This window comes from Pseudoxanthomonas mexicana, assembly GCF_001556105.1.
In the GTDB taxonomy this organism is placed as follows: domain Bacteria; phylum Pseudomonadota; class Gammaproteobacteria; order Xanthomonadales; family Xanthomonadaceae; genus Pseudoxanthomonas_A; species Pseudoxanthomonas_A mexicana_A.
This window is the reverse complement of sequence record NZ_LSIF01000073.1, coordinates 1-57,671: the sequence shown is the minus strand read 5'-3', so window position 1 is coordinate 57,671 and position 57,671 is coordinate 1. Positions and strand designations below refer to the sequence as shown.

50 protein-coding genes and 1 tRNA gene (1 of these 51 running past the window's edge) are annotated in these 57,671 nt (G+C 68.1%); 25 read left to right on the top strand and 26 right to left on the bottom strand.

Features of this window, described 5'->3' with window-relative positions:
• The 6 genes from aldA to AX730_RS13030 form a co-directional block, all read right to left on the bottom strand.
• Positions 1-1,071, bottom strand: partial view of an aldehyde dehydrogenase gene (gene aldA, locus AX730_RS13055; protein ID WP_062357214.1) — the 5' portion only. It extends 366 nt beyond the left edge of the window; only the first 1,071 of its 1,437 coding nucleotides appear in the window; the start codon lies at positions 1,069-1,071; its stop codon lies off the left edge, out of view.
• Positions 1,072-1,141: 70 nt separating this feature from the next.
• Positions 1,142-2,002 (bottom strand): transporter, encoded by an 861-nt coding sequence (locus AX730_RS13050; RefSeq protein WP_062357212.1) that lies wholly within the window; start codon positions 2,000-2,002, stop codon positions 1,142-1,144.
• A 396-nt stretch (positions 2,003-2,398) separates the two neighbouring features.
• A complete protein-coding gene (locus tag AX730_RS13045) occupies positions 2,399-4,387 on the bottom strand; it encodes a sigma-54-dependent Fis family transcriptional regulator (protein ID WP_062357210.1) in 1,989 nt (662 codons plus the stop codon).
• A gap of 101 nt (positions 4,388-4,488) precedes the next feature.
• On the bottom strand, positions 4,489-5,964 hold the full coding sequence (locus tag AX730_RS13040) for a LutB/LldF family L-lactate oxidation iron-sulfur protein (protein WP_062357208.1): 1,476 nt from the start codon (positions 5,962-5,964) through the stop codon (positions 4,489-4,491).
• Positions 5,961-6,644 carry a LutC/YkgG family protein gene (locus tag AX730_RS13035; RefSeq protein ID WP_062357206.1) on the bottom strand — a complete coding sequence of 228 codons (684 nt, stop codon included), beginning with the start codon at positions 6,642-6,644 and terminating at the stop codon, positions 5,961-5,963. The genes AX730_RS13040 and AX730_RS13035 overlap by 4 nt, the downstream gene beginning before the upstream one ends.
• On the bottom strand, positions 6,641-7,429 hold the full coding sequence (locus tag AX730_RS13030) for a (Fe-S)-binding protein (protein WP_062357204.1): 789 nt from the start codon (positions 7,427-7,429) through the stop codon (positions 6,641-6,643). The genes AX730_RS13035 and AX730_RS13030 overlap by 4 nt, the downstream gene beginning before the upstream one ends.
• An 89-nt stretch (positions 7,430-7,518) precedes the next feature.
• Here AX730_RS13030 and AX730_RS13025 point away from each other — a divergent pair, with 89 nt between their 5' ends.
• Positions 7,519-8,238: a FadR/GntR family transcriptional regulator gene (locus AX730_RS13025; RefSeq protein WP_062357202.1), complete on the top strand. Its 720-nt coding sequence runs from the start codon at positions 7,519-7,521 to the stop codon at positions 8,236-8,238.
• A gap of 58 nt (positions 8,239-8,296) precedes the next feature.
• On the opposite strand, the gene AX730_RS13020 is transcribed toward AX730_RS13025, so the two are convergent.
• The 5 genes from AX730_RS13020 to dtd form a co-directional block, all read right to left on the bottom strand.
• Positions 8,297-8,372, bottom strand: a tRNA-Ile gene (locus tag AX730_RS13020).
• Positions 8,335-10,305: a glucans biosynthesis glucosyltransferase MdoH gene (gene mdoH / locus AX730_RS13015; protein WP_083537901.1), complete on the bottom strand. Its 1,971-nt coding sequence runs from the start codon at positions 10,303-10,305 to the stop codon at positions 8,335-8,337. The genes AX730_RS13020 and mdoH overlap by 38 nt, the downstream gene beginning before the upstream one ends.
• Before the next feature lie 2 nt (positions 10,306-10,307).
• Positions 10,308-11,705, bottom strand: coding sequence for an OpgD/OpgG family glucan biosynthesis protein (locus tag AX730_RS13010; RefSeq protein WP_198147192.1), 1,398 nt, complete (start codon positions 11,703-11,705; stop codon positions 10,308-10,310).
• A gap of 303 nt (positions 11,706-12,008) precedes the next feature.
• A complete protein-coding gene (rpoD, locus tag AX730_RS13005; RefSeq protein ID WP_062357198.1) occupies positions 12,009-13,862 on the bottom strand; it encodes an RNA polymerase sigma factor RpoD in 1,854 nt (617 codons plus the stop codon).
• A gap of 100 nt (positions 13,863-13,962) precedes the next feature.
• The gene (dtd, locus tag AX730_RS13000; RefSeq protein ID WP_062357196.1) at positions 13,963-14,403 is read right to left on the bottom strand and encodes a D-aminoacyl-tRNA deacylase; all 441 of its coding nucleotides are present in this window, start codon (positions 14,401-14,403) and stop codon (positions 13,963-13,965) included.
• A 90-nt stretch (positions 14,404-14,493) separates the two neighbouring features.
• Between dtd and AX730_RS12995 the strand changes: the two genes are divergently transcribed.
• The 4 genes from AX730_RS12995 to AX730_RS12980 all read left to right on the top strand — a co-directional run bounded on the left by AX730_RS12995 (position 14,494) and on the right by AX730_RS12980 (position 18,292).
• Positions 14,494-15,393 carry a lauroyl acyltransferase gene (locus AX730_RS12995; RefSeq protein WP_062357194.1) on the top strand — a complete coding sequence of 300 codons (900 nt, stop codon included), beginning with the start codon at positions 14,494-14,496 and terminating at the stop codon, positions 15,391-15,393.
• 79 nt (positions 15,394-15,472) lie between these two features.
• On the top strand, positions 15,473-15,979 hold the full coding sequence (locus AX730_RS12990) for a PH domain-containing protein (protein WP_232310256.1): 507 nt from the start codon (positions 15,473-15,475) through the stop codon (positions 15,977-15,979).
• Positions 15,979-17,508 carry a PH domain-containing protein gene (locus tag AX730_RS12985; RefSeq protein ID WP_062357192.1) on the top strand — a complete coding sequence of 510 codons (1,530 nt, stop codon included), beginning with the start codon at positions 15,979-15,981 and terminating at the stop codon, positions 17,506-17,508. The genes AX730_RS12990 and AX730_RS12985 overlap by 1 nt, the downstream gene beginning before the upstream one ends.
• Positions 17,509-17,515: 7 nt before the next feature.
• Complete coding sequence (locus AX730_RS12980) at positions 17,516-18,292, top strand: glycosyltransferase family 2 protein (protein WP_062357190.1); 777 nt, start codon at positions 17,516-17,518, stop codon at positions 18,290-18,292.
• A 72-nt stretch (positions 18,293-18,364) separates the two neighbouring features.
• Here AX730_RS12980 and AX730_RS12975 read toward each other — a convergent pair whose 3' ends face one another.
• Positions 18,365-19,252 (bottom strand): glycosyltransferase family 2 protein, encoded by an 888-nt coding sequence (locus tag AX730_RS12975; protein ID WP_198147190.1) that lies wholly within the window; start codon positions 19,250-19,252, stop codon positions 18,365-18,367.
• Positions 19,249-20,304 carry a CDP-glycerol glycerophosphotransferase family protein gene (locus AX730_RS12970; protein ID WP_198147199.1) on the bottom strand — a complete coding sequence of 352 codons (1,056 nt, stop codon included), beginning with the start codon at positions 20,302-20,304 and terminating at the stop codon, positions 19,249-19,251. The genes AX730_RS12975 and AX730_RS12970 overlap by 4 nt, the downstream gene beginning before the upstream one ends.
• Between AX730_RS12970 and AX730_RS12965 the strand changes: the two genes are divergently transcribed.
• Together AX730_RS12965 and asnB are read left to right on the top strand one after the other, a co-directional pair.
• Complete coding sequence (locus AX730_RS12965; protein ID WP_062357186.1) at positions 20,300-21,109, top strand: glycosyltransferase family 2 protein; 810 nt, start codon at positions 20,300-20,302, stop codon at positions 21,107-21,109. The two genes, AX730_RS12970 and AX730_RS12965, sit on opposite strands and share 5 nt — an antisense overlap.
• Positions 21,110-21,118: 9 nt before the next feature.
• On the top strand, positions 21,119-23,014 hold the full coding sequence (asnB, locus tag AX730_RS12960) for an asparagine synthase (glutamine-hydrolyzing) (RefSeq protein ID WP_062357184.1): 1,896 nt from the start codon (positions 21,119-21,121) through the stop codon (positions 23,012-23,014).
• A gap of 24 nt (positions 23,015-23,038) precedes the next feature.
• Here asnB and AX730_RS12955 read toward each other — a convergent pair whose 3' ends face one another.
• The 5 genes from AX730_RS12955 to def all read right to left on the bottom strand — a co-directional run bounded on the left by AX730_RS12955 (position 23,039) and on the right by def (position 28,497).
• A complete protein-coding gene (locus AX730_RS12955; RefSeq protein WP_083537894.1) occupies positions 23,039-23,788 on the bottom strand; it encodes a glycosyltransferase family 25 protein in 750 nt (249 codons plus the stop codon).
• A 418-nt stretch (positions 23,789-24,206) separates the two neighbouring features.
• A complete protein-coding gene (locus tag AX730_RS12950; RefSeq protein WP_198147188.1) occupies positions 24,207-25,448 on the bottom strand; it encodes an O-antigen ligase family protein in 1,242 nt (413 codons plus the stop codon).
• Positions 25,449-25,687: 239 nt separating this feature from the next.
• Positions 25,688-26,992 carry a 16S rRNA (cytosine(967)-C(5))-methyltransferase RsmB gene (rsmB, locus tag AX730_RS12945; RefSeq protein WP_062357179.1) on the bottom strand — a complete coding sequence of 435 codons (1,305 nt, stop codon included), beginning with the start codon at positions 26,990-26,992 and terminating at the stop codon, positions 25,688-25,690.
• Positions 26,989-27,909 carry a methionyl-tRNA formyltransferase gene (gene fmt, locus AX730_RS12940; RefSeq protein ID WP_062357177.1) on the bottom strand — a complete coding sequence of 307 codons (921 nt, stop codon included), beginning with the start codon at positions 27,907-27,909 and terminating at the stop codon, positions 26,989-26,991. The genes rsmB and fmt overlap by 4 nt, the downstream gene beginning before the upstream one ends.
• A gap of 75 nt (positions 27,910-27,984) precedes the next feature.
• On the bottom strand, positions 27,985-28,497 hold the full coding sequence (gene def, locus AX730_RS12935) for a peptide deformylase (protein ID WP_062357175.1): 513 nt from the start codon (positions 28,495-28,497) through the stop codon (positions 27,985-27,987).
• Positions 28,498-28,629: 132 nt separating this feature from the next.
• On the opposite strand from def, the gene AX730_RS12930 reads away from it, so the two are divergent.
• From AX730_RS12930 to AX730_RS12885, 10 genes are all read left to right on the top strand, one after another.
• Positions 28,630-29,754, top strand: a complete 1,125-nt coding sequence (locus AX730_RS12930) for a LysM peptidoglycan-binding domain-containing protein (protein ID WP_062357173.1) — start codon at positions 28,630-28,632, stop codon at positions 29,752-29,754.
• 78 nt (positions 29,755-29,832) lie between these two features.
• Positions 29,833-31,011, top strand: coding sequence for a DNA-processing protein DprA (gene dprA / locus AX730_RS12925; protein ID WP_062357172.1), 1,179 nt, complete (start codon positions 29,833-29,835; stop codon positions 31,009-31,011).
• A complete protein-coding gene (locus tag AX730_RS12920; protein WP_062357170.1) occupies positions 31,008-31,481 on the top strand; it encodes a DUF494 family protein in 474 nt (157 codons plus the stop codon). The genes dprA and AX730_RS12920 overlap by 4 nt, the downstream gene beginning before the upstream one ends.
• A 26-nt stretch (positions 31,482-31,507) precedes the next feature.
• On the top strand, positions 31,508-32,245 hold the full coding sequence (locus AX730_RS19495) for a GYF domain-containing protein (RefSeq protein ID WP_062357168.1): 738 nt from the start codon (positions 31,508-31,510) through the stop codon (positions 32,243-32,245).
• 51 nt (positions 32,246-32,296) lie between these two features.
• The gene (locus AX730_RS12910) at positions 32,297-33,187 is read left to right on the top strand and encodes an RDD family protein (RefSeq protein ID WP_062357166.1); all 891 of its coding nucleotides are present in this window, start codon (positions 32,297-32,299) and stop codon (positions 33,185-33,187) included.
• Complete coding sequence (locus tag AX730_RS12905) at positions 33,184-34,155, top strand: RDD family protein (protein WP_062357164.1); 972 nt, start codon at positions 33,184-33,186, stop codon at positions 34,153-34,155. The genes AX730_RS12910 and AX730_RS12905 overlap by 4 nt, the downstream gene beginning before the upstream one ends.
• Before the next feature lie 209 nt (positions 34,156-34,364).
• Positions 34,365-36,872 carry a DNA topoisomerase I gene (locus tag AX730_RS12900; RefSeq protein WP_062357162.1) on the top strand — a complete coding sequence of 836 codons (2,508 nt, stop codon included), beginning with the start codon at positions 34,365-34,367 and terminating at the stop codon, positions 36,870-36,872.
• 31 nt (positions 36,873-36,903) lie between these two features.
• Positions 36,904-37,458 carry an L-threonylcarbamoyladenylate synthase type 1 TsaC gene (gene tsaC, locus AX730_RS12895; protein ID WP_062357160.1) on the top strand — a complete coding sequence of 185 codons (555 nt, stop codon included), beginning with the start codon at positions 36,904-36,906 and terminating at the stop codon, positions 37,456-37,458.
• A gap of 60 nt (positions 37,459-37,518) precedes the next feature.
• Positions 37,519-38,238 carry a DUF4124 domain-containing protein gene (locus AX730_RS12890; RefSeq protein WP_062357158.1) on the top strand — a complete coding sequence of 240 codons (720 nt, stop codon included), beginning with the start codon at positions 37,519-37,521 and terminating at the stop codon, positions 38,236-38,238.
• Entirely contained in the window at positions 38,238-38,897 is a 660-nt protein-coding gene (locus tag AX730_RS12885) for a DUF4124 domain-containing protein (protein WP_232310255.1), read from the top strand. The genes AX730_RS12890 and AX730_RS12885 overlap by 1 nt, the downstream gene beginning before the upstream one ends.
• A 208-nt stretch (positions 38,898-39,105) precedes the next feature.
• Here the strand turns inward: AX730_RS12885 and AX730_RS12880 are convergent, their stop codons facing one another.
• Positions 39,106-39,882, bottom strand: coding sequence for an SDR family oxidoreductase (locus AX730_RS12880; RefSeq protein ID WP_157074240.1), 777 nt, complete (start codon positions 39,880-39,882; stop codon positions 39,106-39,108).
• A 58-nt stretch (positions 39,883-39,940) separates the two neighbouring features.
• On the opposite strand from AX730_RS12880, the gene AX730_RS19490 reads away from it, so the two are divergent.
• Positions 39,941-40,069 (top strand): hypothetical protein, encoded by a 129-nt coding sequence (locus tag AX730_RS19490; RefSeq protein ID WP_269746999.1) that lies wholly within the window; start codon positions 39,941-39,943, stop codon positions 40,067-40,069.
• Between the two features lie 30 nt (positions 40,070-40,099).
• Here AX730_RS19490 and AX730_RS12875 read toward each other — a convergent pair whose 3' ends face one another.
• Positions 40,100-41,023 (bottom strand): LysR family transcriptional regulator, encoded by a 924-nt coding sequence (locus tag AX730_RS12875; RefSeq protein WP_062357157.1) that lies wholly within the window; start codon positions 41,021-41,023, stop codon positions 40,100-40,102.
• Positions 41,024-41,158: 135 nt separating this feature from the next.
• Here AX730_RS12875 and AX730_RS12870 point away from each other — a divergent pair, with 135 nt between their 5' ends.
• From AX730_RS12870 to AX730_RS12845, 6 genes are all read left to right on the top strand, one after another.
• Entirely contained in the window at positions 41,159-41,551 is a 393-nt protein-coding gene (locus tag AX730_RS12870; RefSeq protein ID WP_062357155.1) for a RidA family protein, read from the top strand.
• Positions 41,552-41,698: 147 nt separating this feature from the next.
• On the top strand, positions 41,699-42,304 hold the full coding sequence (locus tag AX730_RS12865; RefSeq protein WP_062357153.1) for an RNA polymerase sigma factor: 606 nt from the start codon (positions 41,699-41,701) through the stop codon (positions 42,302-42,304).
• Complete coding sequence (locus AX730_RS12860; protein WP_062357150.1) at positions 42,297-43,457, top strand: FecR family protein; 1,161 nt, start codon at positions 42,297-42,299, stop codon at positions 43,455-43,457. The genes AX730_RS12865 and AX730_RS12860 overlap by 8 nt, the downstream gene beginning before the upstream one ends.
• Positions 43,458-43,475: 18 nt before the next feature.
• Positions 43,476-45,845 carry a TonB-dependent receptor gene (locus AX730_RS12855; protein WP_062357149.1) on the top strand — a complete coding sequence of 790 codons (2,370 nt, stop codon included), beginning with the start codon at positions 43,476-43,478 and terminating at the stop codon, positions 45,843-45,845.
• Between the two features lie 138 nt (positions 45,846-45,983).
• Positions 45,984-48,098, top strand: a complete 2,115-nt coding sequence (locus tag AX730_RS12850) for a TonB-dependent receptor (protein ID WP_157074239.1) — start codon at positions 45,984-45,986, stop codon at positions 48,096-48,098.
• Between the two features lie 56 nt (positions 48,099-48,154).
• Positions 48,155-50,308, top strand: coding sequence for a prolyl oligopeptidase family serine peptidase (locus tag AX730_RS12845; protein ID WP_062357147.1), 2,154 nt, complete (start codon positions 48,155-48,157; stop codon positions 50,306-50,308).
• 89 nt (positions 50,309-50,397) lie between these two features.
• Here the strand turns inward: AX730_RS12845 and map are convergent, their stop codons facing one another.
• The 4 genes from map to AX730_RS12825 form a co-directional block, all read right to left on the bottom strand.
• Positions 50,398-51,174 carry a type I methionyl aminopeptidase gene (gene map, locus AX730_RS12840; RefSeq protein ID WP_062357146.1) on the bottom strand — a complete coding sequence of 259 codons (777 nt, stop codon included), beginning with the start codon at positions 51,172-51,174 and terminating at the stop codon, positions 50,398-50,400.
• Positions 51,171-51,383 (bottom strand): ParD-like family protein, encoded by a 213-nt coding sequence (locus tag AX730_RS12835; RefSeq protein ID WP_062357145.1) that lies wholly within the window; start codon positions 51,381-51,383, stop codon positions 51,171-51,173. The genes map and AX730_RS12835 overlap by 4 nt, the downstream gene beginning before the upstream one ends.
• A 129-nt stretch (positions 51,384-51,512) precedes the next feature.
• Positions 51,513-53,417, bottom strand: a complete 1,905-nt coding sequence (gene sppA / locus AX730_RS12830) for a signal peptide peptidase SppA (protein ID WP_062357144.1) — start codon at positions 53,415-53,417, stop codon at positions 51,513-51,515.
• Positions 53,418-53,467: 50 nt separating this feature from the next.
• Positions 53,468-54,865, bottom strand: a complete 1,398-nt coding sequence (locus AX730_RS12825) for an MATE family efflux transporter (RefSeq protein WP_062357141.1) — start codon at positions 54,863-54,865, stop codon at positions 53,468-53,470.
• A gap of 102 nt (positions 54,866-54,967) precedes the next feature.
• Here AX730_RS12825 and AX730_RS12820 point away from each other — a divergent pair, with 102 nt between their 5' ends.
• Positions 54,968-56,179 carry a DUF3667 domain-containing protein gene (locus AX730_RS12820; protein ID WP_062357140.1) on the top strand — a complete coding sequence of 404 codons (1,212 nt, stop codon included), beginning with the start codon at positions 54,968-54,970 and terminating at the stop codon, positions 56,177-56,179.
• Here AX730_RS12820 and AX730_RS12815 read toward each other — a convergent pair.
• On the bottom strand, positions 56,176-56,769 hold the full coding sequence (locus AX730_RS12815) for a DUF3106 domain-containing protein (RefSeq protein ID WP_198147186.1): 594 nt from the start codon (positions 56,767-56,769) through the stop codon (positions 56,176-56,178). The genes AX730_RS12820 and AX730_RS12815 overlap by 4 nt on opposite strands.
• Positions 56,756-57,671: hypothetical protein (locus AX730_RS19170; RefSeq protein WP_062357136.1), on the bottom strand; the 916-nt coding region annotated here is incomplete at its 5' end. The genes AX730_RS12815 and AX730_RS19170, both read right to left, overlap by 14 nt.

The window sequence follows — 57,671 nt, the reverse complement described above, 5'->3', positions numbered from 1 at the left end:
CAGGTCGGCCGGCTTGCCGCCGGTGACGATGGTGGCGCCGTCGCGCTTGGCCTGCTCCACCGCCGCCGACACCTTGTCCAGGCCGGCCTGGTTCACCAGCGGCCCCATCTGCAGGTCGTCGCGCTCGGATGGATCGCCGTACTTCGTGTCGCGGAACAGCTTCACCAGCCGCTCGACCAGCGCTTCATGCGCACCGCGTTCGACATAGACGCGCTCGGCGCAGTTGCAGACCTGCCCCGTGTTGATGACGCGCGAGTCGTAGATCGCCTCCGCCGCCAGGTCGAGGTCGGCATCGGCCAGCACGATCGCCGGTGCCTTGCCGCCGAGTTCCAGGTTCACCCGGGTCAGATTGCGACCGGCCGTCTGCATGATGCGACTGCCGGTGGCGACGCTGCCGGTGAAGGTGATCAGGTCGACCTGAGGATGCTCGACCAGCGCCTGGCCGGTGCTGCGCCCGAGGCCGCCAACGAGGTTGAACACGCCCTTCGGCAGGTCGGTCTCGGCGACGAGTTTCGCGAACTCGTAGGCGTTGATCGGCGTCTCTTCGCTCGGCTTGATCACGATGGTGTTGCCGGTGATCAGCGCGGGCGCCAGCTTGCGGGCGATCAGGAAGAACGGGAAGTTCCACGGCAGGATACCGGCGACCACGCCGATCGGCTTGCGGAACAGGAAGATGTTCTCGTTGGCGCGGTCGCTGGTGAGGATCTCGCCTTCCAGCCGGCGCGCCCACTCGGCCATGTAGTCGATGTAGTCGGCGGTGAAGTCGACTTCGACCTGCGCCAGCTGCTGGATCTTGCCCTGCTCGCGCACGATCACGCCGGCAAGGTCCTTGCGATGTTCGCGCAGCTTGGCGGAGATCTTGCGCAGGCAGCCGGCGCGTTCGATCGGCGCGAGCTTCTCCCACGCCGGCTGCGCACGCCGCGCGGCGGACACGGCGGCGTCGACCGTCGCGGCGTCGCTGTCGGGGATGCACGCGAGCAATGCACCGTCGGCGGGGTTGGTCACGTCGATGGTCGCACTGCCGCCGGCGACGAACGCGCCATCGATGTAGTTCTGGTAAGTCTGTGTCATGGGGTTTCCTTTGCTTGTGTTGTCCTTGCAGGCGCGTCGTCCACGGGGAGCGGCGCGCCACCGGCGGCGATCACCACACGTAGGCGTATTTCAGGTTGAAGCTGTCGTTGACGCTGTGGTTCTTGCCATCGAGCGAAGTCGAATAGCGCACCGTGATCGACTGGTTGTCGAACGTGTGCACCATCAGGCCGGCGCCGCCATCGATCGCCCAGCCGGTCGGCAGGCCATCGTTCGAATCCGTGCGCTCGGCGTCGAGCGCCAGGAACGGTTCCAACCGTTGCGACGCGCGGTAGGCGAAACGGTTGTTGGTGTGCAGCGTCACGCCGGGCTGGATGCCGTTGTCGCGGTGGCTCTGCCAGACGAAGCCGGCATCGCCCGTCCAGCCGAACTTGTCGCCCATGCGCCAGTCCCAGAAGAAGCTGGACAGGTTCTTCCAGTTGGTGTCGCTGACACGCTCGGTGCCCACCGGCACCTGCACGAACGACTGGAAGCCGAGCGTGGCCTTCTCGCTGGGCTTGTACCAGATGGCGAAGCCGGTCATCGGGTCGCCGATGCCGCTGATGTAGCGGTCGCCCGGCGCGGCGGACGTGTTGCGGATGGAGACTTCGGGCACGATCACTTCCCAGGCCACGCCGATCTTCTTGTTCGATTCCGGTGTCCAGAAGCGCACGTACTTGGACAGGCCGGTCAGCGCCTTGCTGCCCGAGCCGTCGACGCGGTCGCCATCGGCATTGAAGATGCGCCCGTTGTCCTGGTACGTGGCGTACTGCACGAACACGTTGAACGGCTCGAAGCCGACCGGCAGCTCGTACTCGCGCGGACCGATCACGTCGAACGTGGTCTGCGCGCTGGCCGTGCCCGCGATCGCCAGCAGCGGCAACAGGGCCAGCGGCAACAGGCGCGGCAGCGACGGCATCGTCTCTCTCTTCATGGTGGTGCTTCCCTCCCGAGTGAATGGACCGGCCGGTCAGCGGATCGTTGTCCGCGCGGCGATGGTGGTTCCGGGACACCGGTGCGCAGGCGCATCAGGTCCACGCAGGAGATAGCGCAAGCCGCGTGCCACGTTGCAGTGCAACGGAGCCATGCGCGTGCATGCGTGTGGAATCAATGACTTGATGCCGATGGCATTGGCGCATGCCGTCGAATCCATGCGGCAGTGCAATGAACATGCGACACCTGCATGCGACCAGCTGTCGCAGTCGCCTGCGACAGGTGTCGCACCCACTGGCGCGCGGCGATGCGATGGCGATGCAAACGAAGACGGCCCGTCGCAAGGACGGGCCGTCGGGTCGCATGGTCACGCCATGCGCACTGCAGGAGAACGGTGCTAGTCGGTCTGCGTCGGCGACACGATGTCCAGCCGCTTCATCCGCCGGTAGACGGTGGCGCGGCATGCGCCCAGATCGCGCGCGGCCTCGCTGATGTTCCAGCGATTGCGGCGCAGCACCTCCAGCAGCTCGCCGCGTTCATCGGTGCCGGCCGCAGGCTCGCGCGGGAACGGGATGACCGTCGCCGTCGCGGGCACGGCGGCGCCGTCGGCCTCGAAGACCTCCTGGGGCAGGTGGTCGACGCGGACCGTGGCGCCATCGGCGATCGACAGCGCGTAGCACAGGGCATTGCGCAGTTCGCGGATGTTGCCGGGCCATTCGTGGCGCAGCAGCACCGCCACGGCACGCGGGTCGATCTCGGCCCGCACGCCCATCGCCTGCGCTTCCATCTCCAGGATGCGCTCGATCAGGAACGCCTTGTCGCCGCGTTCGCGCAGCGCCGGCAACGCCAGCGTGGCGCCGCACAGCCGGTAGTACAGGTCCTCGCGGAACGTGCCCGCGACGATCTGCCGGCGCAGGTCGCGGTGCGAGGCGGCGACCACATTGAGATCCACGCGTACCGGTTCGTCCGCACCCAGCGGCAACACCTCTCGTTCCGCCAGCACGCGCAGCAGGCGCGTCTGCAACGGCAGCGGCATATCGCCGATTTCGTCGAGGAACAGCGTGCCGCCGTCGGAACGCTGGATCAGTCCCTTCATGCCCTTGCTGCGCGCACCGGTGAACGTACCCGGTGCGTAGCCGAACAGCTCGCTCTCGATCAGCGACTCCGGGATGGCCGCGCAGTTGACCGCCACGAACGAACGCTCCGCGCGGCGGCTCGCATCGTGCAGCGCGCGAGCCAACACTTCCTTGCCGGTGCCGGTCTCGCCCTGCAGGAAGATGCTGACCGGCTTGTCGACCAGGCGCGCCGCACGTTCCAGCAGCTGGTCCATGCGCGGATCGCCACCGGACAGCCGCGACAGCACGCTGTCCTGCACGGGATTGCGCGGCGCTTCACCGGCGTCCGGCACGTGCAGGCGCGGCGCGGTCTTCGGCGCGATCATCGAGGCGTGGTAGCCCTGTCCGTCCCACGTGGTCACCACGCCGCGCGAATCGTGCGAGGTGCCCTTGGTCAGACGCCAGATGTCGTCGATGCGCGTGCCGAACACGCCGGTCAGGTGGTTGCCGACCAGTTGTGCGCGCGCGGCGTCGCGCGTATGCAGCGATTCCAGCAGGCGCAGCTGTTGGCGCGCACCGCTGTTGGCGCCGACGATGCGGCCGTCGCGGTCCACCGCCAGCATCAGTTCGCCACAGACATCGACCAGCGGTCCGACCGTGCCGAGGCGCAGGATCCAGTGCGCGCGGAACTGGCGGATGAAGTTGGCGTCCTCGATCATCCGCGCGTGCAGCACGGTCAGGTGGCGCGCCAGGTGCAGGCTCTCGCGCCGGTCCGGCGACGACAGCGCGGACACGTCCAGCGCGCCCATGAAGGCGCCATCGGGATCGTACAGCGGCGTGCTGGTGCAGCTGAGGCCGATATGGCCGATGTAGAAGTGGTCCTCGCGGTCGCAGATCACCGTCGACTGCTCGGCGATGCACGTGCCGATGCCGTTGGTGCCGGCATGGACCTCGTTCCAGTTGGCACCCAGCGCCAGGCCGGCGCGGCGCAGCGGCGCATCCCAGGTGTCGTTGCCGATGAAGTCGAGCGTGACGCCTTCCGCATCGGTCAGCAGCAGCACATAACCGAGGTCGGAGACGTGCTTGTACAGCTGCTCCATGCCGGCGCGCGCGACGTGCAGGTGTTCTTCCACCTGCTGCCGGCATTCGCGCAGGCGCGAATTGGTTTCGATGCGCACGTCCGGGCGCATCGCCGGATCGAGGGCATGCTCGGTGGCGCAGCGGCGCCACGAGCGGTGGATCAGATCGGTATTGGCGTTGCTTCCGATGCTGGGCGATCCCGAATGGATCACCCGCAACACCGTTTCGACGTGCTGTTGGACAGTTGCCATGCCACCCCTCCCAAGGCCGGCCCAAGACGCTCCCGCTTGCGTGCCGTTCGTGTGTATGGACTGCGGATGCTCCCGGTCCGCGGTCGTTTCCAGCGTGTTCCCTACTTCTCCTGCGTGCTGTGCGTATCGGTGATGCTGTGGGTGCGCGACGTCCGCCATCGCTCGCGCAGCGAGCGCGGCGCGGGCGTCAGCGGCGTACGTGATCGGGTCCAGCCGCCCTGGTGCGCAGGCGTGAGGCCGCGCAGCCGGGAGGCGATCCAGGTGAACAGGCGATAGCGCATCCCGTTGGAATACAGCAGTCGCCACGCCTTCCAGGCGATGACCTCCGGGATGCTACGCACTGCTCCCTGCCCCTTCAATGCGTCGCGCTGCTGCACTGCGGGACGATGGTGCCGTCCGGCTTCGCGCAGGTGCATCAGCAGCTCGGGGATGGGAATGCCCACCGGGCAGACGTCGCCGCAGGCACCGCACAGGCTGGACGCGGTCGGCAGATCGCGGGTCGACTCCAGCCCCAGCAGGTGCGGCGAGATGATCGCGCCGATCGGTCCCGGGTAAGTTGTGCCGTACGACAGGCCGCCGATGCGCGCATAGACGGGACAGTGGTTCATGCACGCGCCGCAGCGGATGCACTGCAGTGTCGCGCGGAAGCGTTCCTCGGCGAAGGCCTGGCTGCGGCCGTTGTCCAGCAGCACCAGGTGCACTTCGCGCGGCCCGTCCTTCTCGCCCTCGCGGCGCGGACCACTGATGACGTTGAGGTAGGTGGTCACGGCCTGGCCGGTGGCAGAGCGCGTCAGCAGGGTGAACAGCGGCGGCACGTGTTCGAGCTTCTCGATGACCTTCTCGATGCCGGTGATGGCGATGTGCACGTCCGGCACCGTCGTCGACAGCCGTCCGTTGCCTTCGTTCTCCACCAGTGCCAGCGAGCCGGTCTCGGCCACCATGAAGTTGACGCCGGATACCCCGATCTTCGCCTGTCGGAACTTGTCGCGCAGCGCCACGCGGCCGATCGCGATCAGTTCGTCCACGTCCTCGGTGTAACCCGCACCGGGGATGTGCTCGGCGAAGATCTTCGCCACGTCTTCCTTGGTCTTGTGGATCGCCGGCATGATGATGTGGCTGGGCCGGTCGTTGTCGAGCTGCAGGATGTACTCGCCCATGTCGGTCTCGACACAGGCGATGCCATGCTCCTGCATACGGTGGTTCAGCTCGATCTCCTCGCTGACCATCGACTTTCCTTTCACCATCATCGTGGCGTCGTGGCGTGCGGCGATCTCCTGGAAGATGCGGTTCGCATCGGCCGCATCCTCCGCCCAGTGCACCTGCACGCCGCGTGCGTGCAGCGCCTGCTCCAGCTGTTCCAGCAGGTCCGGCAGCCGCGACAGCGCACGCTTGCGCAGGTGTTCGCCCAGCGAGCGCAGGCGCTCGAACGCGTCGTGCTCGGGGAACTGCGCGGCACGCTTGTCGGCCAGGTAGTCCATCGCGCCGCGGAAACCACGCCGCAGCACCGGATCGGCCAGCACCAGGCGCGCGTTGTCCTTGAACGCGACCGGATCGGCGGCGGGCCGCACCGCGCTCATGCCGTGGCCTCCGCGCGCAGCAGCAGGATGACGAGTTCGCGCGGACCGTGCGCGCCGTACACCAGCAGGCGCTGGATGTCGGCGGTCTTGGACGGCCCGGTGACCAGCAGCGCATTGGTGGGCAGGCCCGCCGCCCATTGACGGTGCCGCATGGCCGCGTACAGCGTGGGCAGCAGGTCGTCTTCGCGCAGCACCGCGATGTGCAGTGGCGGCAGCAGCGACAGCGTGCGCGGCTCGCGCACGTCCGGCCACAGGATCAGGCTGCCGGTTTCCGCGATGCCGCCCAGCGTGGTGGTGATGCCGGCATCGACGGTGTCGAACAGCACCGGCTTGAGCGTTTCGATGGGCGCGTCGTACCAGTCCAGCGTCACCGCCTGCGTGGCGGCGTGCAGGCCGTCGACCAGCGCCGTGTTGCGGCCCGCCATCAGCCGGCGCACGCCCTTGTCCGCCAGCACCGCGGCGAGCGCGCTTGGCCACGAAGCGGCATCGGTCTCGATCACCTCGGCACGCCAGCCGCGCGCCTGCGCGATGAAACGCTCGCGCATCGCGGCCGACGACGGCATGCCGGCATCGGCGTAGTACGCGGCGACATCCGGCGCCGGCAGTTCGACCGGCGCGGCGGCGCGCAGCCGCGACAGGATCGCGGAGCGCGCGCGGGCTGACGCAGCGGGCAGGCTCATGCGCCGGCATCCGGTGCGGGCAGGCCCCAGCGCTCGCGCAGGAAGCTGGCGATATGCCGGCCCTGCAGCGGCACCTCGCGACGCGCCAGCGAGCCGTTGAGGTTGAGCAGACAGCCGCAGTCGCCGCTGACGAAGGCATCGCAACCGCTTTCGGCCAGCGCATCCACCTTGTCGCCGGCCATCGCGGCGGAGATGTCGGGCTGCTTGACCGCGAACGTGCCGCCGAAGCCGCAGCATTCGGATTCGTAGGCCTGGATCTTCAGCTCGACACCGGGCAGCGCCTCCAGCAACCGGCGCCCGCTGGCCAATGCGCCGGTTTCGCGGCGCGCACTGCACGAGGTATGCAGGCAAACGGACACCGGATCGGCGGTGGCGGCTGCGGGCATCGGCAGGTCGGTCGCGGCCAGGAAGTCGGAGAACTCCACCACCCGTGCGCCGATATCGCGCACGCGCGCCAGCAGCACGGGGTCGTCCGCGAACAGCCGCGGCCAGTGGTGCCGCATCATCCCCGCGCAGGATCCCGACGGCACCACGATCGGCCAGCGCTGCGGAAACAGATCGAGCTGCGCACGCGCGACCTTGCGCGACTCCTCCGGAAAGCCGCTGGTGTAGGCGGGCTGTCCGCAGCAGGTCTGCGCCTCGGGCAGGTGCACGCGGCAACCGATCCGTTCCAGCACGGCGATCGCGTCCAGGCCGGCGTCGGGCATGAACAGGTCCACCACGCAGGTGGCGAACACGTACACGTCCCGAAGGGTGGAGGAGCCGGCAGGATCTGGCGAGCGCATGGCGGGCGGGTCCGTCTTGTCCGGGTCGGAGCATGTGCCGGCCTCCGGCGGGCGGTATATTGGTCCGACCAATCCGAGCGCAGGCCGTCATGTCCACCCAGGTCGCCCAGGTCACCCGCCACCTCGAACAGGCCATCGCCGACGGACGCTACGTCGCCGGCCGACGGCTGCCTGCCGAACGCACCCTCGCCGACCAGTTGCAGGTGTCGCGCGCGACGGCCCGCGAGGCGATCGGCCTGCTGGTCGCGCGAGGGGTGCTGGAGCGCCGGCAGGGCGACGGCACGTATGTCGTCGCCGCGACCGAGCGGCGGATGGCGGAAATCTGGCAGGACATGGCGCGCAACCATCCGATGCTGCAGGCGGACCTGGTGGAGTTCCGCGCGATGCTGGAAGGCCGCACCGCGGAACTGGCGGCGCTGCGGCACGACGACGGGGATCGCGAGCGGCTGCGGTCGGCGCACGCCGCCGTCGATGCGGCCTACAACGGCAGCGATAGGCAGGCGCAGATCCGCAGCGACGTGGCCTTCCATCGCGCCATCGCCGATGCGACGCACAACCCGGTGTTCTCCTATCTCATCGCCTCATTGCTGGCGCTGCTGCACGACCACGTGCAGGTCAGCCTCGCCGGCCTGTCGCCGCAGTCGCCGGTCTCGCAGCAGCTGCGCCGACAGCACGACGCCCTGCTCGCCGCCATCCTGCAACGCGACCCCGACCGCGCCCGCCTCGCCGCCGGCGGCCACATGGACTACGTCGCCGTCCAGCTCAATGCGCTACCGAGGGTATCGCGTGCGGCCAAGGCGGCGATGTAACCGCCTCGAGACGTATGCCCCGTCACCTGAGCACGGAGGGAAAAACGAGAAAATTCGTTGGTGGGCCCACCAGGACTCGAACCTGGAACCAAAGGATTATGAGTCCTCTGCTCTAACCATTGAGCTATAGGCCCCCAGCGCCGGAATTGTACCGGAGCCTACGGGGACGGATGACGTGCAGGGTGACGTCGCACGAAACTCCAACGCACGCGACAGGACCTCAGGCGGCATGATTTCTTCTGGCGTCCGCAGCCATCCCTTGGTGCGCAGGTATCGGCCGACCATGGGCGATGCCGTCAGTACATTGATGGGCACGGACAGCGCCATGCCCAATACCACCGGCGCCATCCATGCTGCGAGCGCCGGGGAAACAAGATAGGCAAGCGCGCCCGTGAATACACCGAAGATGGTGAGTCCTGCGTAACGCCGCACCAGGCTGGAGAGCGGCACGCTGCCATCGTCGCGGCGCTGCGTTTCCCAGCCCGAATCGCGCCCCGCCAGCACCTCGGCCACGCCACGCGACTGCACGTACATGGTGACCGGCGCCATCAGCGCCGCCATCACCGTCTCCAGCAAGGCGCTGCCGGCGATGCGCAACGTACCCCCGCATTGCCGGCGCAGCGACGGATCAAGCAGCGTGACGATGCAGCCCATCACCTTCGGCGCCAGCAATACCGTCATCGTGAAATAGAAGACCCAGAGGAAACGCTCGGGATCTCCGCCCCGCCAGTACAGCGTCGGCGTAAAGCCCTCCATGTGCAGCTGACCCACATTGAAACCGGCCTGCTGCAGCGGAATCGCGAGACCTGCCAGCATCAGCATTGCCCACATCGGTGCGGTGAAATAGTGCCCGATGCCGATCAGCAGGTGCAGTCGGCTTAGCACGTGGAGGCCGCGCGCTGGCAACACCGCGCCGTGCTGCAGGTTGCCCTGGCACCAGCGTCGGTCCCGGACCAGCATGTCGGTCAGCGAAGGTGGGCCCTCTTCATAGCTGCCAACGAGACCGGGCGCCATGTGCACCGCCCAGCCGCCACGACGAAGCAGCGCGGCTTCGACGAAGTCATGACTCAGCACGGCACCCTCGAATGGCTTGCCGCCGCCAAGATGGGGCAGCCCCGCATGCCGCGCGAAAGCCGCGGTGCGGATGATGGCATTATGTCCCCAGTAGTTGCCTTCGGCGCCATGCCACCATGCAATGCCGTGCGCAACCACCGGACCGTAGACGCGGCCAGCGAACTGCTGCATGCGCGCGAAGAACGTGCGGCCGTTGACGATCATCGGCAGCGTCTGGATCAGCCCGATCGTGGGTTGTCGTTCCATCGCTGCCGCGAGCCTCACCAGCGTGTCGCCGGTCATCAGGCTATCGGCGTCCAGGATCAGCAGGTGCGGATAAGCGCCGCCAAAGCGCCGGACCCAATCGGCGATATTGCCGGCCTTGCGTTCGGTATTCTTGTCACGTCGGCGATAGAACACGCGTGCGTCGTCACCCAGGCGGCGCAGCAGTTCGCGAACGGCCGCGACCTCTTCCTGGTGAATATCTTTACGCGTGGTGTCGCTGAGAATGAAGAAGTCGAAGTGGTCCCGCCGTCCGGTAGCTTCCAGCGATTCATGCATCGCCTGCACGCCGGCAAGCACGCGCCACGGGTCTTCGTTGTAGGTCGGCACCAGCAAGGCCGTGCGCGCAGTCAGCGATGGCAATGGCGCGTGCTCGTCGATGCCAAGCGCCTGTACCCGCGTCGACAGCATCTGCACGAAGCCGGCAAGCGCGCTGGAGAACGACAGCGCGACCCACGCGAACAGTGCAACGAACAACACGAGCAGCACTCCTTCCAGCACATCGATGCCATCGCCGCGAAGCACCCACCAGATCTGGTAGGTGGCGAACAACGTCAGCAGCATCGCGTTGCCCATCACCAGCGCGCGCCGCAGGCCAATCCTCGGCGGCGAGGTAGGCAGCGGTCGCGACGACAAATCGCCCGTCCGCAGATTCTGCACCGGCATGGTCAGCGGAGACTCCTGCGGCAACCATGATGGCTGCGATGAGGAAGTGGGACGGTCCTTGCTCATGGTCAGAGGCTCCAACGATACAACCAGGTTTCGGAGAGCGGCACGTGTCCCTCCAGCACGCGCGCATGCAGCTCGACATCACGACTATCCGCACCGTCTGCGTGTGGTCGGAACTCGAAGCTCAGGCGCCACCCCTGCGTCTCCGGGATCGGATACACCACCGCACCGGTGACGTCGCCCCGTGTAGCCCAGACATCCGGCGCGAGCGTCGCGTCCTTGCCCATCGAGGCGAGGCGCCCGCCATCCAGGTCGATCACCACCAGGCGCTTGGCCGGATCCGGCGCCGCGCCAATGCGCGTGTCGGTGACGGTCGCAAGATCAGCCTTCCAGCGATGCGTGTCGCACCAATGCATGCGGTAGTCGAAGCGGTGTTCCCGTCCAGCGCGCAGCGGCCGCTCCGGCCGCCAGAACGCGACGATGTTGTCGTGGTACTCGTCGCTGGTGGGTATCTCCACGAGCGTCACCGCGCCCTTGCCCCAATCGCCCTTTGGCTCAATCCACAAACTTGGCCGCTGGTGGTAGCGCGCCTCGATATCGACGTAATCGGAAAAACTGCGCTTCCGCTGCATCAAACCGAAGCCACGCGGCCGTGTATCAGCGAATGCACTGACTTGTACGCGCGGCGGATTGCTCAATGGTCGCCATATCTGGTCGCCGTGGCCGTTGAGGATCGCCAGTCCATCCGAGTCGTGCACCGCGGGCCGGTAGTCGTCGGTGCCGACGCGGTCGCCGGCGTCGAACTCGAACATGCTGGTCAATGGCGCGATACCGGCGCGAGCCAGGTCCACCCGCGGGTACAACCTGGACTGCACATCGATCAGCGTTTCCGCGCCGGGCTTCATGTCGAACCGGAACGCGCCGGCGACGCTCGGGCTGTCGAGCAGCGCGTGCACGACCAGATGATCGGCACCGGGTGCAGGCCGCTCGATCCAGAACGCGCGGAAGATCGGAAACTCCTCGGCGCCGACATCGCCGCTGCCCAGCGCCAGACCGCGTGCCGACAATCCATAGGCGTGCCCTTTGCCCAGCGCGCGGAAATAGCTCGCGCCCAGGAAGGCGATCAGTTCGTCGTAGACCTGCGGCTGGTTGAGCGGCGTGTGCACACGGAAACCAGCGAAGCCGAGGTCGCTGCCGAGGTCGGGCCTCGCGCCAGCCGGGAATGAAAAAAGTTCCGGCGTGTAGGCGATCGGCGTGGCGCGGCCGTTCTCCACGCCGTACATTTCGACCCGCTGCTTGAACAGGAAGCCGCGATGGAACATCTGCAGTTGGAACGGCAGGCCCTCCTTGCGCCAGATCGCCTGCGTCGGATCAAAGCGCAGATCGCGATAGGCGTCGTACCCGGTGGCCTCCAGCACGGCAGGCAACGGCTCATTCGGCGCACGGTAGGGCTGCCTCGCCATGGCTTGCGCGAGACGTGGAACCGTTTCCAAGGTGAACCGCGTGGACGCGTTCGCGCTATCCGCTGTCGTCGAGGCCTGTGCCATCGCGCGGGGTATACCGCCCAGCAAAGCGATGGCGAGGACGGATTTCACTGCATCCCGTCGCTGCACGCGGAAGTCTGACTCGTGGGGTGAACGGCAGTGTAGGCAAGAACGCGTGATGAAGATGGGAAGGCCCGCGGCGGGGGGTCGCACGCCTTGCACCAAAAAGAAACGCGGCCCGTCAGGGCCGCGCTTCTCTGGTGCGTACCGCGCCTGGCGGCGTCAGTCGATGTCGAGGAAGCTGCGCAGTTGCTCCGAACGCGACGGATGACGCAGCTTGCGCAACGCCTTGGCTTCGATCTGGCGGATGCGCTCGCGAGTCACGTCGAACTGCTTGCCGACCTCTTCCAGGGTGTGGTCGGTATTCATGTCGATGCCGAAACGCATGCGCAGCACCTTGGCTTCCCGCGGGGTCAGGCCGGCGAGCACGTCGCGGACCGTTTCCGACAGGTTGATGTTGGTGGTGTTCTCGATCGGGGACTCCACGTTGGTGTCCTCGATGAAATCGCCCAGATGGGAATCCTCATCGTCGCCGATCGGCGTTTCCATGGAGATCGGTTCCTTCGCGATCTTCATGACCTTGCGGATCTTGTCCTCGGGCATGTCCATTTCCTTGGCCAGTTCCTCCGGCGTGGCCTCGCGGCCGTATTGCTGGAGCATCTGGCGGGAAATGCGGTTCAACTTGTTGATCGTCTCGATCATGTGCACCGGGATACGGATGGTGCGCGCCTGGTCGGCGATCGAGCGGGTGATCGCCTGGCGGATCCACCAGGTGGCATAAGTCGAGAACTTGTAACCGCGGCGATACTCGAACTTGTCCACCGCCTTCATCAGGCCGATGTTGCCTTCCTGGATCAAGTCGAGGAACTGCAGGCCGCGGTTGGTGTACTTCTTCGCGATGGAGATGACCAGGCGCAGGTTGGCCTCGACCATTTCCTTCTTTGCCTTGCGCGCCTTGGCTTCGCCATAGGCCATCGCACGGCTGATTTCCTTGATGTCACCCAGCGTCAGGTGCATCGCCTGCTCTACCGCGATGGTGGCTTCCTGCTCGGCGACGATCTGGTCGCGCACGTCGCGCAGGCCGGAAGACCATTTCTGCTTGCGCTTCAGCACTTCGTCCACCCAACCGAGGTTGGTCTGGTTGCCTTCCCACGCCCGCAGGAATTCCTTACGCGGCATCTTGGCGACATTGGCGCACAGGTGCAGCACGCGGCGTTCGTGATCCTTCACCTGGGCCACGACTTCGCGCAGTTTGCGGACCAGCGTATCGGTCAGCGGCAACGGCAGCTTCAGGGTGACGAATGTCTCGCCCAACTCGGTACGAAGCTTGGCGACCGCCTTGTTGTCGGCGCCGTTCTTCGCGTACGACTTCTTGAACTTGACGTAGCCATCGGCGAGCAGCTGCATGCGGCGCGCGACCTCTTCCGGGTCCGGACCGGTCGGCGCAGCTTCCTCGGCGGTATCGTCGCCGCCATCTTCTTCGTCATCGGCGTCTTCGGCCGCATCGGCGGCTTCTTCAGCGGCCGGCACTTCCGGTGCCGGCTCCTCGACATCGTTGAACCCGACGACGACTTCGGCCAGGCGCTTCTTGCCGGCCTTGTGCAATTCGTACTCTTCCAGCAGCAGTTCGATAGACCACGGGAAATTGCCCAGCGACGCCTGTACTTGGCCCAGGCCTTCCTCGATGCGCTTTGCGATGGCGATTTCGCCTTCGCGCGTCAGCAGCTCGACGGTGCCCATCTCACGCATGTACATGCGCACGGGATCGGTGGTCCGGCCACCTTCGGTATCCAGCGAGGTCAGTGCGGCGGCGGCTTCTTCTGCCGCGGTCTCGTCGACTTCGCGGTTGCCAGTGTTGCCATCGGCAAGCAGCAGGGTTTCGGCATCGGGAGCGACTTCATGGACGTCGATGCCCATGCCGTTGATCATGCCGATGATGTCCTCGATCTGCTCCGGATCGACCAGGTCGTCCGGGAGGTGATCGTTGACTTCGGCGTACGTCAGGTAGCCCTGCTCCAAACCCTTGCTGATCAAGAGCTTGATGTCGGACTGCTGCGCAGGACGTTCGTTGGCCATGGAGGTTGCGCCACCGGGAGTAAGGAAGGGAGAACCCCGTATTATACCAGCCCGGGCCGGCTTGGGTTCCTGCAGCCTGACTCCAGACGAGGGTGAAACGTCAGGGGCGAAGCAGGAAGGTCACCGGCCCGTCGTTGACGAGGCTGATCACCATATGGGCACCGAAACGGCCCGTTTCCACCCTTCCGGCGTGCCGTCCACGGCAGATATCGACCAGCCGGTTGAAGCCCTGTTCAGCCTCGGCGGGCGGGGCCGCCGTCGTGAAGCTGGGCCGCATGCCTGACCGGGTATCCGCCGCCAATGTGAACTGACTGACCAGGAGCAGTCCGCCACCTGTATCGGCCAGCGAGCGGTTCATGCGACCGGCCTCGTCGGCGAACACGCGGTAGCCCAGCAACCGCTCGGCCATGCGCGCAATCTGCGCGTCGCTGTCCCCCGGCTCCACGGCGACCAGCGCGAGCAGCCCGCCGTCGATGGTCCCGATCACCATGTCATCGACAGCCACGGAAGCCCGGGTCACGCGCTGGATCAGGGAAAGCATGGGCGGACGTCCAGACGGGGGGACGACAGGATAGCGGCCAGGCACGGCATGGGCAGGAAGGGGGTCATGCGGGTTGGCTACACTCGCCGGATGAAACCGGACACCCTCGCCGCCCTCGGCTACCACGCCGCCGCCCTGGTCGGGCGCCTTCCCTGGCCCTGGCTGCGCACCCTTGGGGACTTCATGGCCTGGCTCTGGCTGCGTATGGACGCGCGCGAAAGCCGCGTGGCTCGCCGCAACCTCGACATCGCCTACCCCGACCTGCTGCCGGCGCAGCGCAAGGACCTCCACCACGCCATCCTGCGCACGACCGCCCGCCAGGCACTGGAAACCCTGCGCTTCTGGACCCGACCGCCAGCGGAGAACCTCGCCTGCCTGCGCGAGCGCCACGGCGAGGCGCTGTACGACGCGGCACTCGCGAGTGGCAAGGGGGTGATCGTCGCTGCGCCGCACTTCGGCAACTGGGAGCTACTCAACCAGTGGCTGGCGTCGCGCGGCCCGCTCGCCATCGTCTACCGCCCGCCTGCCTCTTCTGCCGGCGACGCCTTCCTGTTGCGCGTGCGCGGCGCCGACAACATCCGCCAGGTGCGTGCCGAAGGCCCGGCCGTGCGGCAACTGTGGAAGGTCCTGAAGGAAGGCGGCTCGGTGGGCATCCTGCCTGACCAGCAACCCAAGGCGGGCGATGGGGAGTTCGCGCCGTTCTTCGGCAAGCAGGCATTGACGATGACACTGGTATCCCGGCTCGCCGCGCGCTCCGGCGCGACCGTGCTATTCGCCTGGTGCGAGCGGATCGGACCCGGCCCGGAGTTCGCATTGCATGTCCAGCCCGCACCACCGGCGATCGCCGACGCGGATCCCGTGGTTGCGGTCACCGCACTCAACAACACAGTCGAACGGATCGCGCGTCGCGATCCCGCGCAGTACCAGTGGACGTACAAACGCTATACGCTGCGGCCTCCGGGCAGCGGCGAGGACACTCCTTACCGCTGATTCCGGCAGGGGATGGGAGCACGGCGCCACGACGACGTTCCCGCAACGCTTTCCACGCATCCAGGACGCGCCAGCCGCAATGAGCGACAACACGGACACCCTCGCGGTTGATGACATGCCGCCAGCTGATTGGCACGCCCTGCCATCCCGCGGCGCCTGGCTGGCCGCACTGGGTGGAGCCATGCTGGTGTTTCCGGTGGGATTCCCGGTCTTCTTCATCGCACGCGCCACGGATGTGCTGTCGCCTTGGCTGGCCGTGCCGATCGCCGCGATGGCCGGAGCGGCCGTCGGCGCTTGGATCGCCGTCAGATACCACCGGCGCACGCGCTGGCGCCTGGATGACCAGGGTTTCGCGGTCCGCCGCGGCAACTGGTGGCAGAGCGAGACCCATGTGCCTATTTCCCGCGTGCAGCATCTCGACCTGAAACGGGGCCCGCTGGAACGCAAGGCCGGCCTTTCCACGCTGGTGGTGCACACGGCAGGCACGCGAATGGCAGCGGTCTCGGTGTCGGGGCTGGATGCGGATGACGCGGAGCGCCTGCGCGAGCGCCTGGCGACGCAGGTCGACCACGACGACGCGCTGTGATGGAAGACGTCGTACCGAGCACACCACCGGACGAACGCCGCCTGCATCCCTGGTCGTGGCTGTTCGTGCTGTTGCAACAGCTCAAGCAGTTCATCTTTCCGCTGGTCGCGCTGGTGGTGTTCGGGGCCCGCAAGAGCAGTAGCGATGGAGAGCTGTGGGCCTCGCTTGCACCCGTCATCGGCATCACCGTGTTGGTGGTGCTGGCGATCCTGCAGTACTTCACCTACCGCTACACGATCGGGCGCGACGGCTTGACGGTGCGCGAGGGCCTGCTGCACCGCTCGCTCCGGGAGATCCCCTTCTCGCGCATCCACAACGTGGTGGTGCACCAGTCGCTGCTGCATCGGGTGTTCGGCGTGGCCGAAGTGAGGCTCGAGTCCGCCGGCGGCACGAAGCCCGAGGCGCAGATGCGCGTGCTTGGCCTGCATGAGGCACTGGCGCTGGAAGACCTGGTGCGGCACCAGGCGCACGGAACCGCGCCCGTCGCGTCCGAATCCGGGACCGTGACGCGCGACGCCGGCAGCACCCTGTTGTCCCTGTCCACGCGCGAAGTCATCCGGCTGGGCCTGATCTCCAATCGCGGCATGATCGTGGTGGCGGCGGGCTTCGGCGCGGCGTGGCAGATCCTGCCGGATCGGATGATGGAACAGGTCTTTCGCCAGGGCGCCAGGCAGGCGTACGGCTATGCCGAAGGCCTGCATCTGGGCTGGCTCACCGGTGCGATCGGTGGCGTTGCCCTGATCGGCATCGCGCTGGCGCTGGTGCGCCTGTTGTCCGTCGCGCTGGCGTTGTCGCAGTTCCATGGGTTCCGGCTGACGGAAGAGCCGCGCCGGCTGATGGTCGAACGCGGCTTGTTCGCACGCCTGCGCACGAGCGTCGCACGCCGGCGCATCCAGGCATGGACGCTGCACGAAGGCGTGCTGCACCGCCTCTTCAACCGGCGCTCGCTGCGCATCGATACCGCTGTCGCCGAAAAATCCGGCCAGCAGGACAACCGCGCCCTGAAGGATCTGGCCCCGATTGCAGCTCCCGATGCCTGTGACGCACTGATCGGCCACCTGCTGCCGCATGTGACATGGCCGCGTGAGGATTGGCAGGCCGTGCATGCGTCCGCACGCTGGCGCCTGTGGCTGCCGTCACTTGCATGGCTGCTGCCCGTCACGGGGCTGGCGGTATGGCAACTGGGCGTGTGGGGATGGCTGGGAGCGGCATGGATGCTGTTCGCCGCCTATGCCGCGCGCCGGCAGGCGCAGCGGATGGGCTGGACGCTGGACGACCACGTCGTGGCCGTGCGCAGTGGCTGGTGGTCGCGCTACTGGCGCTTCGCCGAAATCGACAAGCTGCAGGCGCTGCGCCTGTCGCGCTCACCGCTGGACCAACGCCTCGGGACGTCAACGCTCTGGCTGGACACCGCGGGCGCGAGTGGCATCGCTGCGCCGTTGGCGCTGCGCTTCGTGCCAGAGGCCGATGCCCGCGCGGTCCATGAGCGCTTGACCGCGGCACTGGCTCGACGACGCCTGCACTGGTGACGCGACGGTGACCGATGCCTCGGCCACAAGGACGCCACCGCTCCTGCTCTCTGCCGTCATCATCACGAAGAACGAAGTCGACCGGCTGGGCCGCTGCCTCGCATCGGTGCAAGGCCTGTGCAGCGAGATCCTGGTGCTGGATTGCGGATCGGACGATGGCACGGTCGCACTGGCACGGTCGTTCGGCGCACGCGTCGAGCATCAGGACTGGCTGGGCTTCGCCGGGCAGAAGAACGAGGCCATCCGCCGTGCGGAACGACCTTGGTTGCTGCTGCTGGATGCCGACGAATGGCTGGCCGATGGCAGCGCGGCGCAGCTGCGCGCGCTGTTCGCCACAGGCGAGGTCGAACGAGCGGACGTGTGGCGACTGAAGCGATGCAACTGGTTCCTCGGTCGCTTGCTTCGGGGATTCGAGCGCACCGAACGGCTGGTACGACCGGACCACCGCTACCTGCCGATGCGCGTCCACGAGAAGCCCGATCTTGCCGGCAAACGGGTGGAAGACTGCGACATCGTCATCGAGCACAACACCGCACGCACGCTGGAGGCGCATCGCGCCAAGAATGACCGCTATGCCCGCCTGTGGGCCGAACAACGGCACGCGGACGGCAAGCGCTGCTCCGCGAGCAGTCCATGGACGCATGCGGCCGCCTACTGGCTCAAGATGTATCTGTTGCGCGGCGCGTGGCGTGACGGACGCCGGGGTTGGTGGTTCCATGCCAGCCATGCGCGTGCCGTCGTCGACAAGTACCGCCATCTTCATGCGCTGGGCAAGAGGCGATGAGCGACAGGGATCCGCCTGCCTGCATGCAGGTCGGTCCCGACACAGCCCGCCTGTGCGGGCGAAGCACCCGCCTCACCCCGTCGCGAAGTGCCCGGACTTGTCGATGCCGTAGGGCGTCCAGGTAGCACGGTCCGCGCGCGTCTGCGCACGGATCGCAAGGTTGCGCCTGAGCGATTCAAGGGTCTTGTAGCCGCGCGCGTGATCGAGATGCACGCACACGGCCCGGTGGCGGATCTGCTTGCCACGGATGCCGTGGTTTTCCAGCCGTTCACCGAGTTCGCGGTCGGGGCCGCCGTATTTCATGCGCTCGTCGTACCCGTTGATCGCCAGCAGATCCTCCTTCCATGCGGACGAATTGCAGTTGTTGAACGTCGCGCGCGCGGTGGTGATGGCGTCCAGCAACGGACCGGCCCGGGGACCGGCCGCCAGCTTGAGTACGGGCGAGAAGCCGACACGGTCCAGCCTGCGGAGCCAGTCGAGCCGGAAACAGCGTCCGTCGCGGATGTCCTCGCTCGTGATCGCCTTGCTCGCCTTCATGCTCAGCTTGCAATAGCCGCCGGACAGGAAGCGCCCCGGCTCGGCCTGCTCGGCGTGCACCCGCACGAAATCGCCGCGCGGAACGCAGTCTCCGTCGGAGAAGAGGACATAGTCGTGACGCGCCGCGAGGATGGCGAGGTTGAGGATCCGCTGCCGGCGATAGCCGTCGTCCTCGTGCCAGACATGCCGCAGCGGTACCGGATAGTCCGAGGCCTCGCGTTCCACCAGCCGCCGGGTCGCCTCGCGCGAGCCATCGTCGGCGACAATCAGCTCGAAGTCGCGCCATGCCTGGACGCGGTACCCCTGCAGCACCTTTTCCAGCCATTCTTCCGCGTTGTAGGTGCTGACGATGACGCTGATCCTCATGGCCTCCCCCGCGTCGTCGAACGTCGCCCCCGCGCGCCGTGCGACCGTGTTCCTCAACGCCCCCAGTAACCTAGCTCATGGCGATTCTGCAACCGCCGCAGCGCGCTACCCCACGGCTTGCGCCGCAACGACCCCAGCCTGCCCGCCAGCAGCGCGTCGGTCGCCGCCATCACCCGCTGCGAGGAAAGTCCGTCGCGGCGGGGATGAATGTCGTCGGCATACGCGGCAAGCGCAGCGAGCAGCGGGGCCGGCGGGTCGAATGCCTGTGCCAGCAGGCCTGCCAAGTCCGACGGGTCGTCGAAGTCCAGCATGTGCGGCTTGGGCGCGCGGTTGCGGAACGTCACCACCGGTTTGCGCTGCACCACGAACTCGCTGACGACGGACGTCGTGTCGGCGACCAGCACGTCGGCAGCACGCTGCGCGCTGACCAGGTCGACCGTGTCCACGAACGCCGCGTTCTGCCCACACAGGGCGCGGTAGCGCTGGAACAGCGCCTCCGGGCATTTCGGGTGCAGCGTCAGCAGCCAGAACCGCTCTCCCCCCGCCACCTGTGCGGCGATGGCGTCGAACAGATGCGGCGCCGCGCTCAAACGCTCGGTGAACGTGGAAGCGAACATCACCACCGGTCGCCCGCCGGCCTCGCCCCGCCACGCATCGGCGAGCGGGTCATCGCCGCGGAACAACGGGTCCAGCTTGGGCCAGCCGGTTTCCACCACCTTGAAGTGGCCCTCGCGCGCGGCGAGTGCGGCGAAAGGCGCGGTGGTCGCCGGCCCCTGCGTGCAATAAAGATCGAACATGCCTCGCACGCGGAAATGCCCACGGGGGGCGTCGCGCTTCTCGACGTTGAACCCGTGGAACAGCTGCACTTTGGCCCCCTGCACGAACGTGGGGACTCCATTGGCCGCGCTGAAGACCGCGCGCGGCCGCAGCGCCACCGCTTCGCGCGCATCGGCGACGGGCCGTACCGGACCGCGCAGCGTGGCACCCTGCGCGCCCGCGACGAACCAGGCGTGCACGCCATGCCCGGCGGCTTGCAGGGCATCGGCCAGGGGTTGCAAGATGGGCAACGCATAGCGTTCGGTCCCGAACAACAGGTAGTCCGCCATCAACGTTTCCTCGCTCCATCGGCCCGCCATCTCGGCGTGCATTATCGCGTTCAACGAGGCGGATCGTATCGGAGCGTGCCTGGCGTCGCTGGATTTCTGCGACGACATCCTCGTGGTGGATTCGTATTCCGGTGACGACACGGCCGGGATCGCCCGGTCGATGGGCGCGCGCGTGATGCAGCGCCCATTCGACGGGTTCCGCAGCCAGAAGCAGTACGCGGTGGATCAGGCACGCCACGACTGGGTACTGTGCCTGGACGCCGACGAACGCATCGGCGACGCGCTCCGCGCCTCCATCCTGCAAGCCCGCGATGCCGGCTTCGGCGCGGCGGCCGGCTACCGTTTCGCCCGCCTTTCGGACTATTTCGGGCGTTTCCTGCGCCATGGCAACGCCTATCCGGACCGGGTGCTGCGCCTGTTCGACCGCCGCCGCGGCGGCTGGCGCGGCAAACGCGAAGTGCACGAAGCGGCTTCCGTGGACGGCCCCCTGGAAACGCTGGCCGGCGACCTGATCCACTACCCCTACCGCTCACTGGACCAGCAGTTGGCGAAAACCCAGCGCTACGCGCGGATGATGGCCGAGTACGACCATGCGCACGGCCGGAGGGCGACGCTGACCGGCCTGATCCTGTCGCCCGCATGGCGCTTCTGGCGCGGCTACCTGCTGCGCGGCGGCTTCCTCGACGGATGGCACGGACTGGTCTACGCCTACGTGCGCGCCAACTACGTCAGGCAGAAGACGATCATGCTGTGGATGCTCGAGCGCGGGCAACCGATCGCCACGCCGCCCGCGTCCGGCGACGGCTGAGGGCCGGCCATGTGCGGAATCGCAGGCGCCATCGCGCCCGGGCTACGGCATGACGAAGCCGCGCTGCACGCGCTGGGCCGCAGCATGGGCGACGCCATCGCCCATCGCGGCCCCGACGACGCTGGTACCTGGGCCGATGCGACAGCGGGCGTGGTGCTGTCGCACCGCCGGCTGTCGATCCTCGACCTGAGCCCGGAAGGCCACCAGCCGATGACCTCGGCGGACGGCCGCTGGACCATGGCCTTCAATGGTGAAATCTACAACCATGCCGCACTGCGCGCGGAACTGTCGGCATTGGGCCATGCGTTCCGCGGCCGCTCCGACACCGAGGTGCTGCTGGCGGCCATCGCGCAGTGGGGCGTCGAGGCGGCACTGACGCGCGGCAACGGCATGCTGGCGCTGGCGGCCTGGGACCGGGTGGAGCGAACACTGTGGCTGGCACGCGACCGCGTGGGCAAGAAGCCGCTGTACTACGGCTGGACCGGCGACGGGACGTTCCTGTTCGGCAGCGAGCTGGCCGCCCTGCGCGCCTGTCCCCGGCTGCGCGCCGAGGTCGATCCGGACGCGCTGGCGCTGCTGCTGCGGCTGGACTACATCCCCGCACCGCACTGCATCCTGAAGGGCATACGCAAACTGCCGGCCGGTGCGCTGCTGCGGCTGGACGCCGACCGCGCAGGCGCGCCGCAAGCGGCTGACGTGCGCCGCTGGTGGGATGCGCGCACGCGCCAGGAAGCGGCCATCGCCTGCGGCTTCGACGGCAACGAGGCCGCCGCGCTGGACGCGCTCGATGCTCTGCTGCGGGACGCCGTCGCGCTGCGCATGGATGCCGACGTGCCGCTCGGCGCGTTCCTCTCCGGCGGCACCGATTCCTCCCTGGTCACCGCGCTGATGCAGGCGCAGTCGGCGCGGCCGGTGCGCAGCTTCTCGATCGGGTTCGACAATGCCGTGCACGACGAGAGTGCGCACGCCGCGGCGGTGGCGCGCCATCTGCGCACCGACCACACCGAACTGCGCGCGGACGGCCATGCGGCGCTGGAACTGGTCCCCGGCATCGCCGACATCTACGACGAGCCTTTTGCGGATTCTTCGCAGTTGCCGACTGCACTGCTGTGCCGGTTGGCCCGCCGGCACGTCACCGTTGCGCTGTCCGGCGACGGCGGCGATGAACTCTTCTTCGGCTACGGCAGGTACGTGCGAGCGTTGCGCAACCAGGCGCGGCTGCGCCGCCTGCCGCGGCGCCTGCTGGCGCGGCTGGCCGGCGAACCCGGAGAACACGCGCGGCTGGGTGGCCTGGCGGCGCTGCGCGCCGAGTTGGCGGCCGATGGACTGCAGGGCATCGCACGACAGCGCGTCGGCCGCTGGCGCCATCCCGAACGCATAGTCAGGGGCGCGCACCGCCTGGCCACCGCATACGACGATCCCGCCGCCCTGCTCGTCGCCGGCAGCGACGCAGACCAGCTGATGGCGATGGACTTCGCCTGCTACCTGTCAGAGGACATCCTGACCAAGGTCGACCGCGCCAGCATGGCCGCCGCACTGGAAGCGCGTGCTCCGCTGCTGGACTGGAGGGTGGCGGAACTGGCGTGGTCGCTGCCGTTGTCGATGAAGTACCGCGACGGCGAGCTGAAGTACCTGCCCAAGAAACTGCTCGGCCGTTACTTGCCGCACAGCCTGGTGTACCGGAGCAAGTCCGGCTTCGGCGCGCCAGTGGGGGATTGGCTCAGGGGACCGTTGCGCGACTGGGCCGAAGCCTTGCTGGAAGAGCGAAGACTGCGCGAGGAAGGCCACTTCGACCCGCTGCCGGTGCGCGCGCTGTGGCGCGAATTCCTTGGCGGCCAGCGCAAGTGGCATACCCATCTGTGGGGCGTGCTGATGTTCCAGGCGTGGCGGGAGCGGTGGCTCTGATGCCCACCCGCCCTGCACACACGGTCACCCCCTGACCGCGCTTCCCTGTCCCAACCGTGCCGGCAGGTTGTGGAAGGAACGGCGCAAACCAAACCAAGCCCGGTACGCTTCCCGGGTCAGCCAGCCCAGTGCGCCCACGCTCGGTTTCTGGCTGGCATCGCCGCGGATGGTCGAATCGAACGTGCCGCTGCTCATCACGCCCGGCTTGAGCCCCAAGCATTGCACTCCATGCAGCCAACCCAGGTCCATGTAGTCGTCCACCGGCACGACCCACTCATCGGCATGGCGCAGGAAACGCGCGGCGGCGGCGGGCGCCAGATAATAGCCGAACGTGCACTGGGGGCTGCGCCAATAGCGGTGCAGGACGCAGTCGCCGAAGCGCAGCCACGGCATGCTCGGCCGGTCTGCCGCATGCAGCCGGAAATAACCCACGTCTTCCGGCAGCAACGGCAGGGCCCCCAGTACATCCAGCAAGGCGGGTGCCAGCGCGACGTCGTCTTCCAGCACGATCATGGGACGCCCGCTCTCCACGCACCGCTGCCAGAGCAGGTAGTGACTGGCCCAGCAACCGATCTCACCCGGCCGGAAGGGCCTGCCCTTGCATGCCTGCCGCTTGGTCGCGTTGACATGATCGAAGAGGGGATGCCGCACGCGGCCGTTCACGGCCTCGAAGAACGTCAGTGATAGCCCGAGTGCAGCGGCTTGGGCGTCCATGGAAGCCCTGCGATCGGTCGAGCCGGGCAGGTTGACGACATACAGGGGTAACTCACTCATGCATCGGCGCCTCCCACACACCGCAGCTCATTACTGGAATGAATACATCAGGCCAGGCGATCCATGTGGCTGGCCGTGCAAGCAAGGCCGGCGACGCTCGGCGCTGGCCCATCGATACTTCCTCATCATCCACAAACCCCGGTTGTTCGCCAGCACACCATCCGCCTCCGCGCCACGCCACTGCACCCCGTCACGGTGATCCAGGATCATTTTCCCCGCGCCCCGTCAGCGTTGCAGCAAAGGCCCGTACACCGGCCGGAAGGAGGTGGCGGATTCTAGGGTCGCGTCGAAATGAAGATGCGGGAGCAACGAACAGGCACTCCGGAAATATTCATATTTAGCTCACCCGGCGGGCACGTGCCAATAGGGCCAGCCGCATTGCACGCGAGCGCCAAGGCCGGCGAGCCAGCCTGCGCCGTTACGCATCCATACGCTGCACGCCTGGGCTCGCAGCGTCCATGTACGGCTCTCCGTCCCGCGCGCGCAACGCCAAGCCCAGCATGGTGCCGACCAAGATGGCATAGGAACTGGCGGTAATCGCGTGCGAGAACGTCGACTGGCTCATGCCGGCCAACAAGCAGGCGATGACCAAGGCGGCACAGCCTACATACAGGCGACGGGTGGAGGCGTACCTGCTGCGGCGGAAACCGCGCAGGGCGATCGCCAGCGGCACCCAGTACACCGCGATGATCGCGACGATACCGGGAATGCCCATGGTCGCACCCCATTGCGCGATATCGTTGTGCGCATGCCTGAGATCGCAGAAGTGCCGCTGCTCGCCGCGCCGGCAATGGTCGCTGGCGTCGATACTGGCGCCAAAGCGCTCAATGCCGGTACCGGTGAACGGTGCATCGCCGAATTCCCGGGCGGCGACCGCTAGCAGCTCCAGGCGTGCGCCGATCGGCGTGTCCACCTGCCCATGCCGGTTGGCGGCGACGTCGGGCCACACCTGGTCCATGCGCGACTGTTCGGCCAGCCACGGCACGCCCGCTGACGCAATGGCCACGGCGAGCGCGACACCCGCCGCTACGCCCAGCCTCAACCACAGCAGGCGCCCGGTCGCTTCGCCGATCAGGGAAGCGATCACCACCACGACGAGGCCTGGGACCACTCCGCGGCTACCACTGAGTACGACCGCCACGACCGCCATCACTACCGAGGCCGTCCACAACATCACCCATACCGGCGCCTTCATTGCGGGGCGGCAGAACAGGGCAGCCGCTAGCAGCACCATCACCGAATGCGCGAAGACCAGCGGATTGACATGGCCACCCGCACGCTCCGCGCCCAGCAAGTGTTCCTGCACCGCCAGCGCGCATGCCAGCGCCAGCCCGACCATCGCACCCGCCCACACGCCGCCACGGCCGACGCCGCTTGACCACGTCAGCCACGCACACCACGGCAACAGCAGCAACCGCGCCGGATTGTCCAGCACATCCCATCCCTGGCCGCTGCGGAGCATCGACACGGCGCACACCAGCAGCACAAGGACGGGCACCGCCCCCAGAGCCCCCAGCGCATGCGGAAGAACGCGGCGATCGCCGACCGCATGCGCCCCGGACACGAGCGGCATCAGGCAAGTCGCCACGGCAAGCAGGATGCCGAACGGCGCCAATCCGTTCGGCAACACCACGAAGGCAGCGGCAGAAAAACCGGCCATCCAGACCAGGCGGCGCACAATGGCCCCATGTCCCATCCTTGAGTCCATCACTTGCGTTCCTGAAGAAGCTGCAACCATATTAACGAGCGCGCATGCCTGCGCAATGACAGGCGCGCGCAGCGTGACTCGCGGTTCATCACCATCGCGTCAACGTGTGCGTCATTGCGTCACAGTTTGCGGTGATGACGGCTGCGCCGATCGCGTCGCTGGACGTCACAGCGCGCAGATGCCCTTGCCCATCAGGCGCTCGCGCGCTTGCGCAGTCCCGCGTAAAAGAAGCCGTCCATCATCGCTTCGCCGGGAAAACGCTGCGCACCCGCACTATCGCGGAGGCCCCATGCCTGCGCGGCCGGCACCGGCTCCGCATCGGCGTGCCGCCGGAAGAATGTTTCCACCTGCAACGCGTTCTCGACGCGCAGGATCGAGCACGTCGTATAGACCAGCAGACCACCCGGCCGCAGCACGCGCCAGGCGGCATCGAGCATCCTCGCCTGCAATGCGGCGAGGGCGGCGACGTCCTCGCTGCGCCGATGCAACAGCACGTCCGGCTGCCGGCGCACGATGCCCGTGGCCGAACACGGCGCGTCCAGCAGCACCGCATCGAAGAGCCGCCCATCCCACCACGATGCAGCATCGGTCGCATCGGCAGCGCGCATCTGCGCTCCCAGGCCGACGCGTTCGAGCGTCTCGCGCACGCGCTGCAGGCGACGCTCGTCGACGTCCAGCGCGAGTACCTGCAGCGAGGGATCGCGTTCCAGCAAGTGTGCCGTCTTGCCGCCGGGTGCGGCGCACATGTCGAGTACGCGTGCGCCTGGGGGCAGATCCCGGAAGAGGTCAGCCACCCGTTGCGCCGCGCCGTCCTGGATCGAGACATCGCCCTCGGCGAAGCCAGGCAGGAGCGCAGTCGCCACGGGCGCATCGAGCACCAGGGCGTCGGCCATGCCATCCACCGGCTCAGCCGCGATGCCGACGTCCGCCAGTCGCTGACGGTAGGCATCGCGCGTACCCCGTCGCTGGTTCACCCTCAGCCACAGCGGGGCTTCACGCTGGCTGGCGGCAAAGATCGCGTCCGCCTGTTCGGGCCAATCCTCCCGCACCTGCTTCCGCAGCCATGCCGGCCACAGGGCATCGGCAGACACTGCGGGCAATCCTTCCCGCTGTGCACGCCTCAACAGGGCATTCACCAATTTGTCCTGGTGGGGGCGTCCGAGCGCACGCACGGCTTCGACGGTCGCCGACAGCGCGGCGTGAGGCGGCAACTCCATCACCACCAACTGTGCGAACCCCACGTGCAATAGCGCGCGCAGCTCATTGTCTGCATGCCCCAAGGGCTTCGCCATCCACGCTGCCAGCGCCGCCTCGCTGCGCGCGCGGGAACGCAGCACCGCGAAGCACATCGCTTCCAGCAGCGCACGGTCGCGCACGTCCTCGATGCGGGGCAGGTTCGTCGCGAGTTCGGCTTTGAGGGAGCGGCCGCGGTGCATCACCGCATCGACGACGCGGGTCGCGAGCACCCGTACCGCGACGCCGGCCTGGGTGGTCATGGCAGCACCAGGTCGCGCCGTGCGTTGAGGTAGTCCGCCGCGGTGATCGCCTTGCCGCCTTCGCGCTGGATCACGCGCAACCGCAGCACGCCCGTGCCGCAGGCGATATCCAGGCCCTGCCGGCTGGCGGCCAGCAAGGTGCCCGGCGCCGCTGCATGCGTCTGATCGACCACTACGGCGCCGTGGATGCGCAAGCGTTCGCCGGCAACCTGCGCCTCGGCGACCGGCCACGGACTGAAGGCGCGCACCTTGCGCGCCAGCACCCTGGCCGGCTGCGTCCAATCCAGCTTCGCCTCTGACTTGTCCAGTTTGTGCGCGTAGGCCACGCCTTCGTCAGGCTGCGGATGCGGCGGCAGCCTGACACCGGCCCGCAGCAATCCCAGTGCATCGCGCAGCACCTGCGCGCCCAGGTCCGACAGACGGTCGTGCAATTGCCCGCCGGTGTCCTCAGGCCCGATCGGCAGGTTCTGCGCCAGCAATACCGGTCCGGTGTCCAGACCCGCTTCCATCTGCATCAGACAGACGCCAGTCTCGTCATCGCCGGCTTCGATGGCACGCTGGATCGGTGCCGCACCGCGCCAGCGCGGCAGCAGCGAGGCATGCACGTTCCAGCAGCCGTATTGCGGGATGTCCAGCACGGCCTGCGGCAGGATCAGGCCATACGCCACCACGACCATCACGTCCGGCTGCATCTCGCGCAGCGCGTCCTGGGTGGACTTCTTCTTCAGCGATAGCGGCTGCAGCACCGGGATGCCGCGCTGGATCGCCTCCAGCTTCACCGGCGACGGCGTCAGGCCGCGTCCACGGCCCGCCGGCCGATCGGGCTGCGTGTAGACCGCAACGACTTCATGGTGGGCGTGCGCTGCACGCAGGCAGGGCACGGCGAACGCCGGCGTGCCGGCGAAAACGATTCTCATGGGTAGGCGGCTTCAGGAAAGGGGAACGGAACGGGCGGGGACACCGCGGTCACCCGATCCCGCCGCGCGTGCACGTCAGGCGACGTGCTTGCGCTGCTTGGCCAGCTTCTTGCGCACCATTTCGCGCTTCAGCGGCGAGAGGTAATCGACGAACAGCTTGCCGTCCAGGTGATCCATTTCGTGCTGGATGCACACGGCCAGCAGGCCGTCGGCACGTAGTTCCTGCGGCTGCCCCTGGCGATCAAGGAAGCGCACCGTGATTTCGTCGGCGCGCGTGACGTCGGCGAAGATGCCGGGCACCGACAGGCAACCTTCCTGGTAGACCTGCTCGCCGACCGTGTCGCTCAGCTCGGGGTTGATGAAGACCTGCGGCTGGTTCTTCTCTTCGCTGATGTCGATGACCATGAAACGCTGGTGCACGTCCACCTGGCTGGCGGCCAGGCCGATCCCGGGCGCGTCGTACATGGTCTCGAACATGTCGTCGAGCAGACGCTGGAACCCGGGCGTCGTCACATGCCCGGCGTCGACCGGCACGGCCTTGGTGCGCAGGCGCGGATCGGGGAATTCGAGGATGGGAAGCAGGGCCATGGTACGTCTCGTGATAAGGGCGCCAGTGGAATCCGGCAAGCCCTCACGAATTCTAACGCGGGCGCTTGCGTTGCGCCGGGTTTTCTGGACTATAGTGCTGACCACCTGTCGGGGAATCAGGTAGATACCGCCATGTTTAAATGTTTTCGTACGGTTTTCGCCGTCGCGGTGCTGACCGTCGGCACCTATGCGGCTGCCGCCGAGATGGCGGGAAGCCATCCTGATACCTACGTGGTCAAGCGTGGCGACACGCTGTGGGACATTTCCGCGCGCTTCCTCAAGAAGCCGTGGCTGTGGCCCGAGATCTGGCAGGCCAATCCGCAGATCCAGAACCCGCACCTGATCTATCCGGGCGACGTCATCAGCCTCGCCTATCTGGACCGCGTGGCGGTACAGCAGGGTCCTCGCCAGGAAGCGCCGCTCAATGCGATCCCGCTGTCCGACATCGAGGCCTACCTGAAGGACCGTCGGGTGGTCGACAGCTTCGAGGGTCTGCCGCACGTGGCCGGCTTGGACGAAGACCGCCTGCGCGGCTCCGGTGGCCACAACATCTACGTGCGAGGCCTCGACGGCGGTCAGGTCGGCCAGCGCTACCTGGTCGTACGCCCGCTGGCCCGCTTCACCGACAGTCCCCGCGCGCAGGACCTGGACTTCCGTGGCAAGAGCATCCGCGGGGAAGTCGACCGGTGGAAGGACATCGTCGAGCAGAGCGGCAAAGGTGCGTTCCTTGGCTATGAACTGGTCAAGATGAACGTCGCCACGTTCAGCCGTGGCGTGGTGCCGGGTAGCGAGGTGAGCACGCTGGTGGCCGATATCGGCGGACATGAAGTGCGCGTCGGCGACCGTTTGATTCCGGTGGACGCCCAGCCTTACGACCTGCACTTCTTCCCGCACCCGCCCGCCACCGATCCGGCCGGCAAGCTGCGCGTACTGGCCGTGGCCGATGCGTTCAGCGCTGGCGGAACGCGCGACGTGATCGCGATCACCGGTGGCCGCCTGGATGGCATCGACAACGGCACCGTGTTTTCGATCTGGCGCAACGGCAGCCACACGGCCAACCGCATGGCCCATCCGGAATCCTCCCGCATCAGCGAATCGACGAAGTCCGGCGCCGGTCGCGTCAGCCTGCCGGACGAGTACGCCAGCCATGCGATGGTGTTCCGCACCTTCGACAAGGTCAGCTACGCGCTGGTCATGGAAGGCGTGGAAGCCACGCGTGTCGGTTACGAGCTGAAGCATCCCGACGCGACGTACTGATTCGCGTCAGGCAAATCCTACGCAAGACAGCGACGGCGCCCGAGGGCGCCGTCGTCGTTTCACCCCTACGCTCGTCACATGCCTACCGATGACCTGATTGCCCTGGCCCGCCTCGTCCTGGCCGGCGGCCCCGTCCTGTGTCGCCGGCGGCTGCTGGAACGGTACGACACCCCCGGCGCCGTCCTGCAGGCGGGCATCAATGCATGGCGCGCAGGCGGACTGGACGACGCTCAGATTGCCTCTCTTCAAGGAAGGGCAGACGACGAGGCGTTGCCTTGCACACTGGCATGGCTGGACGCACCGGATCACCATCTGATCGGCTGGCATGATGCCGACTATCCCGCCCCCTTGCGGAACATCGCCAGCCCGCCGCTCGCGCTGTTCGTCGACGGCGACCCGAGCCTGCTGTGGCGCCCCGCGGTCGCGGTCGTCGGTAGCCGGACACCCACCAGCGGCGGCCGCGACAATGCCCATGCCTTCGCGCGTTCGCTGGCATCGGCTGGCATCGTCGTGGCCAGCGGCATGGCACGCGGCATCGATGCGATCGCGCATGAGGCCGCCCTCGCTTTCGGGGAAGGCACCACCATCGCGGTCGTCGGCACCGGCCCCGACATCACGTATCCGCCCGGGCATGAGCGGCTGCGCGAACGCCTCGCCATACAGGGTGCGGTCGTCAGCGAGCATCCGCCGGGCACGCCGGCGCTGCGCAGCCATTTCCCCGCCCGCAACCGCATCCTCGCCGGATTGACGCTGGGCACACTGGTCATCGAAGCCGCCGAACGTTCCGGTGCGCTGATCACTGCCCGCCAGGCAGGCGAGGCAGGACGCGAGGTCTTCGCCATCCCCGGCTCCATCCACAACCCGATGGCGCGCGGTTGCCATCGCCTGATCCGGGACGGGGCCGGTCTGGTGGAACAGGCACAGGAGATCATCGATGCCCTCGCGCCGCTGGCCACCGACCTCGCCAATGCCCTGCGTGGCCGGCTCGGCGAGACGGAATCGGGCGCCATGGCAGGAACCGGCGGGACGCCTCCGCGACTGGACCCGGACTACCAGCGGTTGTGGGAAGCACTGGGCCATGACCCCACAGGTATGGATCAGCTCGTCTCACGGGCTGGATTGACGGCCGCGGAACTGTCCTCCATGCTGCTGGTCATGGAACTGGATGGCTTAGTAACGGCGGAACACGGCCGATACCAGAGAAAGACCGGTTTCTTCACCTCCACAGCGTCGACGACGCAGGCCGAGGGGCAATGAAAGAGAGCATCCTGGATGTACTGCTGTACCTGTTCGAACACTATTTCACTGAAGATGCGGACCCTGTCCGCGACCGCGACTCTCTCCAGAACGGCCTGATCCAGGCCGGCTTCAGCCCCACCGAAATCAGCAAGGCCTTTGACTGGCTGGATGCCCTGGCCGACCAGCGTCCTGCGGCGTCCACGCCGCGCGTCGGTGGTCCGACCCGCGTCTTCCATGGCCCGGAACTCGAGAAGCTGGATGTCGAATGCCGCGGCTTCCTGTTGTTCCTGGAACAGCACGGCGTCCTCGACGCGGACCAGCGCGAGCTGGTGCTGGACCGCGCCATGGCACTGGACCAGGACGAGCTGGACCTGGACGACCTGAAGTGGGTCGTGCTGATGGTGCTGTTCAACCAGCCGGGTTCCGAAGCCGCCTACGCGTGGATGGAAACGCAGATGTTTGCCGACGAGCCCGAGCCGGTACACTGAGGCGTTGATCCGCTTCAGGGGGAAGCATGTCGGGTTGGTATTACGCCGACCGGAACCGTGAGCAGCACGGTCCGGTCTCGTCGGATGAACTGGTCACCCATTACCGTTTCGGACGTCTTGCGCTGGACAGCCTGGTCTGGCGCGAAGGCATGGCGCAATGGCAGCCCCTGCGCGATGTCGCCGACGAACTCGGCTTGAATCCTGCGCCGGTCGAGATCGGAAGCGCGCCGCCACCGGTACCACAGGCCACTCCCGCTCACGCGACGAATGCCGACCCACAGGACCGCTTGCTGCGCGCACCCGTCGCGCCACCCGCAAAGCCGGGCATGTCCGGCGGCAAGATCGCATTGATCGTCGCGGCGGTGCTGCTGGTGCCGTGCCTGGGCATCGGCGCGATCCTCGCCGCGATCTCCATTCCCGCCTACAACGACTACACGCTGCGCGCCAAGGTGTCGCAGGCCATCGCCGAGAGCCAGCCACTGAAGCAACAGGTGGAAGCGATACGCACCGGTGAAGCGCGCTGCCCGGGCAATGGTGAAGGTGACATCGGCACCCCTGAGAGTTACGCCGGCACCTACGTCACGCGTGCGATCGTCGGTGAATTCGACGATGGCACCTGCGGGTTCGAGCTTGAGTTCGGCAATACCGGCAACACCGAGATCGACGGACGCAAGCTGTGGTGGGATATGGGCAGCGACAACAGCACGTGGAACTGTTCGTCGGAAATCGACAACAAGTGGCTGCCGCTGGACTGCCGCGACTGAGCAACGCGAGCGTGGCGACACCAACCGCGCTTTTTACCGGGGAATGACACGATGACGCAGTGGTACTACGCCGACGCCAGCGGGCAGCGGCAGGGGCCGTTCTCGGCCGAGGAACTGGAAAGCCATGTGCGCCACGGGCGCCTCGATGCCGCATCGCTCGTGTGGCGGGAAGGGCTGCACGACTGGCAGCCGCTGAAGAACTTCGCCGCGGAATTCGACCTGCAGCTCGATGCCATCGCCACGCCGGCCGTGGACATAGCAGTGCCGGACGCCGATGCGCCCTACACGCCGCCGACCGCGGACCTGGCGACCTTCCAGCCCGTCGTCGCCGGCCACGTCGTGCAGGCGGGCCTGTGGAAGCGCTTCGCGGCCAGCTTCATTGACAGCATCGTCACCACGGTCATCAGCTACGCGCTGATGATTCCGCTGATGCTGATCGGCGTCGGCGTGATGGGTGCCGGCGGCTCCGACAATCCGTTCGCCACCGGTGCGGGCGTCGCCTCGATGCTGGCGATCTATCCGATCCTGTTCCTCGCACCGTGCATCTACTTCGGGTGGATGCAGTCCTCGTCGTTGCAGGCCAGCCTCGGCAAGCTCGCGGTCGGCATCAAGGTCGCGCGTACCGACGGCCAGCGGATGAGCTTCTGGCGCGGCTTCCTGCGCTCGCTCGGCTACCTGGTCTTCACCATGGTCACCTGCGGCCTGGGCGTGCTGATCTCGGGCCTGATGGTGGCGTTCACCGAGCGCAAGCAGGCGCTGCACGACATGCTGTGCGACACGCTGGTGGTGGACAAGTGGGCGTTCACGTCCTTCCCCGAACGCCAGCGCGACGAACTGGGCGTGGTCACCATCGTGATCCTGGTGCTGGCTGGACTGGCGATCATCGGCAGCATCGCCATCTACGCGGTGATGGGCGCGATGCTGATGAAGGATCTCGCATGACCGTCTGGTATTACGTCGATACCCAACAGCAGCGCCACGGCCCGGTGGACGGCGATGCGATGGCCGCCCTGTTTCGTGACGGCACGCTCACCCGTACCTCGCTGGTCTGGCGCGAAGGCATGCAGCAGTGGACCGCGCTGGTCAATGTCGCGCCGGAACTGCGGCTGGACATGACGCCGCCTTCCCCGCCCGCGCCCGAGACGGCGGACACGCCGGTCGCCACCGAGGTGGAGGTCGAGCGTCCGTTGACCGGTCGCGCGGTGTTTACGGCCAGCGAACCGAGTTACGCCCAACCCGAGGCCATCCCGCGTGCCGAGCCCGCCGTATCACCCGGCGACTCTCCCTACGCCGCGCCGCGTGCGGACATCGGCATCGGTGCCTACGGAAGGCCGGTCGCGCATGGCCACGTGGTCTATGCCGGCTTCTGGAAGCGCGTGGCGGCCAGCGTCATCGACTCGCTCGCCATCGGCATCCCGGTAGGCATCATCGCGGCCATTCTCGGGGGCCTGGCCGGCGGCGGCTTCAGCAGTCTCGAAAGGTTCAACGCGGTGCAGACGCTGAGTTCCTACTTGCTGGGTGCCATCGCGTTCGCCTGGTTCCACTCCAGCGCTGGACTGCTGGCCACCCCCGGCAAGCTGGCCATCGGCATCAAGGTGGTGCGCACCGACGGCGACAAGATCACGTTCCTGCGTGGCTTCGGCCGGTACTGGGCCTACCTCCTCAGCTCGCTGCTGCTGTGCATCGGCCTGATCATGGCCGCCTTCACCGAGCGCAAGCAGGGTCTGCACGACCTGATGTGCGACACGCTGGTGGTGGACAAGTGGGCCTTCACCTCCCAGCCGGAGCGGCAGCGCGAGGAACTCGGCACCGTGACCATCGTGATCCTGGCGTTGTTCGGCCTGCTGCTGGTGGGCCTGGTCATCCTGGCCATCGTCGGGGTCGCCGCCCTGGCCTCGATGGGCCGCTGAGCCGACTCACCTGGCGTGACCGGGGTCGCGGCCCCGAGGTCTGGCCGGGCGCTGTGGCTTGACAGGCCGGGACGGCCGTGACACCACTATAAATGGGAAATCTGAACGCCCGGGGCCCCCGCTCCGGGCGTCCGCTTCTCTGGCGCCCGCATCTGGGCCACCCTTGCCGGCCCCCGGACGGCCCACCCGAACTCCCCTGAACCCCTGACATGCCCAAGCACCTGCTCATCGTCGAGTCGCCCGCCAAGGCCAAGACGATCAACAAATACCTCGGCAAGGACTTCACCGTCCTGGCGTCCTACGGCCACGTCCGTGACCTGGTGCCGAAGGAGGGCGCGGTGGACCCGGCCAACGGGTTCGCGATGCGCTACGACCTGATCGAGAAGAACGAGAAGCACGTCGATGCGATCGCCAAGGCCGCCAAGGGCGCCGACGACATCTTCCTGGCGACCGACCCGGACCGCGAGGGCGAGGCGATCAGCTGGCACATCGCCGAGATCCTGAAGGAGCGTGGCCTGCTCAAGGACAAGCCGCTGCACCGCGTGGTGTTCACCGAGATCACCCCGCGCGCCATCAAGGAAGCCATGGGCCAGCCGCGGCAGATCGCCGGCGACCTGGTCGATGCGCAGCAGGCGCGCCGCGCGCTGGATTATCTGGTCGGCTTCAACCTGTCCCCGGTGCTGTGGCGCAAGGTGCAGCGCGGCCTGTCCGCCGGCCGCGTGCAGTCGCCCGCGTTGCGCATGATCGTCGAGCGCGAGGAAGAGATCGAAGCCTTCATCGCCCGCGAGTACTGGAGCATCGAGGCCGAGTGCGCGCATCCGCGCCAGGCCTTCACCGCCAAGCTCACCAAACTGGACGGGCAGAAGTTCGAACAGTTCACCGTCACCGACGGCGACACCGCCGAAGCCGCCCGCCTGCGCATCCAGCAGGCCGCGCAGGGCACGCTGCACGTCACCGACGTGACCAGCAAGGAACGCAAGCGCCGTCCCGCACCGCCGTTCACCACCTCGACGCTGCAGCAGGAAGCCTCGCGCAAGCTCGGCTTCACCACCCGCAAGACCATGCAGGTGGCGCAGAAGCTGTACGAAGGCGTGGCCATCGGCGACGAGGAAGGCACCGTCGGCCTGATCAGCTACATGCGTACCGACTCGGTGACGCTGTCGCAGGACGCGCTGGCCGAGATCCGCGACGTCATCGCGCGCGACTACGGCACGCAGGCGCTGCCGGACAAGCCGAACGTCTACGTCACCAAGTCGAAGAACGCGCAGGAAGCGCACGAAGCCGTCCGCCCGACCAGCGCGCTGCGCACGCCCGCGCAGGTGGCCAAGTACCTGAGCGACGACGAGCGCAAGCTGTACGACCTGATCTGGAAGCGCGCCGTCGCCTGCCAGATGGTCCCGGCCACGCTCAACACCGTCAGCGTCGACCTCGCCGCCGGCAGCCAGCACAGCTTCCGCGCCAGCGGCACCACCGTGGTCGATCCCGGCTTCCTCGCCGTGTACGAGGAGGGCAAGGACCAGAAGGCCGCCGAGGACGACGACGAAGGCCGCAAGCTGCCGCCGATGAAGCCCGGCGACACCGTGCCGCTGGACCGCATCCACGCCGACCAGCATTTCACCCAGCCGCCGCCGCGCTTCACCGAAGCGGCGCTGGTGAAGGCGCTGGAGGAATACGGCATCGGCCGTCCCTCCACCTACGCCTCGATCATCCAGACGCTGATCTTCCGCAAGTACGTGGAAATGGAAGGCCGCGCGTTCAAGCCCAGCGACGTCGGCCGCGCCGTGTCCAAGTTCCTGTCGGGCCACTTCACCCAGTACGTCGACTACGACTTCACCGCCAAGCTGGAGGACGAGCTCGATGCCGTTTCCCGCGGCGAGGAAGAGTGGGTGCCGCTGATGGAGAAGTTCTGGGGCCCGTTCAAGGAGCTGGTGGACGAAAAGGCCGAGACCGTCGACCGCAGCGAAGCCACCGGCGCGCGCGAGCTCGGCAAGGATCCGAAATCCGGCAAGCCGGTCAGCGTGCGCCTCGGCCGCTACGGGCCGTATGCGCAGATCGGCGACAAGGACACCGACGAGAAGCTGGAGTTCGCCTCGCTGCGTCCCGGCCAGTCGATGCACACCATCACCCTGGAAGACGCGCTGGAGCTGTTCAAGCTGCCGCGCAAGCTGGGCCAGGACAAGGACGAAGAGGTCAGCGTCGGCATCGGCCGTTTCGGTCCGTTCGCCAAGCGCGGCAGCACGTATGCCTCGCTGAAGAAGGAAGACGACCCGTACACGATCGACTTGGCGCGCGCGGTGTTCCTGATCGAAGAGAAGGAAGAGATCGCCCGCAACCGCATCATCAAGGAATTCGACGGCAGCGACATCCAGGTGCTCAACGGCCGTTTCGGTCCGTACATCAGCGACGGCAAGCTCAACGGCAAGATCCCGAAGGACCGCGAGCCCGCCTCGCTGACCTTCGAGGAAGTGCAGAAGCTGCTGGAGGAAACCGGCAAGCCGGTGCGCAAGGGCTTCGGCAAGAAGGCGCCCGCCAAGAAGGCCGCGGTGAAGAAGGACGCTGCACCCAAGAAGGTCGCCGCCAAGAAGGCACCGGCGAAGAAGGCCGCCAAGAAAGCGACCAAGAAGACCGCAGCGAAATCCGCCACCAAGAAGGCGGCAGCGAAGAAGACGGTGAGCAAGGCCGCCAAGGCCATCGCCGGCGACGACGCACCGTTCTGATCCCACCGCTCGAAGGACCCGAGCCGACGCCATGCCGATCGAAAGGACCATCGAGGAAGCGGCGGAAACGATCCGCAGCGGCGGCGTTGTCGCCTACCCCACCGAAGCCGTGTGGGGACTGGGCTGCGACCCGTTCGATGAGGGCGCGGTGCACCGGCTGCTGGCGATCAAGCAGCGGCCGGTCGAGAAGGGCCTGATCCTGATCGCTGCCACGCTCAAGCCGCTGATCGACGTGGCCGCCGTGCCGACCGACCGCCTCACCGAGGTGCTGTCCAGCTGGCCCGGGCCGCATACGTGGATCATGCCCGCCACGCCGCAGGCGCCGCGCTGGGTGACCGGTGCGCACCGCGGCATCGCCGTTCGGGTCAGCCAGCATCCGGTCGTGATCGGCCTGTGCCAGGCCTATGGCGGCGCGCTGGTATCCACCAGCGCCAACCTCACTGGGCAACCGCCGGTCAGCGAGCAGGCGGCACTGGATCCCGCCCTGCTGGCGCGCGTCGACGCCGTCGTGCCGGGTGCCACGGGCGGCCTCGACCGCCCCACCGCCATCCGCGACGCGCTCACGGGCCACTCGCTGCGTGACTGACGGCCATACGGGCCGCGCCATCGGCTTTCCATCCTCCCGCCCGGCGCGCACCATGGCCGCATGTCGCGCCTCGTCCCGCCGCTGCTGTCGGTCCTGCTGCTGACCACGCCATCGATGGCGCACGCTCAAGTGCCCGCGGCAGGCACGCAGGTGACTATCTACCGCTGCGTGGCCGCCGACGGCCGCGTCGCGTTGCGTGACTCGCCATGCCTGAAAGGCGAAAAGCAGGAAGTGCGCGCGATGCAACGTCCACAGGACCCGGCACGGCCACCGCCGCGCGCCGCCACCGCGCCCGCGCCTGCACCGCCACCTCCCGCCGCGCCACCAACGCGCGTGGTCTACCTCACTCCGCCCAGGCCGATGTACGAGTGCATCGCGCCGGACGGGCAGACCTATGCCAGCGACACCGACCAGGGCAATCCGCGCTGGGTGTCCTACGGTGCGGCGTATCCCGCGCATACGTTATGGCCGCGCGGGCATGGCGGCAGCGTGTCGGGCAACGTCTCGATCGGCAACGGCAACCTGGCGCTCCAGAGCGGTGGTGGCCACCTGCCTCGCCCGCCTGCCGGCGGCCATCATCCCGGCCCGGTGATCATGCCGGGGGGCACCTGGGTACGCGATCCCTGCCATCCACTGCCGCAGCAGGAAGTCTGCGCACGCCTGTCCGACCGCCGCTACGACATCCTGCGCCGCTACGGCGCTGCGATGTCGAGCGAGCAGCGCGCGCTAGACTTGGAACAGCGCGGCATCGATGCGCGCATCGCCAACGATTGCAGGTAATGATGACCCCCATCGCACGCTCCTTCGCACGCCTGTTGCTCGCCTTGTCGTGCGGCAGCCTCGGTATCGCCGTCGCCGCTGCGGCCGACGTGACCATCTACCGCTGCACCGACGCCAGCGGCGCGCTGACCCTGCAGAACTCGCCCTGTCCCAAGGGCATGAAACAGGAAACGCGCACGATGCAGGGCGTGAACACCGTGCCGATGGTGCCGGGGCAAGCCACTGCACCCGCCACGACACCCGCGGTCGCGCCCGCACAGGCGCCTGCGGCCACCGCACCCTCCAGGGCGACGCCGACGACCGATCCCGCGTCACCCACCTCTGACGCCCATCGGCTGCCGCCGCCGGTGCTGTTCCAGTGCACCACGTACGACAAGGACAGCTACGTCACCGAGGACGTCCTGCCCGCCTCGCGCTGCGTGACGTTGCGCACGGTAGGCCTGGACGGCAACCCGCAATCCGGCGCCGGCCAGGCCTGCGAGGTGGTGCGCGATACCTGCGCGCGCGTGCCCGACGGCGCGTTGTGCGAGGCGTGGAAGAAGCGCCGCGATGAAACCGAAGTCGCTTTCCGCTTCGCGCGCCCGGAGAATGCCGAGAAGAACCGCGCCGACTACGAGCGCGTCGCACGCATCGTCGCCGAGAGCCGCTGCGGGCAGTAAGCCGCGCTCGACTGCGTGGCAGCGGCCTTCAGATCCGCCAGGTCGTTTCCTGGCCGGAAGGCACCGGACGCAGCCACGCAGGCCAGGCACCGACATCGCCATCCGGAACGAACGCAACGACGTCGATATCCTGCTGGCCGATGCCAGCGGCAAGAGCTGCAACCGCCTGCGGTGAACCGCGCCGTCAACGGTGCCAGCGGACCTCCACTCAGAACCCGTAGCGCAGGAAACCGCCGTCCACCGCGATGCATTCGCCGGTGACATAGCTCGATGCAGGCAGGCACAGGAAGACAACGGCAGCGGCGACTTCCTCGGGCTCGCCGATGCGGCGCATCGGCGTGCGCGCGACGACTTCTTCGTAGTAATCCGCGTCCGCCAGCGGACCGGAGGTGCGGCGCGTGCGGATGTACCACGGCGCCACCGCGTTTACGCGCACGCCGTCCTCGGCCCATTCCGCAGCCAGGTTGCGGGTCAGCTGGTGCAGCGCGGCCTTGGTCATGCCGTAGGGCGCGCCGCTGCGCACGGCGGTGATGCCGGAGACGCTGCCGACGTTGACGATGCTCGACGCCGCATGCCGCGTCAGCAGCGGATGCGCATAGCGCGAGAGTTCGAACGCGGAGAAAAGATTGGTCTCGAAGATCCCGCGCCATTCGTCTTCGGTGTAGTCCACCGCGGCACGGGTGACGTTGCCGCCCGCATTGTTGATCAGGATGTTGAGGCCGTCGTCGTGGTCTTCCACCCAGTCGAGGATGGCGCGGCGGTCTTCGTCATCGGCCACGTCGGCGGCGAGCGTGCCGATCTCGCGCTCGGGGAATTCGTCACCGAGTTCGGTGCGCGCGTCCTGCAGCGCATCCATGTCGCGCGCCACCATCAGCACGTCCGCGCCGAAGCCGAGCAGTTCGCGTGCGATCGCCAGCCCGATGCCCGCGCTGGCGCCCGTTACCAGCGCCAGTTGTCCTTCCAGTCGCCACCGGTTCGCCGCCACATGCGCCTCCTTCATCGATGGGCGTAGCATAGCGCCACGCCACAGGAGGACCGTCGCCATGACCCGGATCCGCCTCACCCTGCTTGCCGCACTGTTGCTGGCCTGCGCCGCCTGTCGCGCGCCCGAGCCACCGCCCACCGACGAAGCACCCGAACCGCAGGCGAACGCGGACAGCGTCGCCGCCTGATCCACACGCCGCAACGCGCGCGTGGAAGGACTAGCGCGGCGGCTGGATGGCCGGTGCGTGCTGCGCCATCAGCTCGACGATCCAGTCGATGAACACCCGCAGCTTGCGGCTGACGTGCCGGCTGGGCGGGAACGCCACGTACAGCGGCATCGCATCGAGCTGCCAGTCCTCGAACAACGGCACCAGCTCGCCCCGCGCCAGCGGTGCGCGCGCCATGTACCGAGGCAGCCACAGCACGCCCAGGCCGGCGATGCCGGCGGCGAGGTACGCATTGCCATCGTCCACGGTCAGCACGTGGCGACCCTGCACGCGCAGCGGCTCGCCGCCGCGATGCATCGCGTAGGCCAGCGGTGCGCCGGTCCGCGCGCCGCGATAGCCGACGATGCGGTGATGGCTGGCTTCCAGCGCGTGCGGATGCGCCGGCGTCCCCGCACGCGCGAGGTAACCCGGCGCGGCGTACACGCCCAGCGGCAGGTCCGCCACGTGGCGCGCGCGCAGCGACGGCTCGGCGATATCGCCACCGCGCACCACGCAGTCCACGTTCTCGTCGATCAGGTCCACCTTGCGGTCGCTGGCGCCGATGTCCAGCTGGATGTCGGGATAGCGCGCGTGGAAATCGGGCAGCGCCGGCATCAGCACCAGACTGGCCAGCGGCGCGGGCACGTCTACGCGCAAGCGCCCGCGCGGCGACGTGGAGGCCGCCGACAGGCTGGTCTCGGCGTCGTCCAGGTCGGCCAGCAGGCGCACCACGCGGTCGTAGTACGCCGCGCCGTCGGCGGTGACGTTGACCTTGCGCGTGGTCCGGTGGAGCAGCTTCACCCGCAGGTGCGCTTCCAGGTGCTGAACCAGCTGCGTCACCCGCGTCCTGCTGGCCTGCAGGGTGTCGGCAGCCTTGGTGAAGCTGCCGGTGTCGACCACGCGGACGAACGCCTGCATCGCGTCGATACGGTCCATGCGGGCACTCCGGCGTGAGGGGATTGTTTGGATTCTACAAATAGTGATCCCGCGCCTGGCGTGTTTATCCGGTCCGCGCGGCTGCCTAGCGTGGCCGCCATGTAACGGGGCACCCCGCCCCCCAAGGAGAATCCGATGACCATCCGTGACGCTGTCTTCCCCGCCGGCCGACACGAGCTGTACGCCACCCACGCGTATTCCGCCGCGATCCGCTCGGGCGACCTGCTGTTCGTGTCCGGCCAGGTCGGCAGCCGCACCGACGGCTCGCCCGAGCCGGACTTCGAAACGCAGGTGCGCCTGGCCTTCGCCAACCTCGAAGCCACCCTCAAAGCCGGCGGCTGCGGGCTGGACGACATCGTCGACGTGACGACCTTCCACACCGACCCCGAGCAGCAGTTCGAGACCGTGCTGGCCGTCAAGCGCGACGTCTTCCCGGCTGCGCCCTACCCGAACTGGACCGCGATCGGTGTGAACTGGCTCGCTGGCTTCGACTTCGAGATCAAGGTGATCGCGCGTATTCCGGGCTGACGGAGGTGCGGCAGGCGGCAACGGGATGCCGCCGCCTGGTTTGACGCGACGCACAATGCTGTGACTACACTGCGTCGCCTCCACCACCCTCACCTGCAGGCGCGGCGGGCTGTTTCACTTTCCCCGCCGTCCTTCGTCTAGTTGTCTATGGAGCCCGCCCGCCATCCTGCCGACGAGGCCGCCGATCCGACAGGATCCGCGGTGCCTTCCCGCCCTGCGCCATCGGAAGCCGGGGCCAACCAGGCCGCCGAGCTGGTACGTAACCTCAACGCGACCCTGATCCGGTCGCTGCAGTTGCGGCTCGGCTCGTACGAGGACGCCCGCGAGGTCGCGCAGGAGGCCTACGCGCGCCTGCTCAACCTGGGCAACGACCAGGTCGTCAGTTTCCAGCGCGCGTTGCTGTTCAAGATCGCCCAGAACCTGGCCACCGACCTGCTGCGGCGACGGGCCTACACCGAACTGCCCGAACCCGACGGCCTGGACCTCTGGCCCGATCCCGGGGCCGACCCGGAACGCTCCGCCCGGGCCCGGTGGGTCGTCGAACGCCTGCCGGCGGTACTGGCCGAGCTGCCACCGAAATGCGCCGACGCCTTCCGGCTGGTCCGCATGGAGCAGTGCAGCTTCAAGGAAGCCGCCGAACGCCTGGCGCTGACGGACAGGATGGTGCGGATCCATGTCGCACGGGCGCTGGCTTTCTGCCAGCTGCGCTTCGATGAACTCACGGACGAACAGGAAGGCGCCGACCATGCGTGACCACCCCCGCACGACCCGGGCGCAGGCGCTCCAGGAAGCCTCGGACTGGTTGATCCGCCTGGGCGACCACGACCTGCAGGACGCCGACATCGACGCGTGGAATGCGTGGATGGAAGCCTCGCCGCTGCATGCGCAGGCGTTCGAGGACGTCCACCTGCTCTGGGATGCCGCCGCCGGCGTCGACCCCGGACAGGTCATCGCCGCGCAGCAGGCACGCGCCGCCGATGAGGTGGCGACCGCCGCGACCACCGACCGCGTGGCGATGTCGCCGCCGGCCGTCACCCACGCGTCCTTCCAGCCCCGCCCGACGACGGCGCCCGTGCCGCGTACGGCGACGCGCACCCGCCCGCGCCGCTGGATCGCGCTGGCGGCCAGCGTCGCGATGCTGGCCGTGCTGGTGGGCGCGCTGAAGTTCAGCCGCACCACCGCGCCGACCGGGATGCGCCTCGCTGCCGAGATCGGCACCCCGCGCCAGGCCGATCTGCCCGACGGTTCGCGCATCGACCTGGATGCCGGCAGCGAAGTGGTCGTGCAGTTCAGCAGCCAGCGCCGCCAGGTGGAACTGGTGCGCGGCCAGGCCTATTTCGCCGTCGCCAAGGATGCCGCCCGCCCGTTCGAAGTCCGTGCGGACGGCGCGCTGGCGCAGGCGCTGGGCACGCACTTCAGCGTCGCCAAGCGGAACGAGGGCATCCGCGTCATCGTCACCGAAGGGCGCGTGCAGGTCAGCGATCTGCGCGCGCATGGCGGCGGCATCGCCAACCATGTCGTGCAGCTCGCCGCCAACCAGAGTGCGACGCTGCAGGAGGGTGGCCCGCTCGACGGCCCCGTCGACCTCGACGCAGAATCGACCCTGGCCTGGCTGCAGGGGAAGGTCACCTACCGCAGCGAGACGCTCGGCAATGTCGTGGCCGACCTCAACCGCTACTCGCGGCGGCCGATCATCCTGCAGGACGCGACGCTGGCGCAGATGCGGGTGACGGGACGCTGGAGCACCACCGACCTCGACGTCTGGCTCGACAGCGTCGCGCAGGCGCTCTCGCTGTCGGTCGTGCGGCGGCAGGACGAGATCCTGCTGGTGTCGCCCGTACCAAGCACCCGCCTGCCCGGCGGAAAATCCGCGGCATCGCCGGGCGCCGCGACCGTCCGGAGATAAGGGAGACCATCGGGAACCTTGAGCGCAGCTGCAGTCCGACCGGGAGCCACGCCTCCCCGCGCTGAGCGCCGGGGACGGGGTTCCTGTTGGCTGCGCCTCCCGCTGCTGCTCGGTCTCGCGTCCTGCATCGCCCTGTCGCATGCCCAGGATCGGGCGGCGCGCCCGTCGTCGTTCGCCATTGCGCCGCAGTCGCTGGAGGACGCGCTCATCGCGTTCTCGGAACAGTCCGGCATCCAGTTCGTCGCGATCGGCGACCTGAAGACCGCCACCCGCACGCCCACCGTGCGCGGCGTGCTGGACAACGAAGAAGCGCTGCGTCGCCTGCTCGCCGGCAGCGGCTTCGGCTACACCTTCCGCGCCAGCGGCGTGGTCACGATATCGCGCGACCTGCCGGTCCGGGGTCCATTGCCCGCCACCCCGGCGACCGCGTCGGCCCCGGCGCCCATCGAACTGGCAGGCGTGCAGGTAACGGCCCGGCGCCGCACGGAGCGCAGCATCGATGTGCCGCTTGCGGTCACCGCCCTCGACGGCCAGCAGCTCGATGGCATGGGCATCGCCAATGCCGCGCTCGCGATCGATTCGGTACCGGGCGCGTCGTCCGTCGACATCGGCGGCGGCTTCACCCAGGTGCAGATCCGCGGCGTGTCGAGTTCGCTCGGCGGCAACGACAACGGCTACTACCTGGACGACATTCCCTTCACCGGCGTGACGGTGCCGTGGCATCCGGATGCGCGCGCGTTCGACCTCGATCGTGTCGAAGTGCTCAGGGGGCCGCAGGGCACATTGTTCGGCGAAGGCTCGATGGGCGGCACCGTGCGCATCCTGACCCGCAAGCCCGAGCTGGACCGCCTCTCGCTGCTCGCGCAAGGCGGTTGGTCGACCGCGAGCGGCGGCGGCAGCGGTTGGTCGGCGAAGCTGATGGCCAACCTGCCCGTGTTCGAAGACCGCCTGGCCGTGCGCGTGGTGGCGACGGACGAATCGCTGCCTGGCTGGGTGGACGACGCCACCGACGGTCGCCGCGACATCAACACCCAGCGCGTGCGCACCCGTCGCCTCCGCGCCACGTTCCTGCCGACGGAACGCTGGCGACTGGATGCCGCGCACTGGTCCTACCGCTCCAGCGCACCCGGTGGCGGCTATGCCGCCGACGACGCCATGCAGGTCGCGTACTACTACGGGCGCGATGCGGACTGGACCACGTCGAACCTGGTGAGCACCTACGAAGGCGACACGTCCGCGCTCACCTACACCTATGCGGAAGCCGACCTCGCGCAGCGCCAGCAGGGCGAGATCCTGCCGGACACCGCGTACGACAGCGCGATCGACATCGGCGTGCGCACCCACGAACTGCGCTGGAGTTCGACCGGCCAACGCACCGTCGCGTGGACCGTGGGCGCGTACCGCCGCCAGGCGCGGCGCCTGGATGCCAGCGCCATCGGCGAGGTCGCACCGAGCCGCGCACGCCAGGAGAACGACGGCGGCGCGCTGTTCGGCGATGCCACCGTGCAGCTGCCGAACCCGGCATGGAGCGTCAACCTCGGCCTGCGCTACTTCGAGGATCAAGTGCAGGGCGTGTCGCTGACCGGCGACGCGCAGACCATGCTCGACGAGCAATTCCACAGCTGGAATCCGCGCCTGGGCCTGTCGTGGACGCCGGCCGACGACACCACGGTCTACGCCAGCCTGGCGAAAGGCTTCCGCTCGGGCCAGCTGCAACCGATCACGTCATTCCTGCTGGCACAGGCCGCCGGCATCGAGCTGCCGACGCGCATTGCCGCCGACCGCATCATCACCGCCGAACTCGGTGCGAAGGCATTGGCGCGCGAGGGCCGCGTGCTGGTGGAAGCTGCCGTCTTCCAAAGCCGCTGGCGCGACGTGCCGGTGCGCGTGCCGGTGACGGACGTGTTCAACGGCCTGGTCAATTCCGACGGTGCGAAGATCCGCGGCGCGGAGATCGGACTGACGTGGAAGCCACGCGACAGCCTGTCCTTCCAGTTGGAGTCGGCATGGGTCGATGCGGCCTACACCGCCGACGTCGCCGGCACGCCGATCACGCGCGGCTCGCCGGTCTACAACACGCCACGCCTCACCTGGGGCGCCGCCGGTGAATACCACCGCACGATCGCCCGCGGCATGCAGGGCATCGCGCGTGCCGGCGTGCGCTACCACAGCGCGCGGCAGGCCTCGCTGACGCAGGGATCGCCGGGCGACGACATCCTCTCGGCACACGTGCGGCTGGGCGTGGAGACGGCGGCGGGATGGAGTCTGGCGGTGTACGGCGACAACCTGACCAACGAACAGGGCGCGGACGACGCGCGCACCACGCGCGGCGTCGCGACACGACTGCGGCCACGCACGCTCGGCGTCGAGCTGCAGGTCCGTTACTGATGCAACCAAAAATTCTGTAGCGAAAATTTCATTTTTGGTTCACCGGATCGTCACGGCTTTCTGAGAGGGCCGCACGACGTCCGTCGCCTGGCCCTCGATCGCGCATCCGCGCCCCCATCGAGAGCCAGGAGAGTTCACGTGAATCGCATCGCCCGTTCTTCGTCCGTTCCCGCCAGCGTGCTTCCTTCCCGCAGGGCCTTGTGCCTGGGGGTCGCCACCGCGTTGCTGTTCGCGGGCAACGTCCATGCCCAGGACAGCGAGGCCAGCACACCGACCACGACGGAGACGCAGGCGACGTCGGGCGAGGTGAAGGAACTCGGCTCGGTGACCGTCACCGCACGCAAGCGCAGCGAGCGGCAGATCGACGTGCCGATCGCGATGACCGCGGTGACCGGCGAACAGATCGATGCGTTCGGCATCAGCAACATCGCCGAGATCATCAGCATGACCCCCGGCGCCGGCTCGGTCGACAACGGCGGCGGCTTCACCCAGGTGCAGATCCGCGGCGTATCCAGCTCGCTCGGCGGCAACGACAACGGCTACTACCTCGACGAGATTCCGTTCACCGGCGTCAGCGTGCCGTGGTATCCCGAAGCGCGTTCGTGGGACATCGACCGCGTCGAGATCCTCAAGGGCCCGCAGGGCACGCTGTTCGGCGAAGGCTCGATGGGCGGCACGGTGCGCATCCTGACCCGCAAGCCGGACTTCAACGAATTCGGCGGCGCCATCGAAGCCTCGGCCTCCACCACCCAGGGCGGCAGCGACGGCTGGGGCGGCAAGGCCGTGGTCAACATCCCGCTGATCGACGACCGCCTGGCCGCGCGCGTCGCCGTCACCGACGAGAAGCTGTCGGGCTGGACCGACGACAACACCACCGGCAACAAGGACATCAACGAACAGCGCGTCAAGACCGGCCGCGTGAAGGTCCGCTTCGCACCCACCGACCAGTGGACGATGGATCTTGCCTACTGGACCTACAAGTCCGAAGCCCCCGGCGGCGGCAACGGCGCGCTGGACGACCTGACCACCAACTCGTTCTACAGCAACGACGACGAGTGGCGCACCGCGAGCTTCGTCAGCACCTACGACTTCGGCGGTTCGGAACTGTTCTACTCGTTCGCTGACGCGGAACTCGACTACGCCAACGACGGCATGCTCAATCCGACCACGACCTACGTCAGCAACATCAACCTGCAGGTGCGCACGCAGGAACTGCGCTGGTCCTCGACCGGCGACCGCACGCTGGACTGGACGGTGGGCTACTACCTGCGCGAAGCCGAGCGCAACGATGCCTCGCAAGTGGGCACCGCGGCCCCCAGCAGCTCCAGCCAGACCAACGACGCCTACGCCGTGTTCGGCGAAGTGACCGTCAAGCTGCCCGACCCGCGCTGGGCCCTGACCGGTGGCATCCGCTACTTCAGCGATGACGTGGACGCCATCTCCGTCTCGACCACGCGCGTGTCGACGCTCAACGCCACCTTCGACAGCTGGAACCCGCGCGTGTCGCTGTCCTTCAAGCCGGCCAACGACACCACCCTGTACGCCAGCGCCGCACGCGGCTTCCGCTCCGGTCAGTTGCAGCCGATCTCCTCGATCCTGCTGGCCGAAGCCAACGGCGTCGAACTGCCGTCGACGATCGATCCGGACTCGATCACCACTTACGAACTCGGCGCGAAGTCGCTGTTCCTCGACGGCAGCCTGCTGGTCGAAGGTGCGGTGTTCTACAGCGACTGGGAAGGCGTCGCCGTGCGCGTGCCGATCACCTCGACCATCAACGGCCTGACCAACTCCAAGGGCACCGAGAACAAGGGCGTCGAAGTCAACGTGGTGTACACGCCCAGCGCCTCGCTGATGCTGCAGGTCGGCGGTTCGATCATCGATGCGACCTACGTGGCCGACGTGCCGGGCACGCCGCTCAACAAGGGCACCGACGTCTACAACGTGCCGCGCAACAGCTTCACCGCGTCGGCGGCCTACAGCTGGGACGTCGCCGCCGACCTGCGCGGCGTGGTGCGCACCGGTGTGGTGTACGACTCGGCGCGCGAAACGGCGCTCACCGCCGGTTCGCCGGGTGACGCGATCACCATGCTCGATGCGCGCATCGGCGTGGAATCCGACAACGGCTGGTCGGCCTTCCTGTACGGCAACAACCTGACCAACGAAGACGGTGCGCTCAACGCACGCACCACCCTGGGTGTCGCCAACCGCCTGCGCCCGCGCACCTACGGCGTGGTCTTCCGCTACAGCTTCTAATCCACCCCGGCCGGCGTCCGCCTCGCGGATGCCGGCCTTCCAACGGGAACGATCACATGCATATCGATATCAAGACGCCCGCGCGCATGCGTGCGCTGGCGCTCGTCGCACTGGCCGCCGCCGCACCGGCGATGGCACAAGCCACTGACGACCAGTGGCTGGAAGCGCCACACGGCACGCAGGCGCTGGAATGGGCACGCGCGAAGACCGCCGCTTCACAGACCAAGATCCGCGCCATGCCCACGTACGCGACGGTCAAGGCCGAACTCGCCTCCGCGCTGGCCACCGGCGCGGCGGAGCCGGACATCACGCTGATGGGCCAGCGCGCCGTGCGCTTCCTGCGCGATGCCGAACACCCCTACGGCCTGCTGCAACTCGCGCGTCGTGGCGACGACGGCCTGCCGGGCGCGTGGCGCACCGTGCTGGACGTCGGACAGCTACGCAAGACCGAGAACGCACCGCTCGAACTGCAGGCCTACGACCTGTCCAGCGCCTGCCTGGCGCCCAGCTTCAGCCGCTGCCTGCTGCGCCTGTCGCCGGCCGGTGGCGATGAAGTCGAGATCCGCGAATTCGATCTCGACCAGGCCCGCTTCGTCGAGGGCGGCTTCCGCACGCCGAAGGCGCGCGCGTTCGCCGAATGGCTGGGGCCGGACCAGATCATGGTCGAACACACCGCCGATGGCGCGCCGAAGACGATGGCCGGCTGGCCCGCGTCGGTACGCCTGTGGCAGCGCGGGCAACCACTCGCCAGCGCGCGCGAGGTGTACAAGGCCGAACCGTCGGACGCGATCGTGCAGCTGTTCGCGGTCGGCGACGGCGCGCAGCGTCGCGGCGTCATCGTGCGCGCGATCAACTACTCCACCTTCGACGTGTTCGCGGTGACCCAGGACGGCCGCATCGAACAGGCCGCATTGCCGCGCTCGCTGAAGCCGATGGCCGTGCAGGCCCTCGTTGGCGACCAGGTGGTGGTGCAGCTCGGCACCGATGAAGTGGTCGAAGGCACGGCGTATCCGGCCGAGACCCTGCTGGCCTGGAACAGCGATCCGGCCGTGCCCGCCGGCAAGAAGGTCACCCGCATCTACACCCCGGCGGACGGCGACTACCTCGGTGGACGCAGCGACATCGCCAGCGCGCAGGGCAAACTCGCGTTCGTGGTCAATCGCCGGCTGGTGCCGCGCGTGCTGCTCGCGCGTCCCGGTGCCGATGGCTGGACCGTCGACGAAGCGCTGGCCGGGCAACCGGGCGACAACATCTCGGTGCGCGGCGGCGGCAGTTCCGATGACGACCTGATCGTCGCCACCAACGGCTTCGTCAATCCGCGCCGGCAGGAACTGTTCCGCCCCGGCCAACCGTTGCGCCTGCTGGCGAAGGACCGTGCGCTGTTCGAAGAAGGCCGCTACGTCACCGAGATCCGCACGGCGACCTCGCGCGACGGCACGTCGGTGGACTACTACCTGCTGCATCCGAAGACGCCGGCCGCCGGCCCACAGCCGCTCTTCATGACCGGCTACGGCGCGTTCGGCATTTCCTACCGTCCCGGTTACTTCGACTACACGGTGGGCGGACCTGCGTTCAAGCTGTGGCTGGACCGCGGTGGTTCGCTGGCGATCCCCGCGATCCGCGGGGGCGGCGAGCGTGGCGAAGCCTGGCACCAGGCGGCCATCCGCAAGGATCGCCAACGCTCGTACGACGACTTCATCGCCGTCGCCGAGCAGCTGGTGTCGAGCGGCTACACCACGCCGAAGCACATCGGTGTGTTCGGCATGTCCAACGGCGGCCTGCTGTCGGCGACGCTGGGCACGCAGCGCCCGGACCTGTTCGGCGCGGTGGTCAGCGATGTACCGCTGACCGACCTGATCCGCATGCGTCACATGGGCATGGGCGCGGCGTGGATCAACGAGTACGGCGATCCCGACAAGCCCGATGAAGCGAAGGCGATGCTCGCGTACTCGCCGATGCAGAACGTGCGAAAGGGCACCACGTACCCGCCGTTCCTGGTCACCATCTCGACGGAAGACAACCGCGTCGGCCCCGGCCACGCGCGCAAGCTGGCTTCGCGCCTGTTCGACGCCGGTGCGCCGGTCTACTTCCTCGAGGACGAGGAAGGCGGCCACGGCGTCAGCGATGCGTTCCGCAATCCAGAACTGATGGCGCTGCGCATGACCTTCCTGATCGACACGCTGATCCCGGCCCACGCCGGCACGCACTGAGTGCACTGCCTCCGGTCCGCGTCCGCGCGGGCCGGAGGTCGATCGTGTTCAAGCGGCGGCAACGCGCCGCACGCATCCGCGCTGATCGCTCACGCGACCTTGCACAGCGGCACTTCGTTCGGCCGCAGCGTCAGTACGCGTGCACCGGTGCGCGTCACGGCGACGGTGTGCTCGAACTGCGCGGACAGTTTGCCGTCGCGCGTATGCACCGGCCATACGTCGGGCTGCGAGCGGATCGCGGCGCGGCCCTGGTTCACCATCGGCTCGATGGTGAAGACCATGCCTTCCGCCAGCACCAGGCCCGTGCCCGGCTTGCCGTAGTGATGCACGTGCGGCGCTTCGTGCATCTCGCGGCCGATGCCGTGGCCGCCGTATTCCTTCACCACGCTGTAGCCCTGCTCGCGCGCGTACTGCGTGATGGCGTGGCCGACATCGCCGAGGCGCGCACCCGGACGCACGGCGGCGATGCCTTTCCACATCGCCTGGTAGGTGGCCTGCACCAGCCGGCGCGCGGGATAGGCGACGTCGCCGATCAGGTAGGTGGTGCTGGAGTCGGCGATGTATCCGTTCTTCTCGAGCGTGATGTCGAGGTTGACGATCTGCCCGCTGCGCAGCACGTCGTCGTGCGAGGGCATGCCGTGGCAGACCACGTCGTCGATGGAGGCGTTGAGCACGTACGGAAAGTCGTACTGCCCCTTGCTCGCGGGGCGCGCGTGCAGCTCGTCGACGATCATGCGTTCGACCAGGTCGTTGATCGCCATCGTGCTCATGCCTTCCAGTGTGAGCCGGTCGAGGCGGTCGAACACGGACGCCAGCAGCGCGCCGGCCTCCGCCATGCGCGCCAGTTCGTCGGCCGTCTTGATCACGTGTGCCCCGCGAGCAGCGGTGCCGGTTGCACGCCGGCCGCACGCAGTTCGTTGGCCACGATGTCCTGGAAGCTCAGCTCCGGATGCATCTCGCAGAGCATGCCGACCTTGATCCAGAAGTTGGCCTGCGCGTTGATCGAGCGGTGGCTGACCGTGCAGGCACGACGCAGCTGGTCGTGCAGCGCGTCGTCGATGTTGACGATGCCCATGGGGGAATCTCGAAAGCGGGATATGCGTATCATATATGATTCGTATATCCCGTATCCACGGATGCCCACAAACGCAACGGGCCGCGCAGTTGCCCGCGCGGCCCGTCGATCACACTATGTAGGAAGAACTCAGAACCCGCAGAAGCAGTACGCCAGGCTCTTCACCGGGGCGCCGTTGCGGTCGTTCACCGCCTCGTCGACGAAGCGCAGCTGCGCCTCCATCTCCGGCAGGCTGCGCGCCAGCAGCGCGCGGGCGAAGTCGGAATCCTTCAGCCAGGCCGAACCGATCCGGCTGCCGGCGAAGCCGCCCATGAACTGCGAGAACGGCGAGGACATCTTCTCGATGTAGCGCACGCGGTAGGCATCGGCCTCGCCCAGCTTGGCGCGCTTGGCGGCATCGGCGACCGCCGCGTCGAAACCGGCGAGTTCGTCCACCAGGCCACGCTCCTTCGCCTGCGCACCGCTCCACACGCGACCGCGGGCGACGGCGTCGACCTCTTCCACCGGCTTCTTGCGCGCTTCCGCGACCTTGCCGGTGAAGTCGGCGTAGCCCTTGTCGATGACCGACTGGATCACCTGGCCCACGGCCGGGTCCAGCGGGCGGGTGATGTCGAACGCGCCGGCGAAGCGGGTGGTGCCCACGCCGTCGGTGCGCACGCCGATCTTCTCCAGCGTGCGCGGCACGGTGGGGATCATGCCGAAGATGCCGATGGAGCCGGTGATCGTGGATGGGTCGGCGTAGATGCGGTCGGCATTCATGCTGATCCAGTAGCCACCGGAGGCGGCCAGGTCGCCCATCGACACCACGACGGGCTTGCCGGCTTTCTTCAGCGCGGCCACTTCGCGGCGGATCTGCTCGGAGGCGTACACGCCGCCGCCGGGCGAATCCACGCGCAGCACCACGGCCTTCACGTCGTCGTCGTCGCGTGCCTCGCGCAGCAGCGCCGAGGTGGACAGGCCACCGATGCGGCCGGCCGGCTGGTCGCCGTCGGTGATCTCGCCTTCGGCCACGACCACCGCGATCTGCGGACGCTTGTCGAGCGGGTTCGTCCTGGCGTCGACCTGGGTCAGGTAACCGGTCAGGCCAATGGCGCGGAAGCCGGTCTCGGAATCCTCGTCGGCCACGCCGCGCTCGATCAGCAGGTTCTCGACCTCTTCCTGCGTCTTCAGGCCATCGACCAGCTTCTGCTGCAGGGCGTACTTGGCCAGGTCGCCACCGGCGGCGGCGATGCCTTCGGGCAGCGTGTCGATGCCGGCGGCCAGCGCTTCCGGCGTGGTCTTGCGGACCTTGGCGATGTCGGCCAGCAGGCGCTGCCACACATCGTTCATCCAGAACAGGTCGGCTTCCTTGGCTTCCTTCGAGGCGGCGTCGAGCACGTAGGGCTCGGCGGCGGACTTGTACTCGCCCACCTTGAACAGGTGCACGTCCACGCCGAGCTTCTCCTGCAGGCCCTGGCGGTAGTACTGGCGATAGCGGCCCAGGCCCTCGAGCATCAGGCTGCCCATCGGATCGAGGTAGACCTCGTTGGCCTGCGCCGCCAGCAGGTACTGCGTCTGGCTGATGTTCTCGCCGAAGGCGACGATCTGCTTGCCGGAGGCGCGGAACTTGGCCAGCGCGGCGGCGACTTCACGCAGCGAGGCGTAACCGGTCGGCTGCAACTGGTCCACGCGCAGCAGCATGCGTTCGATCTTCTCGTCCTTCTGCGCCGTCTCGATGGCGCGCAGCAGGTCGCGCAACTGCACTTCCTCGGCGCTCTTGTCGCCCAGCGCCTTGGCCAGCGCGCGGGTGGCGGGATCGGCGGTGAACTGCTCCACCAGGCGGCCTTCCGGCGCCAGTACGAAGGTGGTGCGCTCCATCAGCGGCTTCACCCCGCCACTGCCGGCGGCAATGACGAACACGATGAAGATCAGGAACAGCAGCCCGAAGAAGATCAGGTTGAGGACCAGCTTGCGGGTGAAATTCATCACGTCCCACAGGCCGACGAAGAAGGCGACGACCGGGCTGCGACGGGGTGCAGGTGCGACTTGGTTCATGGGGAACTCCGGGAAACTGGGATCACTGTAGCGTGTCGTGGGTGAGGCTTTCATGCCCCGTTGGTCACCGTGACCGGGGCGGGAGACGCCGCAGCGGCCTGCCAGCGCCGGCTGCTGCGCTCGAAGCGCCAGCCCAGCAGCACGGCGGCGGCGGTCAGGCCGACGATCAGGCCCAGCCACATGCCCTGCGGCCCCCAGCCGAGCCCCAGGCCGAGCCCGGCGCCCAGCGGCATGCCCAGGCCCCAGTACGACACCACCGCCAGCCACATCGGCACGCGCGTGTCCTTCAACCCGCGCAGCGCACCGGCCGACAGCACCTGGATACCGTCGGGGAACTGGAACGCCGCAGCGAACAGCAGCAGCGTGCCGGCCAGTGCGGCGACGGCGAGGTCGTCGGTATACAGCGACACCACCAGGTCGTGGCCCAGCAGCAGGAACAGCGCCGAGATCGCCTGCGTCGCCAGCACGATGACGTAGCCGGCATGCGCGGCGCGGCGGATGCCCAGCGTGTTGCCTGCGCCCACCGCATGGCCCACGCGCACGGTGGTGGCTTCGGCCACGCCCATCGGGATCATGAAGCACAGCGCCGACACGTTGATCGCGATCTGGTGCGCGGCGGCGGGCGTGGTGCCGAGGCGCGCGATCAGCAGCGCGGTGACGATGAAGAGGCTGCCTTCCATCAACACGGTGATGCCGATCGGCAGGCCGGTGCGCAGCAGCTGCATCATCGGGGCAGCGCGCGGCGGATCGAATTGCGCGAACAGCCGCAGGTCGGCGAAGCGGTGCGTGCGCGACAGGTAGATCGCGAAGGCGATCGCCTGCACCCACATGGTCAGCGCCGACGCGATACCCAGCCCGCCCGCGCCCATCTCCGGGAACCCGAACTTGCCGAAGGCCAGCACGTAGCCGACCGGCGCCAGCACCAGCAGGCCGCCGAAGCCGAGGATCATGGTCGGCAGCGTCCAATGCGTGCCTTCGCTGAGGTAGCGCATGCAGAAGTAGAACGTCAGCGCCGGCACGCCCCAGCGGATGCCATGCAGGAAGGCGGTGGCGCCGGGAATGATGTCGTGCGCGATGCCGAACGCCGCCAGCGCGTACGGCGCCACGCTGAGGAAGGCGAACATCAGCAGGCCCAGGCCCAGCGACAGCCACAGCGCCTGCCGGAACAGCGGGCCGATCTCGGCACGCCGGTTGGCGCCATCGAGTTGCGAGACCGAGGCGGTCAGCGAGATCAGCGTGCCGATCGGCACCATCATCGGCAGCCACAGCAGCGCGGTGCCCACGGTCACCGCCGCCAGCGTCGCGGTCGCGTGGTGGCCGGCGATGACGTTGTCGACGAAGCCGATCAGGCCAGTGGAAACATGGCCCAGCACCAGCGGCAGGGCGAGCGTGCCCGTGGCGCGCACTTCCTGGCCGAAGCGCGGGGTCGGGGAGAGGGAGACGGACATGAGGATCAACCGCCGGACTGCGGTCGCGCGGCGTCGCGCTGGCACCGGGTCACGGGAGGCCGGTATCTTACCCGCTCGCTTCCCGCGCCGCCCGAACGCCCCATGACCCCATCGCACGACGAGGTGCACGCTGCGGCGTGCGAGAACTGCAGGACGCCGCTGCAGGGCGGGTTCTGCCACGTCTGCGGGCAGAACGCGCACAACCCGCTGCGCAGCTTCGGGCATGCGGTGGAAGAGGTGTTCGAGTCGTTCTGGCACCTGGACGGGCGCATCTTCCGCACCCTGCGCACCCTGCTCTCGCCCGGCACGCTGGCCAACGCCTACCTGGCCGGCCACCGCGCGCCGTTCGTGGCGCCGCTGCGGCTGTTCGTCATCCTCAGCGTACTGACGTTCTTCGTGGCGAAGCTGACCCTGCATATCGGCGAAGTGTCGTTACCGCCGCCACCGCCCACGGCGGACGGCAAGACCAACCTGGTCGCGGCCCAGGAAGAATCGGGCATCGACTTCTCGAAACAGACAACCGTCGAGGGCGTCCTCAGGCAGCGCGACGAGACGCTGGATGGCCTGGTCTCGGCGCGTGCCGGCATGCCGCGCGGCCTGGGTTTCATGCGCGAGCGCGTCGAACCCAACATCTACGCCACCCAGCGCCTTGCGCGCCAACGCATCACCCAGTTGCAGCCCGATCATCCCTCGCTGGCACTGCCTGATCGCTATCCGGAAGGGTCATCGTTGCCCGAGATGCCCATGCGCACCCTGATCACCGTCGGCGACAAGCCGTTCGATGCCGAGACCAACCCGGTGCGCGTGGGCTGGCTGCCCGACTTCGCCAATCGCTGGTTCAACAGGAAGCTGGCGCGGGCGGAAGAGAACGTCCCGCGCGTGGCGCAGGATCCGAACTACTTCGTCACACGCCTGATCGGCTCGGTGCCGTCGGCCCTGTTCGTGCTGGTGCCGGTGTTCGCGCTGCTGCTGAAGCTGGCGTACATCGGCACAGGGCGCGTCTACCTGGAACACCTGGTGGTGGCGTTGTACAGCCATGCCTACCTGTGCCTGTGCGTCCTGGCGCTCTGCCTGACCCAGGCGTTCGGCAGCCTGGTCACGGCCGACAGTTACTGGTGGAAGATCCCCTACTGGACGGTGCTGGCCGCGATCCTGGTGTGGATGCCGATCTACCTGCTGAAGATGCAACAGCGCGTGTACCGGCAGCACCGGATCGTCACCCTGCTCAAGTTCTCGGTGCTCGGCGCGCTGTATTTCATGATGCTGGTGATGGCGCTGATCTTCCTGACGCTGACGACGTGGGTGAACGTCTAGCGGTCCCGCCGCTGCCGCAGCCACGCGCGACGTTGCGCCTCGGGCACGGCCAGCAGTTCGCGACGGAATCCATCGCGATCCTGCGGCGGCAGGCGCTGCGCCAGCGCGGCGAGGTCGTCACGCTGTTCCGCGTCCAGCCGGCGCAGCAACGACAGCAGGCCATCGCGCTCGCCGGGCGGCACGTAGGCGAACAGCGGCTGCAGGCGTGGCCAGTCGGCGCCGAGTTCCGGACCCAACCGCCAGCCACGCCGCTGCATCGCATCCAGCACGGCGAACTGGGTGCGCAGCGCGGCCTGGTGTTCCGGCGGCAACGCCGCGATCTCGTTGGCGGCACCACGCAAGCGTGCGCGCTGCACGTCGTCCAGCGCGCGCCATGCCGCGTAACGGGCACGACGATCCTCGCGTTCACGCGAGGTCAGTGCATCCCACGCGTGGCGCGGTGACGATGCGGCTTCCTGCATCGCAGGCGGCAGTGTGCCGACACGTGCCGGCGGCGACGCGTCCTGCGCGAACGACACTGCGATGCCGACCATCCCCGCCATCGCCAAGCACACGCCGAGAATGGTGGTGCGACGCTCAGCGATCCCCATTGGCCACCTCCGTCGCAGTCGCCTGTGCCGCACTGCCGCCGGCGACGTACCACGCCAGGAAATCCGCCTCGCGGGCGCGGGGCTCATCCGCATCCGCGAGCAGGGCGTCGTCCGGATCGGGATCGACGGGATTGGTGGCATCGACGCGCGCTGCGGGCGCCTCGGCGGGCGGCAGCGCTGCCACGATGATTTCGGGATCCGGTGGCAATGCCAGCGTGGCTTCGTCACCGGACGACTCCGCCGCCTGCACCGGCACCGACGGACCGGATGACGAGCGCCACCACCAGAGGGCTGCGGCCGCCGCTATCGCGACCAGCAACAGCACGAACGCCACGACGATCCAGCGGCCCCGCCGCGGCGTTTCACCGGCAGCGGCGAAAGTAGTCGGTGCCGTGGGCGGCAAGCGCGTGCCGGCCAAGGCGTCCTCGCGCAGGCGCGCCAGCGTGGCCAGGCGATCGGCAGGCAATTCGCGGAGATGCTGCTGGATGGCGTCGGCCACCGCACGCCAGCCGGCGGCGTCCGGATGACCCAGCGCGTCGCGCGGGCAGGCGCGGGCCAGCGCGTCGCGGTAGGCCGCACCGTCCAGCGCAAGGACCTCGGCGGCCTCCGCTTCCTGCAGGCCACCGGCGAGCCGGAGCAGCAGCGCCGCGCGATCGGCGGTGGCGGGCCGGGCCAGGGCCGCGAAGGCATCGGGCCAACGGGCGGCGGGACCATCGACGCGCAGTTGCGGCGTCGCCACGAGCAGCGCCCAGAAGCGCACCGGCCAGTCGGCCATGGGCAGGCCGGCTGCCTTGCCCCGGAATGCGCGCAGGGCCGCGGCGAGGGCGACATCACCGCGATCGGCGTCCCCGCACTGCAGTTCGGCGAACACCGCACCCCGGCGTTCGCACCCTCGCAGGAAG

Coding starts and splice junctions, on each gene's coding strand:
- AX730_RS13050 (WP_062357212.1), bottom strand. CDS start 2,002: ATGAAGAGAGAGACGATGCCGTCGCTGCCGCGCCTGTTGCCGCTGGCC.
- AX730_RS13045 (WP_062357210.1), bottom strand. CDS start 4,387: ATGGCAACTGTCCAACAGCACGTCGAAACGGTGTTGCGGGTGATCCAT.
- AX730_RS13040 (WP_062357208.1), bottom strand. CDS start 5,964: ATGAGCGCGGTGCGGCCCGCCGCCGATCCGGTCGCGTTCAAGGACAAC.
- AX730_RS13035 (WP_062357206.1), bottom strand. CDS start 6,644: ATGAGCCTGCCCGCTGCGTCAGCCCGCGCGCGCTCCGCGATCCTGTCG.
- AX730_RS13030 (WP_062357204.1), bottom strand. CDS start 7,429: ATGCGCTCGCCAGATCCTGCCGGCTCCTCCACCCTTCGGGACGTGTAC.
- AX730_RS13025 (WP_062357202.1), top strand. CDS start 7,519: ATGTCCACCCAGGTCGCCCAGGTCACCCGCCACCTCGAACAGGCCATC.
- mdoH (WP_083537901.1), bottom strand. CDS start 10,305: ATGAGCAAGGACCGTCCCACTTCCTCATCGCAGCCATCATGGTTGCCG.
- AX730_RS13010 (WP_198147192.1), bottom strand. CDS start 11,705: ATGGCGAGGCAGCCCTACCGTGCGCCGAATGAGCCGTTGCCTGCCGTG.
- rpoD (WP_062357198.1), bottom strand. CDS start 13,862: ATGGCCAACGAACGTCCTGCGCAGCAGTCCGACATCAAGCTCTTGATC.
- dtd (WP_062357196.1), bottom strand. CDS start 14,403: ATGCTTTCCCTGATCCAGCGCGTGACCCGGGCTTCCGTGGCTGTCGAT.
- AX730_RS12995 (WP_062357194.1), top strand. CDS start 14,494: ATGAAACCGGACACCCTCGCCGCCCTCGGCTACCACGCCGCCGCCCTG.
- AX730_RS12990 (WP_232310256.1), top strand. CDS start 15,473: ATGAGCGACAACACGGACACCCTCGCGGTTGATGACATGCCGCCAGCT.
- AX730_RS12985 (WP_062357192.1), top strand. CDS start 15,979: ATGGAAGACGTCGTACCGAGCACACCACCGGACGAACGCCGCCTGCAT.
- asnB (WP_062357184.1), top strand. CDS start 21,119: ATGTGCGGAATCGCAGGCGCCATCGCGCCCGGGCTACGGCATGACGAA.
- AX730_RS12955 (WP_083537894.1), bottom strand. CDS start 23,788: ATGAGTGAGTTACCCCTGTATGTCGTCAACCTGCCCGGCTCGACCGAT.
- AX730_RS12950 (WP_198147188.1), bottom strand. CDS start 25,448: ATGGCCGGTTTTTCTGCCGCTGCCTTCGTGGTGTTGCCGAACGGATTG.
- rsmB (WP_062357179.1), bottom strand. CDS start 26,992: ATGACCACCCAGGCCGGCGTCGCGGTACGGGTGCTCGCGACCCGCGTC.
- fmt (WP_062357177.1), bottom strand. CDS start 27,909: ATGAGAATCGTTTTCGCCGGCACGCCGGCGTTCGCCGTGCCCTGCCTG.
- def (WP_062357175.1), bottom strand. CDS start 28,497: ATGGCCCTGCTTCCCATCCTCGAATTCCCCGATCCGCGCCTGCGCACC.
- AX730_RS12930 (WP_062357173.1), top strand. CDS start 28,630: ATGTTTAAATGTTTTCGTACGGTTTTCGCCGTCGCGGTGCTGACCGTC.
- dprA (WP_062357172.1), top strand. CDS start 29,833: ATGCCTACCGATGACCTGATTGCCCTGGCCCGCCTCGTCCTGGCCGGC.
- AX730_RS12920 (WP_062357170.1), top strand. CDS start 31,008: ATGAAAGAGAGCATCCTGGATGTACTGCTGTACCTGTTCGAACACTAT.
- AX730_RS19495 (WP_062357168.1), top strand. CDS start 31,508: ATGTCGGGTTGGTATTACGCCGACCGGAACCGTGAGCAGCACGGTCCG.
- AX730_RS12910 (WP_062357166.1), top strand. CDS start 32,297: ATGACGCAGTGGTACTACGCCGACGCCAGCGGGCAGCGGCAGGGGCCG.
- AX730_RS12905 (WP_062357164.1), top strand. CDS start 33,184: ATGACCGTCTGGTATTACGTCGATACCCAACAGCAGCGCCACGGCCCG.
- AX730_RS12900 (WP_062357162.1), top strand. CDS start 34,365: ATGCCCAAGCACCTGCTCATCGTCGAGTCGCCCGCCAAGGCCAAGACG.
- tsaC (WP_062357160.1), top strand. CDS start 36,904: ATGCCGATCGAAAGGACCATCGAGGAAGCGGCGGAAACGATCCGCAGC.
- AX730_RS12890 (WP_062357158.1), top strand. CDS start 37,519: ATGTCGCGCCTCGTCCCGCCGCTGCTGTCGGTCCTGCTGCTGACCACG.
- AX730_RS12885 (WP_232310255.1), top strand. CDS start 38,238: ATGATGACCCCCATCGCACGCTCCTTCGCACGCCTGTTGCTCGCCTTG.
- AX730_RS19490 (WP_269746999.1), top strand. CDS start 39,941: ATGACCCGGATCCGCCTCACCCTGCTTGCCGCACTGTTGCTGGCCTGC.
- AX730_RS12875 (WP_062357157.1), bottom strand. CDS start 41,023: ATGGACCGTATCGACGCGATGCAGGCGTTCGTCCGCGTGGTCGACACC.
- AX730_RS12870 (WP_062357155.1), top strand. CDS start 41,159: ATGACCATCCGTGACGCTGTCTTCCCCGCCGGCCGACACGAGCTGTAC.
- AX730_RS12865 (WP_062357153.1), top strand. CDS start 41,699: ATGGAGCCCGCCCGCCATCCTGCCGACGAGGCCGCCGATCCGACAGGA.
- AX730_RS12860 (WP_062357150.1), top strand. CDS start 42,297: ATGCGTGACCACCCCCGCACGACCCGGGCGCAGGCGCTCCAGGAAGCC.
- AX730_RS12845 (WP_062357147.1), top strand. CDS start 48,155: ATGCATATCGATATCAAGACGCCCGCGCGCATGCGTGCGCTGGCGCTC.
- AX730_RS12835 (WP_062357145.1), bottom strand. CDS start 51,383: ATGGGCATCGTCAACATCGACGACGCGCTGCACGACCAGCTGCGTCGT.
- sppA (WP_062357144.1), bottom strand. CDS start 53,417: ATGAACCAAGTCGCACCTGCACCCCGTCGCAGCCCGGTCGTCGCCTTC.
- AX730_RS12825 (WP_062357141.1), bottom strand. CDS start 54,865: ATGTCCGTCTCCCTCTCCCCGACCCCGCGCTTCGGCCAGGAAGTGCGC.
- AX730_RS12820 (WP_062357140.1), top strand. CDS start 54,968: ATGACCCCATCGCACGACGAGGTGCACGCTGCGGCGTGCGAGAACTGC.
- AX730_RS12815 (WP_198147186.1), bottom strand. CDS start 56,769: ATGGGGATCGCTGAGCGTCGCACCACCATTCTCGGCGTGTGCTTGGCG.